This is a genomic window from Hahella ganghwensis DSM 17046 (assembly GCF_000376785.1).
Taxonomy (GTDB): domain Bacteria; phylum Pseudomonadota; class Gammaproteobacteria; order Pseudomonadales; family Oleiphilaceae; genus Hahella; species Hahella ganghwensis.
This window is the reverse complement of the sequence record NZ_AQXX01000135.1, coordinates 57,672-114,659: the sequence shown is the minus strand read 5'-3', so window position 1 is coordinate 114,659 and position 56,988 is coordinate 57,672. Positions and strand designations below refer to the sequence as shown.

Genomic DNA, 56,988 nt, shown 5'->3' with positions numbered 1-56,988 from the left:
AAACAGCGCCGGGATGACACTCGTAAGTATCCTGGTAGTTGGTGATAGTCCCAGCAGGTTCCTGATTGGCGCTGATGCCGATGGATATGCCGAGTACGGCACCCGCCGCTAATAATCCTATTGCCATTCTTTTGGGTTTCATTGATGACTCTCCTGATTAAATGTCTTTACTTCCCTGACTTCCCTGACTTCCCTGACTTCCCTGACTTCCCTGACTTGCCTGCGCTGGTGTGTCGTGTGAAATAGCGAAAACAGAGCGCCGGATGTATTGCAGCGCTCTGTTCACTATCGGGAGCACACTAGCTGAACTTAGGTAAAATATATTCTTCGAGGATCTGTTGTACCTCCCTGGAGTGTTTGGACATTTTTCCGGTTAAGAACTCTGCCAGGTCAGACCGGTACACTCCGACAGGACGGGGGCCGATAGACTCCACCCATAGGGCGTGATTGGTGGTGGCAAAGTTAAGGTTTGGATTAGACAATATGCAGACTGGTCCCTGGCTCAGGTTGCCGGCGTCAAATATCCAGATTTCCTTACCGTTCCCGCGGCCATTAGTTGGGTCTTTCCTGACCACGGCGGTAAACAAATAGCCGTCATCCTGTGCGGTGCTGCCGGGTCTGTTCATAAATTGTGGGGTTCGCATGACGCAGTCGCTGGGGAACTCGTAGGCGTCAGTGATGGCCATGGCGTTGCAGTCAAAGTGGAGCAGGGCGGAAGGTTGTGACATTTCCGGTAACGAGCCATTGCTGAACACCCGGTGGGGGTAGTCTTTGTAAGCGTTGGCGACCCGACTGGGGAGATGCTCCGGCCGGTAGCCGATGGCTGCCCAGTAGATATGCTCGAAGGTGTCCGGAAACTGAAAATGGCCGCGATATGCCGGGTCATTCATGTCCCAGCAACGGAGGTCTCTGACCACGGAGAAATCTTCTTTAATCTCCTCGGCAGAGAAGCGGTGTACCCGGATACGAGCTCTGACCAGTCCTCCGATATCCACTGGCGCGGTAGGGTATCCGGAAATGGGTTTATCCACCCAGCCACCGAAATGCAGCCGGTCCAGATGCATCTGGGGTTCCGATTTGTCCATGGCACCCATATATTGGCCATAGAGGGTAATTTCACCGTTGCTGTCATCATAGTTGCAAACGATATCGGAAGTATCAAAATCCAGCTCAATATAGTCTGCCAGAACATTGTCAGCGCCCGGCATCAGGTCCGCTTTGCGAATAATCCAGACCGGGGTGCGGTGACGTTGGGGTTCCACAGATCGAATTCCCAGGATGCGGCCATTTTCAACAAAGGCGGCGGTCTGGAAGATCAGAATGTGATCGCGCGTCACACCAAGTGAATGACTGGTGGCGGAAATGTAGGCGTTCTCTCCCTGACGATTAAAAACCTGCCAGGACTCGAAGGGGCCGTGCTGATCCCAGCGAATGATTCTGATAAAGCCGTTTCGGGTGCCGGATTCCCCCATGTTGCCACCATAGTTAATGGTAAAGCATTCTCCGGTCTCAAGATCAAAATGGGGGTGGCCGGTTGTTCTGATCTGAGGGAATAACCACTTGCCGGAGGTTAGCCAGTCTAGCGCTGGTGGCAGGCTGGATTGCCATTCGTCCATATTGCCGACCTGTGTGACCAGCTCCAGTGTTTCTCCGTCAAACTCAAAGGGAGGCCCCCCTTCATAGCTTAATGCAAACCGATTGTTGCCCATGTAGTTGGGGGCGGTATTGCAGTAGTTCATAAACCCCATGGTGGTGCTGAAGTAAATCGTACCTCCCAGCAGCGAAAAGCGATCAAGCAGTCCGCTCACTTGTTCCTGCATAATGGCGGAAGGCGTATTGATCATTTTTCGCAGATAGCCAACACCATCGGGATTGAAATCGAACCGGGTCAGTGCCCCTCTGCCGTTTGGGGTGAAGTGGTTTTTCTCCAGGGGGATTCCTTCAGCCATAAATACATGGCCGCTGATGTCTTGCGGTAGGGTTCCGCTGATCACATCCATGGTGCCGGAGGAAGGTGTCAGATCGGCATTCATGATGGAGTCGGGGAAGGTGGGTTGATATAGCAGTTGCCCGCTCAGTAAAGGGGCTCCTGCAAAGCTAATGTTGGGTAGTGCGGTCAGTGCGCAAAACGATTTGACAAAATGACGTCTGTCCATGTCATCTCTCCAGGTATTCCATGAGTTTTATTTTTTTTAGTGTCTGTTGACGCTTCATATGATGCACATGCTGGAGTCACATTTTGTTCTCTGCAAAGCGGAGAGAGTGCAGTGTAGTCATTCTACATAAGCGATCGACAATGCCGCAGAAGGCAAAATATGGACCAGCCCTGCGGGCTAGTGCCCCTTCAGTGGGTAGAGAGCCTGAAAGCAGGCCCCTCTTTGTTGTTCGGCGTTCATTCAGAATGACTAAATCTCTCTTCTCGCGCCTTGACTGACCTGTTTTCAGGTTTTCCATGAGCACCATATGAAGCGTCAACAGACCCTACGCTTTTCTTACGATAGTGATATCGATACAGCAGTGGTTTCGCGACCTCAAAAAGGCATCGGTGAAGCTTGTACAGGTATCGCTAAAACTAAGGGAGTGATATCTCAGACTGATATCGAATGGACGATCATTGGATGCTGGTCAGTTGCTCAAGCTATCGACGGTAGTGAGGGGGCGCTCCGCAACACTTGCATCGATTGGGTTTCTGATTTCGAGATCATACAACCAGGAAGAGCCGACGACACACCGGGCGGGTGAAGGCTCTGCTACAACGTGATTCTTATCAGGAGCATAATGGATCAGGACGGCGATAGATCCATCTGAACAGGCCAAACCATCAGGACGATAAAAAGAGCCTGGACTTGGCGTGACTCACTCCTTGTCGGCGGATGATCGGTTTTCCTTAAAAAGGGAAGGGGATTATCCGGCTGCTTTTCAGCATAGCGGATAATAATCGGAAGACAAAAGGTTGAAGGAGTTGTTATTTCAGCTTTGTTACCCAGTGCTCATTTTGGTCGTTAGCTCGCTTTTTATTGTGGTTAGCAATTCGCTGGCAGTTTCGAATTCGTGATTGTTGAAGGCAGCGGCAACCTTCTTTGCCTGAACTTGGTAACTGGGGCCTGACCAGAGCAGCAATTGCTCGAGGGCGTATTCATCATGTTCTCTGCGCATGCAGATATCCATGAGGTGCTCGATGATCTGCAGAAGGTCGGATGACACCGTCGTGACAAGGGGGATCAGATGTGGTCTATGATCCTGTTGTGCAGCTCTTCTGGAGTCATCCTTCAGGAAGCTGAGTTCGGTGATAACGTGCTCTGTCGCGGCTTGTATCTCTGCAAGGAGGGATTCTGCTCGATTAAGTTTTCCGGATTTGGCACTTTGTTCCAGTTGATCAAACAGGTCGCTGAGCTCTGTCATGGCCAGATTGCCGGTCAAGCCTTTGAGTGTGTGGGATTCCTGTCTCAGGAGTTCAAACTGATGGTCTTTGAGAGCATTCATCAGGCGAATTTTCTTCGTGGTCCATTGCTCCAGGTAGTCCCGGATCTCTTCGGCCAGAACTTTTTGATCGCCCCATAGCTCCAGGCCCTGGTCCAGATCAAGCGGGTGTAATGGTCGAGTGGTTCTGGATTTTACATTGGCCGGAATTCTGGTGGTTTTTATTCCCAGAACCCGGGATATTTCCAGCGTGACATCTTCCAGTTCGATAGGCTTGCTGGCGAAGCCATTCATTCCGGCCTCTTTGGCCAGCAACTGATCTTCGACGAGAACGCTTGCAGTCATGGCAATGATCGGGGTTTCTTTCAATTGCTTGATTTTTTCCGCCTGCCGAATGGCGCGGCAGGCGGAAAGTCCATCCATTACGGGCATCTGAATATCCATGAGGGCAACATCCGGACGGTGTTCTTCCCATTGCTGAAATGCTTCCTGGCCATTGGTGGCTGGAATGACCTGATGGCCACTTTTCGTCAGTAGCAGCGTCAAGAGGTCGACATTCTGGCGGATATCGTCAGCGACCAGAATCTTAAGGGGAGGTAGTTGGATAAGGCTCTCGCTTTGTTGTGTTTCACTGATTTCGGCCGGTCTGAGTGGAAGTGTGAATTCGAAGGAAGTGCCAACGTTCAGTTCGCTGGATACATTTACACTGCCTCCCATTAGCTCCACCAATTGTTTGCTGATTGTTGTGCCAAGGCCTGTTCCTCCGAATCGGCGACTGGTTGATGGGTCTGCCTGGGTAAAGGGTTCAAAAATGTTAGATAGTTGTTCCGGGGTCATGCCGATACCAGTATCCTGCACCTGAAATACCACCATGCCACTCTTGTCAGGGGTGATTGAGATGTCGACCCGGCCATGATCGGTAAACTTGATAGCATTGCCGACGATGTTGGTCAGTACCTGTCGGATTCTGTCGGGTGCCCCCGTATAGTGGTCACGCAGCTCTGAGGATAGGGATATGCACAAGTCGAGACCCTTGTGGCTGGCCTGAAGAGCCAGGGTTGAAATCACCTGATCGACTTCGTGCGTCAGGGAAAAGTCTGTATTGTGCAGTTCCAGTTTGCCTTTCTCCAGTTTTGCACTGTCCAGTACATCGTTCAATATGTGTAATAGGGAGCGGGCCGAGCTGCTGATGGTGGCAATCTGCCGGTGCTGTTCGTCGCTAAGGCCGGATTCCATGAGGATGTCACTGAAGCCAATGATCGCGTTCATGGGGGTGCGGATTTCATGGCTCATGTTGGCCAGAAAGGTAGACCTGGCGATAGCGGCCTGTTCGGCCCGGTTTTTCGCCTGGATAAGGTCATGCTCCATGGCAAGTCGCTCTGAGATGTCGGAAATGAAGGCAACAAAAAGGTCTTCCTGGGGGAGTCTGACATGGCCGATAGCAAGGCGCACGGGGACTTTTCGGCCATCTTTGTGAAGGGCGTCGACTTCCCGGCCGATGCCAATAATGTGGGCTTCTCCGGTTCTAAGATATCGTTCGATATAGGTGTCATGCCGACTACGGTGGGGTTCGGGCATCAGGCAGTTGACGTTTTTGCCCAGAAGGTCTTCGTGTTTCCAGTCAAGGATGTTCTCGATGGCAGCATTGGAACCCATTACTTGCCCTGTGCTGTTAATCGTGACAATTCCATCAATCGCGGTTTCCATGATGGCTCTGAGGCGACTCTCATTGGATTGCGCGATCACTGAAGTGTCTTTGTATTTCAGCGTGAGGCTGATCGTCAGGGTCAAAATAGCGATGAAGATGGCCACGGCGGTGACGCTGATTGCCAGTAGCCAGTTGGAGTTTGTGACGATGAGATGGTCGCTCAGGTTTTCGGGTTTGATAAACCGCGTTGCCGCCATGCCGGTGTAATGCATGCCGGAAATCGCCACACCCATAATGATGCCGCTGATCAGATTAAGGCGTATTGTGCTGAGATTGTCCCCCCAGGCATGTTTGAGGCCGAAGCGCAGCTTGATAGAAAACACTGCCAGACTGACTGCCACGATAATTGAGAGGGTGAAAGTGGTCGGGTCGTATCTCAGCTGGGCGGGCATCTGCATGGCCGCCATTCCTGTAAAGTGCATGATGCCGATTCCCAGGCCGATGCTGAGCCCTCCGATGACAAGTTGGTGTGGTCTGAGGTCTCTTCTGATAGTCAGGTTCAGAGCGATCCATGAAGCGACAACGCTGGGTAGAATGGAGGTAAGTGTCAGGAGGAGTTCGTAGCGGACCGGCAGGTTCATCTTGAACGCCAGCATTCCGATGAAGTGCATGGACCATACGCCGCCTCCCATTACCAGGCTGGCGGCCAGGATTGTGATCTGTCTACGATGTCTGGAAAGGAGCCCCCAGGACTGGGAAGCAATCTGATAGGCAGTAAAGGACGCGCCTGCTGCCATAATAATGGAAAGAATTACAAGCCATGGGTCATAGCTCCCATGCATCAACTGATCGCTGTTGCCGGGGATCTGGAACAGTAACAAAAGCCTGTCCATGAAAAAGGGGGGTCACCTGTTGTCAATAATTGTCGGGCTATCTATTAAAGATTAGTTCATATAACGGTGATTTTAAAAAGTTGTACCACATTAATTCTGTTTACGAATAATCCTGTTTCTGCACAAGTGCGAAAGTGCCGCTGCGGTATCGTGTATGACGGTTTCTTGATTATGTGCGCGTGATGGCCTCAACATAAATCAAAGCGACAGGATATAGGCTTTTTCCACCATTGTTGCTTAGACTCACTACTATATATTCGGCCGGGGCTCTCTCATGCATCAAAAGTGGTTGAGGAGGGCTTGATCCGGGTAATTCGGAATTCACGCTGTTGGGAAAGTGTGATGCTCCGGAAATGTTGTAGCAGTAATAAAACAACCAAAAGAGGCATCATGAATCTGTCCAAAGTCGACATGCCTGCCATTCTCCAGCAAATCTATGAAGAAGTTATTCTCCATTATGGTGAAGGCAAGGTGGCGAACTATATTCCGCCTCTCTCCAGAGTGAATCCTCGCCAGTTTGGTATGGCTATTCGCTGGGTGGATGGTGAAGAGCATTTTATTGGGCAGGCGGAGACGCTATTTTCTATCCAAAGTATTTCCAAGCTGTTTGCATTGATGTTGGCGCTGGATATTGTCGGAGATGAGCTGTGGAACCGGGTTGGGCGGGAGCCCTCCGGCATGCGTTTCAATTCGTTGTTGCAGTTGGAGAATGAAGCGGGGATTCCGCGTAATCCTTTTATTAATGCTGGTGCGATTGTCGTTACAGATACCATTGTCAGTCACAGTGCCTCTCCGGTGAAGCGGCTTGAGCAGTTTATGGCCTCATTATCGGGTAATCCTGGTAATCGCTTTGATTCTGAGGTCTACAATGCGGAGGCAGCAACAGGGTTTCGTAATGCGGCTATTGCGAATCTGCTGAAAGCCATGGGGAACCTGGAAGGGCAGGTTAATGATGTTCTGGATGCCTATTTCAAACAGTGCTCCATGACAATGTCCTGTCTGGATTTGGCAAGGGCCACGGAGTGTCTGGCGAATAAAGGGAGGTCCACATTTCGGTCGCACTTTCATGGTGAGGTGATGGATAAGCGTATCAATGCCCTGATGTTGACCTGTGGTCTGTATGATGCTGCCGGCAATTTTGCTTACCGGGTCGGACTTCCCGCCAAGAGTGGTGTCGGGGGAGGGATTGTGGCCATTGTTCCGGGACACTGCTCAGTGGCGGTTTGGTCACCGGAGTTGGATGAATATGGTAACTCTGTGTTGGGGCAGCGGGCGCTGGAGCTGCTGACAACCTATACCGGCAGCTCCATATTCTGAATCGATGTCTGGCCCGGTGATATGGGTGAGTCAGCCCTGATTGGATTTGGCCAATACTTCGGCAATGAAGTTGACGATCCACTGGGCAGCTTCCTGTTTGTCCGGTTGTCGGGCCAGAGAGGCAATGCCTTCTTTGAATGTTTTTGCTCCCAGAATGTCCTCTCGTTTTTCCATCAGGCCTTTTGAGTAGCCAGCGGTAAACTCCGGATGTCCCTGGAAGGTCAGAGTATTGTTGCCTATCTGCATGATGTCGTTGGGGCAGAAATCATGGCTGGCCAATCGCCTGGCTTCCTGTGGTAGCCGGGTAACCTGATCCTGGTGGCTGACCAGCAGATTCAGGCTGGGTAGTGCTGGTTGCATCCAGGGCTCGCTGCTTTCCATATCGGCGCGGTGAAGTCCAACTCCCCAGCCGTTTTTCGACTTCACGACTTCGCCTCCGAGGGCTTTGGTCAGCAACTGGTGGCCAAAGCAGATTCCCACGACAGGCTGGCCTGATTCGTGTAGGGTGCGTGCCAGGTCCAGTGCTCTGTGGATCCAGGCTTCGTCGTCATAGACGCTCCATTTGCTGCCGGTAAACAGCCAGGCATCGCACTCATCCGGTGACTCCGGGAATTCCATTTCTGTCAGATCGTAGTCCCGATACTGCAATTCGGGAGCGACTTCTCTGAACAGGTTGCGGAACATCTCGGGGTAATCGCCGAAATGTGTCCTGAGGTCAGGCATGACATGGTCACACTGAAGTATCCCTAGCCTGAATGTAAAGGGGGGTTGTGTCTTCATGATCACCCTCGTATTGACTGGCTGTTAAACCTGTTTCTGAAACCGGGTTCGTATATTTTCCAGATCCCCGATGCGGTCCGTTAGCTGGTCCCACTTGCGGTTGCTCAGCGCTGCGACAAATGTCTCCATCATGGCGCTGATGGAGGTTAGGGAGTCCCAGTTGGAAGGCGCCTCTACATGAGCTACGAGAACATGCTGGGCAACTCTGGCCAAGGGGGAAAGCCACTGGTCAGTCACCAGTATGACACTGGCGCCTCTTTGGGCGGCTTCCTCGGCAAATACGATGACTTCTTCCTGGTAGCGGCGGATGTCGAATACTACCACAACGCAATGCTTATCCATGTCCAGCAAGTATTCAGACCAGGAAACCGGGAGGCCGGTAATATGGCGTACTCTTGGTCGCAAGGCTCGCAGGTGCATATAGGTCTGGGTGGCGATCGAGTCAGTGAAGCGGCCGCCAAGTAGAAAAACCTGCTGGTTAACATCTTCCAGTAGGGCCAGGACGCCCTCGAATTCATTCTGGGAGATGGATGCCATGGATTGCCGGATGTTATTGCAGATGGCGTCAATATAGATATTCTGGAAGTCGGTTTTATCCTGTACTTTCTGTATGTCCGGATGGCGTTTGGCCAATGGTGATTTCAATCGGGCATCCAGTTCATTGCGTAACTCATCCTGGAATTGTGGATAGCCGGTGAAACCTAGCTTTGAAATAAATCGCAGAATGGTCGGGTGGCTGACCTCTGCGCGTTCCGCGAAACGGGCCAGGGAATCGAGTCCGACGACGGGGTAGTTTGTCAGTAATAGGCGGGCAGCTTTTTTTTCTGACGGGGTCAGTGTGTCAAGCTTGCGGTGGATCAGCTCAGCGATCGACAGCCCGTCTTCCTTGGGCGGATTGTCAGTGTTTGAGGGGGGTGGTGTCGCTGGGTGATCTGTCATGCTGCATTGCGTACCGAAGTTTTATGTATTTGGGTATGTACAAATATGTACATTTGAGAGATATTGTATATCATGCATGTACAATATTGTACAAAATATTCGACAAAAAAATAAAACCTATTTTAGGGGGAGTTGAATTATCAGCAAGCCCCGGGCAGTAGAGAACAAATACCTGACCCTCCATATTTGCCGGATCTGCTCGAAGCAAGCGCTTTGGCGACTGGTGTATGGGGGACGGACTGAATCGGTAACTTAAGCAAAGCCATTGGCAGCCGGATTGGCGGTTGGCGGTAATTGTGAAGCGACCATTGCAACCACAGGAGACAATAATATGCAGCCCAGAGATGTCAAAACCATCGCTGATGCCAGAAAGATCATCGAGGAGCGTGATGCCGACCAGATTAAAGTCGGGGTTTTCGATGTGGACGGTATCCTTCGCGGAAAGTATATGAGTAGGAAGAAATTTCTCTCCGCACTGGAATCCGGTTTTGGTTTTTGCGATGTGGTTTTAGGCTGGGATTCCAATGATCAGCTATATGACAACACTAAGTTTACCGGTTGGCACACGGCCTACCCAGATGCCTGGGTTCGGGTGATACCGGAAAGCTGCCGGGAAATCCCCTCTGAAGACAATATGTTGTTCTTCCTGTGTGAATTTGAGCAACGTGCGGAAAAAATCTGTCCGCGTGGTGTGCTGAAGCGAGTGCTGGAGAAAGCAGACGCCATGGGATTTTCCGCCAGTGCGGCCTGTGAATTTGAGTTCTTCATGTTTGAGGAAACGCCGCATTCAGTGAGAGAAAAGAACTACACCAACCTGAATAATATTACACCGGGTTTCTTTGGTTATTCGGTCCTTCGCAGCTCTGTGCTGGGGGAGTTCTATAAAGACTTCATGGACTACTGCAAAGATTTCGATATGGAGCTTGAAGGGTTTCATACTGAAACCGGGCCGGGGGTTCTGGAAGCTGCCCTGACGGTGGATCAGGCGCTGGCGGCAGCGGATAAAGCGGCGCTGTTCAAGACGTTTACAAAAGTGTATGCGCAGCGCCTGGGTTGGATGGCCACCTTTATGGCCAAATGGTCTCCTGACTGGCCGGGTCAGAGTGGCCATATGCATATTTCTCTGCAGAACAAGGATGGTACTTCCGCATTTTATGCGGAAGGCAAAGATGTCCATAACATGTCTGATACCATGCGACATTTTATTGGCGGACAGCAGGCTCTGATGCCAGAGCTGTTGTCGATGGTGGCCTGTACGGTGAATAGCTATACCCGTCTGATTCCCGGATTCTGGGCGCCTACTTCAGCATCCTGGGGTGTCGAAAACAGAACTTGTGCGTTGCGGGCAATTCCTGGTTCCGCCAAGTCTCAGCGGGTGGAGTATCGGATCTCCGCCGCAGATATCAATCCCTATATTGCGCTGGCAGCAGCCTTGGGTTCCGGGTTGTGGGGGATTGAAAATAAGATCGAACCCGATGCCCCGATCAGCGGCAACGCCTATGAAAAAACTTTCTCGAAAGAAAGGGATCTGCCGAGGACTCTCATCGAAGCGGCAGGTCGCCTGCGTGAATCTGAAGCAGCAAATGCATTATTCGGCAATGAATTTGTGGAGCATTATGCCGCCACCCGGGAATGGGAAGAGCGGGAGTTCCGTAAGGCGATTACCGACTGGGAAATGCAGCGCTACTTCGAAATTATTTGATCTGTTGTGGTAATACACAGACAGATTGCGACGTATCCAATTTACAGGGCGGTTAGCCCTGTGGTTGCAAATATACCTATTTTTTAATTGTTATCGTGGAGCAAACCATGAGTGGAATGGCGCAAATTATCAGCCCTGTGGATGGGGCCGTTTTTGCAGAGCGGTCATATGTCGACCTGGAGCAGGCTCAGCAGAGTGTCGTGAAAGCATCTGAAGCACAGAAAGCCTGGCAACAAACTCCGCTGGAAAAGCGCATCGAGATTCTGGATGCAGCAGTGACCATGCTGGCTGAAGATACTCAGGATCTTGCGGTTGAATTGGCGCGGCAGATGGGACGTCCTGTGTCCCAGGGCGCAGGGGAGGTTCGTGGTTTTACTGAGCGTGCCCGCTATATGCTGGAAATTGCGCCAAGGGTATTGGCTCCCATTGATATGCCGGAAAAAGAAGGTTTTAAGCGTTATATTCGTCGGGATCCTGTTGGGGTGGTGATGGTGATTGCTCCTTGGAATTTTCCTTATATGACGGCTGTAAACTCCGTGTGGCCCGCGTTGGCTGCCGGAAATGCCGTGGTGCTGAAGCACGCCCAGCAGACGCTGCTTTGTGGTGAGAGGCTACAAAAAATTCTCGAGAAAGCAGGGCTTCCTGATGGGGTGTTTCAGGTGTTGCATATGAGTCATCAGACGACTTCCGAACTGTTGAAGTGCCCTGAAATCCGTTTTGTGAATTTTACAGGATCTGTTCGGGGCGGGCAGAGTATTCAACAGGCTGTAGCAGACAGTGGTCATTTTGCCGGCACGGGTCTTGAGCTGGGCGGCAAAGATCCTGCCTATGTCAGAGCTGATGCGGATATTGCGGATGCTGCCGTGAATCTTGCTGACGGTGCCTTCTTCAATACCGGGCAGTCATGCTGCTCCATTGAGCGAATTTATGTTCATGAGAGTGTCTATGACAAGTTTGTTGATGCGTTGGTCGCCGAGGCGAAAAAGCTGATGCTGGGTAATCCTTTGGAGCCAACGACGTCTCTTGGGCCACTGGTAAAAACTGAGGCGGCAGACTTCGTCCGTGGGCAGATTGAGGAAGCGGTGAAGGAAGGGGCCAAGGCGTTGATTAACCCAGCGGATTTTCCTGCTGATGAGGTGGGTACTCCTTATATGGCTCCTCAAGTCCTGGTGAACGTGAGTCATGATATGCGCGTGATGAGGGAAGAAAGTTTTGGGCCGGTGGTCGGTGTCATGCCTGTCAGCTCTGATGAAGAGGCTGTTCGGTTGATGAATGATAGTGAGTTTGGCCTGTCGGCATCTATCTGGACTCGAGACCTGGAAGCTGCCGAGCGGTTGGGCGAGCAGGTGAATACTGGAACACTCTTTATGAATCGTTGTGACTATCTGGATCCGTCTTTGGTTTGGACCGGAGTTAAAAATACCGGACGGGGAGCGTCCCTGTCTGAGTTGGGTTACGACGCGTTGACCCAGTCCAAAAGTTTTCATCTGCGTTTACCTTCAGGAGTCTGATTATGAGCTCAACACCATCGATCACTGCCAACTGGGGAATTCCCAATCGTATGTTGGTCGGACCCGGCCGATTGCAGGAATTGCCTGCGTTGTGTGAAGAATTGGGTTACAGGGCGCCGTTATTGGTGACAGATAAAGGTCTCAAAGACTTGCCGATGATTACCGACACACTGGCGATGCTGAAAAAAGCCGGGCTGGGAGTGGATTTGTTTTCTGATGTTGCAGGTAATCCGGTTGAGCGTTCTGTTAGCGCCGGCGTGGAGGCTTATCGCGGAGGGCAGCATGATAGTGTGATTGCTTTTGGTGGCGGCAGTGCGTTGGATGTGGGAAAAGCCATTGCGTTTATGTCAGGTCAGACCCGGCCAATATGGGATTTCGAAGATATTGGGGATTACTGGAAGCGGGCGGATGCCAATGGCATTGCGCCAGTTATTGCTGTTCCGACGACGGCCGGTACCGGGTCAGAGGTGGGGCGGGCTTCTGTTATTTCCAATGAGGAAGAGCATCGTAAAGTCATCGTCTTTCATCCCAGAATGCTGCCGGTGGCGGTGATTCTTGACCCTGAAGTGACGGTTGCGTTGCCGCCGCATATTACGGCGGCAACGGGGCTTGATGCCTTTATCCATTGTTTTGAAGCCTATTGCGCCCCGGGTTTTCATCCGATTGCAGAGGGGATTGCGCTGCAGGGGATGAGGTTGATTGCGAAAGCGCTTCCGGTCGCCTATAAAAACGGAGCGGATCTGGAAGCCAGGACTCACATGCTGGCGGCTGCGAGCATGGGGGCGATTTCATTCCAGAAAGGCTTGGGTGGTGTGCATGCGATTGCGCATGCGGTTGGTGCTATGTACAACACTCATCACGGGCTGACCAATGCGATTCTGTTGCCCTATGTCATGAAACATAATCAGGCCGCAATAGAGCAGAGAATGACGCCTGTGGCGCAGGCGGTAGGGTTGCAGGAAACGTCATTTGATGCGGTGTTGTCCTGGGTATTGGAATATCGCAAGCAACTGGGAATACCGCATACTCTGCGTGAAATTGATGTTGCAGATGATCGCGCAGATGAGGTGGGTAAACTTGCCGCTGGCGATCCTTCCGCTGGAGGAAACCCTGTGCCTGTGAATGCTGCTGAGCTGGCTCAGGTTTTCAGAAATGCGGTTAACGGGATGATCTGACCTGTTGGCGATATGGTGTGACAGGTCCTGGTGAAAACGAATAAAGCCTCGTTGAAATATGCGGGGCTTTATTTTTGTGTGGCTTGTTCTGAAATAGAGGCAAAAAAAAGGGCAACCCAAATGGATCGCCCTAATAATTCGATAAAACAAGAAAAGTGGGACAAGAAAACTACCAACCTCAGCGAGGACCCAAAAAGCAGCAGGGGTACTACATACTCCCCTGCTCTAAGTGGGGGATACTACTCAAATCCACGATTGAAATATTAGCCTCCCAGAGGCTGATATTCAGTTGTTTCTGCGTAAGCTGGTGTTAGCTTTTTGTAACCCTGTCAGGAGGTTGGGAAACATGTCTGTAGGCTTTTGAAAGCGCTGTAGTGGTTTATTGCTGATTGGGTGGAAAGGTGATTTTGTGTCTTGTTGTGCGGGTGGAATGATTGGCGATACACAAATTAAACTACAGTCTCTTGAAAAGAAGTGTTCATTCTCATGAGCATGATCAGTATATTCCAGACACAAAATGCTGGACCACCTGTTTCTGCAGGAGCTCTTACTTTTTCGCCCCCTTTAAGAGAAACGATTAATCGAGAAAGGTCTTCCTTCTTTTCGTCTGGCTTTACTGTTGAATCGTGAATCTCATCAATTTCACTATATTTAAATGCAGTTATAGAGCCTTTATAGCTGACAACTGCTCCTCTTGTACATAAAACGATGCAGCCAGGCGCATCCGATTCTGAGACCAATATAGGCCTACCAATATCTTTAGAGAACTCTATATTTGGCTTGTCTCGATCAGCCTCCCAAAAATAGGTATTCCGTTTGGGTATGTCATGCTGATCGGCTCGCCACCTTATTCTATTTTCGATAAATGACTCAGTGTTTTTCATAAGAGAGCTAACGCTGTCAGTTGGAGTGGCCCGGAGGGCCGTCTATAGCCTGGCCTTGTTCTGCTCGTTGGCCCTCCCAAGGATCAATTACATCACTACTCCTTGGGCCCACTATTTTGCCGAAGAGGGTCATCTCAAATAAATGGCAGAGTTCTTTGCTAGAGTAAGCAAGAGAGTTTGGCTCATCCTTGCCATTAAATTCAGCGATTTTTGTTGCGGAGTGGGCCATCAAAAGATTACGCATTTCTCTCTCAGTAACTAAACCGCCTTCGAAACAGCGCCAACCTTCCTTGCCGCTTAAATCAGAGTATTCACCTTTATATAATACGTGCTCGATCAATTGGAAGGCTTTGTCATACGGCAGCGGATCAAGCTTCATTGCTTCCGCCATGGAAGAGATACACTCTATCAATTTTTCTCTATCTGGCACCGCTTCAATCTCTGATTAGGCAGAGCGCCTGGCACAGGGGCGCAGCCACTTGATGTTATGCGAGTATTTAGTTTCATCAGATTATGATCTATGCGTTGATTGATTAAAAATGACGAGAGTAACGAATAAATGCTCCTTCAGCATCATACGATGGGTTTTCTGGTCGAACACCCGTTCCGTTTGAAGTATGTGACCAATGATACCCGCCCCCCACTGTACTTGAGTTATCAAGTCTATAATAAATAGACGGGCCAATCCGCCACATGAAGTTGTAATGTTTGCCACCTGCTGGAAATTTATCATTATAGATAAATAAATTACCAATGCCCTCTAGGCGAAAAGAAAATTTCTCATGTTCGAAAGCCCTCCAATCCAATTGCACTCCTGGGCCTAAGGCAAAAGCAGAATTCTTATAATTTACGTCACGCATAGTGCCTTTAGAATATTCACCTTCGATTTGAGTGATATCACCAGTAGCGTGAGCGAATGAAGCTAAAGCGGTAACTCTGAGGTTTATGGGGCTAATCTCTGCTACAGGATAAAATACGTCAAATATGTAAGTGTCAATATTTCTATCGCGGTCTACCGGAGATAGATATTCGAATCCAAATAAGACAGCGATTTCATTTTCTGTATTGTCCTGTGCATAGGCGCGACTTGAAACTAAAAACACATGGAATAAAACTACAGCCAAAACAAAATAGTTACGCAGCATAACTTTATTCCTTATTCGCGATAATAATTTCAGTAGGGTGTTTTCCGTGGTGATATTCCCTCGCTATATTTACAAAACCGGCTATCGAAACTGGCTCCTTCATTAAAACAGGGCGACAATTTCCCATTATGTAGAGAACTAACAGTTTCGGTAGAAATTGATATAGATGTTCAAGAAAGGAGCTGTTGCTTTCTTCATTTTTACTCATGTTTACCATAATGAGCTTTCCTCCCGGCTTTAGCACTCGATACATCTCTTTCAAAATATCCTGCATATCATCAGCCGGAATTAAATCCATCATGTAGCCGTTGTACAAAATATCAAAGCTGTTATCCGTCCATGGCAGATGTCTGCAATCTCCTTGTTTGAGAACAATGTTCTCATATCCATTTTGCACCATTCTTTTTTCTGCCAATTCCAACATTCTTTTCGACAGTTCAATGCCGTAGATAGGTTCAGCGTTTCCAGTTCTTTTTGCTATTTCAAGCAATACGCGACCAGGTCCTGTCGCGACTTCTAGTATCTTCAGGTGCGAATGCCACTGAATTTTATCGAGTGCTTTTTTATGGTACTCAAGTTCGCTGATAGCTACAGTCTTATCATACGCGCTACTTCTAAAGTCATACGCCTTTCTAAGGCTTTCTATGCTGACATTATTAGTATCGATCATCATATTGCTCCTACATTTAGTGAAATAACGAAGTGTAGGCCATAAATCTGATGCGCAGTCAGCAACAACTAAATCTTTCCGAAAGCGCCTGAAAAACATTTGCCAAATACTTCCTGTTCCCTTGATACAAAACATCTTTTCCTTTTTTTTCTGAAACAAGAATTTTTTCTCGCTTCAAGATCGTTAAATGAGTTGATGCTGTGGACAGTGCGATATTGGCTCTTTCTGCTACTTCAGAAACAGAGTGCGATTCTCCATCAAGAAATATTTGGATCAATATCTCTTGACGTTTTTCACTAGCTAACGCCTTGAAAAAGCTAATTAGTTGTTGATTTTCGAGCATGAAACCTCTCAATCATGTATTCTACATTTCGCCAAGTAACGAATTATAGAATGTTTTACATATTGAGGTTTGTCAAGGAATTTAATTTGCTCTTCGTATAACGCCCGCACAGGGTCGACAAATAAGCGTAGCGATTTGGCGGTTACAGCGACCACAGGAGCGATTGTTGCGGCTTGTTATACGCTAACGACATGAGGTGCTTTCTCTCGTTCAAATTCTGCCCACTCTTCTATCAAGGCAAGTAATTGCTTCTGGTAAATTTCAACAGAATTCAACTCGATCTCCAACTTTGTAGACACCCTGAACAAATTGCCAGAAACAAGGCTCAGAACCGATGTATTGCCCATCCATTGACAACATTTCTTCAATTCAACATGCTTTCTTGCTTCTTCGAAAGATGAGTCGGACTCCAAAAAAAGAGAAAGCGCATTCCACTCGCCATCTATAAGAACTTTAGGCTGACCAGCTTCAATGTAAAATTTTGCTTCCATGCTTTCTACGTATGACACTTAAAGTTGCAGTTGCTAATCCGCAACCTTTGATTGTTATAAATTATTTGTAAATTACTTTATGGAATTTATTGAGCAATAGATTGATAAACTTGCAAAATTTAGGCGGAATAGTTTCAGCAGTCCGTCTGAACTTCTACAACTCATATATCTGCCAAATAACCTCTACACCCTGATACTGCGATGGTAGTTTTTCTTTGGCTTCGTTAATTGAATTGTAATCAGAGTCTTGCTCTGTCTTCCACTCAGAGTCGCAGCTGAAGCGGTAGAATTTTTTACTGCCAGGATAACTGCATATCGCCAAGCCGAAAATCTTTGCTGCTATTTCTCCAGATTCGTAGCGAAGAGCGCCAAATGGTTTGTCTCCTGACCAAGCCCACTCAAGCACTTTTGCCCCATCTATTTCGTTAGGTGGTTTCTTCATGGCTCTCTTGAAACATAGCCTGCGGAGGTCCGCATATTATGCGATTTTTTTTGACAACACATACGTAAGCACAATGCTTATAGCCGAGCAAAAAAGGAAAGACGCGAGTACGTATGAAAAAATGAAAGGAGCATTATCCATTCTTTGTGCTTCATGCAGATACGGAAAAGCAAGCTTTTTATATGACAAGAGAAATACACCGAAGTTGAGTGCAGCAGACAAAATCAACAATAGCATCCCTATCAAAACCTTTTTCATTTTACCTCCCAGAACCATACTTCTTTGCTGTTATTAAGATCAGATACTGCCCCAAAAAACTCATAAACTGACCTCATAAACATACCACTACCCGTGATTTCGTCTTCGTTCCAAAGATCTATATGATCACCGCTCCTACTGTCAAAACTTTCCTGGCCTCTCTGCCAATAATCCTTAAAAAATATCACTCCAGTTTTACCTTTAAGGTCCCTTTGAAATGAGCCGGGTTGAATTTTCTTCATTAGCGAAAACCCGGGTGGAGTATGATTTTTCATCGCTTCTGCGAATTCTTCTGCAAGCAAAATATGTTTCTTTCCATCATGTGGCCAACAGCGCTTTGCTTTGAAAAGGCTCAGATCAACGCCTGAGCGGATGAAACACTCGCTCAACATGATCGCACAATAGTCAGAAAATGGCTCATTGCTATCTTTTTGCTTGTTCGTGCATCTCGCTTTAATGTTTTCTTTTTGGGGAAAGTTTTTCCATAGTGTTTCAAATTTCATGGTATCAATTTCCATATTTGTATATTGCAGATAGTCGCCGCATAGCCTGTAGAAAACTACGTGAAACAGGTCTCCCCACAGACTTTCCTAACCAATTAAATTTATCCAACTTTGCTCCAAACTTTCCATTCAGAGCAATCATTTACTACCGTTTTAGTTAATTCACTTGCCTGTTCTTGTTAAGCTGGAAATACGCCGTGTTTTTTCACATAAGGGATTGCGACAAATATCAGAAGGCCGCTCACGATAAGAACATTGGTGCCAACCAAAACTAATCCATACTCATTCTTTACCTTCACCGAAACAGGATTGTCTTCTTCTTTAGTTATTCTCACAATTTGAAATCCCGGAACTAAAATGTAGTCGCACCACTTCAAGTTGGCCACGTCAATATTCTCTTTTCATTTAACTCTCTTTTAGGTAAATACCTAAAAGAGAGTCCCTTTCAATATTTCAATAAGCATTACTCAATTTCCTTTCTTAAACATAAAGCCGAAGGAAGGTGCCGCGCCATCTAGGCGGTCCCGCTTGCTTGACTTATCATGGCTTTTCGGAGCTGGAACAAGACGAATGCTGCGTACAAATATGATACTGAAATAAAAGTAGGGGATAAAAAATAGGGCCATTGATGCCAATCTGGAACTCCCTCATGATATAGCCCCCAAAAACCCGACAGAGTATTGGACACTATAAACAGGCCTAAAACAGCCGAAGCGCCAAATGTTGCACTTCTAGCCCTACGGCTTAGATATTTGAACTTTCTTGAAAGAACATCAAGCACAATGGTTAAAGCGAGAAGTATAAACAGCGACACACCTACGCCTGCAACTTCTCGCAGCGCGGATATAACCTCGTCTATGTTTTTTGAGTATTTAATAATGTTCCAGGCGATAACGCATGCAATTCCCACATGTAAAAAAGAAAAGATGAAATAGATCTGAGCAACGTCTTTAGATTTTTTCTCGATATCCATAGTTATAACGCTTTAAGCTGTGAGTGTTTTTTTGTTGCATGCCCTTACTTGTTAACTCTTTTGGTCGAAACATTTCGAAGCTCCTTCGCATCGGAGAAGGCAGCTCGGTAGTTCTGTGCTAAGTTCTGGTCCAGTCCGATTAGGATAGTAGCGCTGCTATCCCAGCTTGCCACTTCAAACACTGCGCCACTAAGTTGAGGTGCGGGATTAGAGCCGTCCCAATACGTCGGATTATCATGCACCACTGGGTCTTCAGCTACTTCAAATCTAGTACCGACTTTAAAAGCGCTGAACACAGACCAGATGAATTGAATTTCATTTCCTTCAAGAATGCGCCTAAGCTCTTTTCCAGAAATCCAGCCTTCAGGGATATTATATCCATTTGTTTCAATATCACTTAAATACCAATCAAATTCTTCACAGGCAATTTTAAGAGCAGTAAACACCTGCTCCATAAATGTGTAAAACTCTACTTGGTCCGTCTTTTCGAGAATGAGGTTCATATTATTGCTAATTTAACATCTATGGATACTCCACCTGTTGCAAGAAGATCCATTGGTTAATTGGTTGGACCATCTATTCGGACTTCGCTTTACTGCCATGCCTGTGCCCCTGATGATTTCCGCTAATCTGATTCTAAACATTTGGACGTTCTATTAAAACGATGTTAGGTCCAGAGTGTTCGGATTACGGTTCATCCGATTTGCCATCAATTTGACCTTCTCACACACAGTGCAATGCCAGCATTCAATGTATTGGAGCCACTTGATAATGCTCGTCATAGCTTCTGTGATGATGAAAAATTGCACAAGCAGTCCGAGTTGGTTTGTTGGCTAGTGCAACACGCTGACAGTTCTATGGGGCAATTAGGATTTTTTAAAAGTGCATCAATTGAAGTCATTCATCGGCAGATGAAAAGGAATTGTGGGGTGGGGGAGTTTTAGAAGGTCAATAAACAAATGGGGCAGCAAACTACGCCACCCCGAAACTCTGATAAGAGAATGGAAATGAAACAAAAGGCAAGGAAACTGCGAGTGACCACTAAAAGAAGCAAGGGGGTACTACTCAGACCCCCCTTGCTATAAGTGGGGATACTACTCAAATCCACTATGAGAAGTTTAGGAGGGCGCGACGGGATATTCAGTTGTGTTTGGGTAAGCTGTTGTGGTGTTTTGTAACGATCAGGAAACTCTTTGTGTTATTGCAGGGGTTTCTAGGGGTAGCAATACAGAGCTTCCTGAGGTTACTGAACGCTCACTCGGATTTTTGTGCTTCGAGAGTTGCTTCCGGCCAGTGACAAATCGATATGGTGCCGGTGTCATAAGCATACTGGAGCTGTTTTAATGCGACTCTCTCTACGTCCTGTGCCTTCGGCATAGCCACGCTGCCGTCAATTCCCACGATACTGGTGCCTGCCTGAACGGAGATAAAGCCTGCGGTTGTCTTGAACGCTTTATGGTTGATGCCATCGTGGATGCGTCGGAAGCAGGTGCTGGTGCATTGATCCAGTGAGTTGAAATGACTGATGATCGCCAGTTGGTTTTCAGAAATACGGCAAACGGTATCCAAAGGACGGGTGAGATGACGCAGGCGGCGGGCTACGCCGTTGGCGACCTCTTCCACTATTGCAGGGTTGTACTGCTTGCGAATTGTTTGCCAGTTGCGAATGCCGATGAGTACATAGCTGGTGGCCCCGCCTCGGGATTCTGTTTGCCGCAGCATATCTTCCAGCCGGTCATGGGCCAGCCGCTGGTTGCCAAGGCCGGTCGAAAGATCCAGTACGTTGCGATCTTCCAGTTCCTTATTGTTGTCCATGAGCAGTTTGTTGGCGACCAGCAGGGTGTTTTGCATGTCAGAGATGCGATCTGCCGCAAATATGCGGGGCAGAAGCTGTTTGTTCATTTCAGATTTGTTGACAAAGTCATCCACGCCTCGATCAAACGCTTCAGCCAGTGCTTCCACGCCTTCTTTGGCGGTCAGCAGGATAATGTAGGTAAAATGATTGCTGGCCTCATCAAGCTGGCGCACTTTTTCGGCCAGTTCCAAGCCGTCCATTTCAGGCATCAGCCAGTCGGCAATCAGAACGCTGACAGGCCGTTGTTCCAGCATGGTAATAGCGGACGCCGCATTGTTGGCAATGCGGATGTCCCGGTAGCCGGAATTTCGTATGGTTTTCGTAATGATGGCGCTGCTGAACTTGGCGTCATCCACGACAAGTATGGAGAGGTCTAAATTGGGCATGCGTATATAAATCCGGTCCAATATATGGTTATTCGATCTTCCTGGCATTGAGCATTCGGGCTTTTTAACTTCATCAAGTCAGGTCTGTGGCTGGATACCGTCCCTTGGTTGCCTCAAATTTGCTCTTACATACTGCCCGGCAAACAATGCCAAAAAGCGAGGCCTGACTTCCAGAAAGGCAATCATAACGAATTGTGGTTTTTTTTCTATGCGCCATTCGGCGAAAATAATGAGTTTGATAAAATTTGTAACTGTTTTACAGTTGCCCGTTGTCGCAGAATTTCGTTAATCAAAAACTTTTGGCTTCAGGGTCTAATAGAACGTCAATCAGCCCTGGAACACAAGATAAATCCTCAGGAGAGAACATGCCCTCATTTGATATTGTTTCTGAATTCGACCGCCACGAACTGACCAACGCGGTAGATCAGGCTAATCGTGAACTGGAGACCCGATATGATTTCCGGGGCGTGGAGGCATCCTTTGAATTGTCTGAAAAGTCTGTCGATCTGGAGGCAGAGCAGGATTTTCAGCTGGAACAGATGTTTATGATGCTTACCACCACCATGTCAAAACGCAAAGTGGATCTCCGTACGCTGGGGGAGCCAAGCGATACTAAATCCGGAAAGCTGGTTAAACGCAGTTATCCTTTGAAGGAAGGGATAGATCAGAAGGCGGCCAAGGATATGGTGAAAAAGATCAAGGAAAGTAAAATTAAAGTCCAGGCGTCTATTCAGGGAGACCAGGTCCGAGTCACCGGTAAAAAGCGGGACGATTTACAGGAAGTCATGCAGCTGTTGCGTGGTGATGAAAGTATTGAGCTGGCTTTGCAGTTTAACAACTTTCGGGACTAATACATGTCCGTCGCCCTGAGCCGGGCGGCGGATGATCAACCTTGGAATCACCGTTGTCTCCAGGGGCGCTTCACCTGGTATTGCTCATCGCCTCCGGTGGTTTATCGGCCTGGGGTGGCTCTCTCCAGGTATAACTCTCCACCTTCTGAATTAAGGTCTTAACATTGTCTGAGTCTGCCAGTTGGCGTGACAGTCTTCGTCTATACAAGGACAAACGTCTCCTCACAATTTTTCTGTTCGGTATTTCAAGTGGATTTCCCTGGGTAATGATCGGGTCGGCAATATCCGCATGGTTGACCGAATCAGGCTTTAGCCGGTCAGAGATCGGCTTTTTCGGTGTGGTGTCCGTGGCCTATTCGCTGAACTTCATGTGGTCGTCAATTGTGGATCGGGTGCGTCTGCCGGTTATTTCCAGGGTGCTGGGGCAGCGGCGTAGCTGGATACTGGTCATGCAGGCGTTAGTGGCGGGCTCTTGCGTGATGATGTCTCAGGTGGATGTGGTTACCCAGCTTGCCTTGGCGAAGAGTATTGCCTTGGCGCTGGCATTTTCTGCGGCAACCCAGGATATCGCAATAGACGCCTATCGTATTGATGTTATGCCGGAGGGAGACGGACGTCGAATGTCTGCCGCTTCTGCCATTACAACGGCCGGGTGGTGGACCGGGTTTGCCGGGTTGGGAGCGGTACCATTCCTCTTGGTGGGAGATGTAATTAGTTGGGCAGACTGTTATCTGTTTATGGCCGCGGTCATGGTTCTGCTAATGCTCAACACGCTGATGTCTCTGGAGCCTCAAAGCTCGAGGGAACAAGCACATAGGAAAGCTCAGAATCGATATCTGGCCATGTTGAGCCAGCGCAGTGAAACCGCCAGTATTATGCTGGTGGGATTGTTAGGGTTGGCTGTCATGCTTGGTGTTTGGGCGATACTGGGCATGCCGGGTGTTGCGGACCCGCCGGCTTATTCGGTCTGGCTTGTTATCCTTATGGAAATTACCGCCCTGTCATTTGTGTTGCGTACATTGGCGCAATGGGAAAGGGATTTGAGTGCTAATGGTACGGCCGGTGTTGTTGGTCATCTCTACTGGCATCACAAGACATTGGGGTGGCTGTTTTCCACGTTCCTGGAGCCTCTGGCTGAATTCTTTCGCCGCAATGGTGTGAAGCTTGCTGTGTCGATTCTGTTGTTTATCTTCCTGTTTAAGATCGGAGAAGCCTTTCTGGGGCGAATGTCTATCGTATTCTACAAGGAGATAGGGTTTACCAACGAGGATATCGGCCTGTATTCCAAAGCGACCAGTTGGTGGGTCACCATTCTCTTTTCCATTTTGGGGAGCATGGTGAATATTCGCTTCGGGTTGTTCCGTGGATTGATGGTTGGCGGTATCGCTATGGCGGCAAGTAATCTGATGTTTGCCTGGATCGCGATGGTGGGGCCTTCAACGGATCTGCTATTGATGGCTGTGATTGTTGATGGGTTTACATCCGCTTGGTCAACAGTGGCATTTGTCGCCTTCCTCTCTGTGATGTGTGACAGAGCGTTTACGGCTGCACAATATGCATTAATGGCTTCTCTGGGAACACTGGGAAGAACGCTTCTAGCCGCCTATAGCGGTGTGTTGGTAGATGGGCTTGATGGAAATTGGGCGGTCTTCTTTGTTATCACCACCCTGATGATTATTCCCAGCTTGATTGTACTGTTGCTGTTGCGTAAGAGGCTATCCGCTGTCATGGACGCTGCGCGGGAATAATTCGATAGGATCAGCGGTCAAGACGGACGGGCTCGAGCGTTTTTAAATGATCGCCTTGCCCGCCTGTCCAGACCGGGTATATCCACTGCAACAGCGGTTGTTTGATCATCGCTGGTTTCGACTAGTGTCCGGGCGTCCAGCCAGCCTGATCCCCCCAAAGCTCCTCCAGGCGGGCATCACGACCACACCCGTAGCGATAAAGTTTGTAGCGGATTGGGTTTTTCTTGTAGTAATCCTGGTGGTATCCCTCAGCGTCCCAAAATCTGCTTGCCGCGGTTATTTCCGTCTTTATCGGGCCGTCTAAGAGTCCGCTGTTCGCCAAAGTTTGTTTACTGGTTTCGGCAAGCGTCTTTTGCTGGTCGTTGAGATAAAAGATCGCTGAACGGTACTGGCTGCCGCTGTCGCAGAATTGCCGGTTTTCAGCCAGCGGGTCAACCGAATGCCAGTACACTTTTAGCAGTTCTTCATAGGTTACGATTTCTGGGTCGTAAGAGACTTTTACTGCTTCCGCATGTCCGGTTACGCCTGCAGATACCTGGTTGTAGCTTGGGTTGTCCTGATGTCCGCCAATATATCCGGATACTGCGCCAGTGACGCCCGGGACTTTTTCAAAATCGGATTCGGTACACCAGAAACAGCCGCTGGCGAATATCGCTTCTGCGGTTTCTTCTGCCTGGGTGGCGGTTGCTGTCACTGTCACTAGTAAAAGAACTGTTGCGACAGTTGAGAAAAGCTTTGTCAGGTTCATGCACGTAACTCCGGTAATTCTCCAGAAGAAGGAATAAACTTCAGGGCCACGCCGTTATTACACCAGCGTTGACCTGTGGGTTTGGGTCCGTCGTTGAAGACGTGCCCCTGGTGGCCGCCGCAACGGGCACAATGGTATTCCGTTCGGGGTATTAATAGCTTCCAGTCCCGGGAAGTCCCTGTATGGCCGGGGATGGCCTGATAAAAGCTTGGCCAGCCGGTGCCGCTGTCATATTTTGTGTCTGAATGGAATAGGGGTAGATAGCAGGCTGCACAGATATAGGTTCCGTCACGCTTTTCTTTGTTTAAAGGGCTGGTCCAGGGGCGTTCTGTGGCTTCCTCAAACAGTACTGCGTATTCCTGTTCTGTCAGCAACGCTTTCCATTCCGATTTGGTTTTATTTATTGCGGGAAAGTCCGCTGTTGTGCTCTCGGTTTCTTCTGAAGCTGCCATGCTGTGCCTGCCCAGGGCAAATGCGACGGTTGTGGCTACAGCTCCCCCAAGAAAAAGTCGCCTGTCCATAATCTATCTCCAAAATGTTGATGTAGCGATTTGGACAACAGAAGATGCAGAAAATTCCCCGCTGAAAAATGTGGTGTTTGTGGTAAGGGTCAATAGAGTCGGGTTGGAGGGAATAAAGTGTACAGGCGGAAAAGGAGAGGGGGCACTTGCCGGTGATTGCTGTCAGGGATAAACCGCTTTTGCGGCCGGCAAATGCCCAGAAGTGTGGTCAGCCTGTCTGGCCTAAAGTGTCTTCACGGTATCTGACCAGATCCTCAATTGTCAGTACAGGCATTTGATGTCTTTCGGCAAATTCCACGATTTCCGGCAGGCGGGACATGGTGCCGTCTGGATTGGTCAGCTCACAAAGCACACCAGTCGGTTGCATTCCCGCCAGACGCATCAAATCCACCGTTCCTTCCGTGTGCCCGCGGCGTGATAAAACTCCGCCGGGTTGAGCACGGAGGGGAAATACGTGGCCCGGATGAGCCAGATCTTCAGGTCGGCTGCATTCGGCAATGGCCGTGCGAATCGTGGTGATGCGGTCCGCGGCTGAGACGCCTGTGGTTACACCATGTTTGGCTTCAATGGAGACTGTAAAAGCCGTGCCATTTTTGCTGGAGTTCTGGCTCACCATCATCGGAAGCTGCAGGCGTCGTATCACGTCATCCGTCAGGCAAAGGCAAACTATGCCGCTGCACTCGCGAATGAGCATGGCCATTTGGGGTTCGGTTAAAGTTTCAGCGGCGAAGATCAGATCGCCTTCATTTTCTCGGTCTTCATCATCGACCAATAAAACTCCCTGTCCGTTTCGGATCGCATTTAAGGCGTTTTCGACGCGGGTTAACGGATCTCCAAAAGGTGTTAGGAGTGAGGTTGATTGCTGATTCATGGTGTCTCCTGATTGAGTTTCCAGAATCAGGGCGCAGGGATGCCGGCCATATCAGGCAGGCCAATAGGCGTACAAATGCACGTGCTGATGCACGGGCAACAAGAGGCCTTATCCTCTCCCATCCGGACTGTAACCGTCGGCTCCGGCATCTCACCGGATCTGCTGTCCCTGTCAAAAACAGGCGCTCGCGGGCTCACCCAAAAGGATATACCGCCGGTAGGGAATTTCACCCTGCCCTGAGAATAAGTGGTAAATGTTCAGCTCTAGAAGAGCCCGGGCAGAATACCCTATCGCAGAACCGGATGGCAATCATTGAAGAATACAAGCCTAAGTCGATGGTAACATTCAGGTTTTATGGTAGCCTCCAATGCAAGTCAAACGATGGATAGGAGTGAGCGGGAGTAATAAATGGATTTAGTGAAAGCTGCGGATGCGCTGTTTGCTGCGTCGGGGTAGCATAAGGTGGCGTTGATCTTTCATATTCGACTCGAAAACGTCTCTTTGTATCAGGCGTGGTTGAGAGCCGCTTATTCGCAGCCAGGTGCAAAGGGGTTGTATCGTGTGAAGGTGGATCCGGCGCCTCGTGAGGGAATGGTGATTGATGAGGTGCTGATATTCGAATACCCGTTACCTGAAGCTGCAATGTCTTTTATGTCGGCACTTGGGCCTGATTTGCAGTCAGCTTGCAGAGAGCTTAATGTGCTGGCCATATTGCCGGAACCGGCTGCCACTTTTGTGATGGTGCGGTTTGTTTCATGGCTGGTGCGTTTTTTTAAAGGCTGTCAGGATCAGGGGGAACCCGGGAATAGCTGGAAGGCCGATGACACGGCTGTATGGCCGGATCAGCACCAAATGGAAGTTGCCAGGGAGCAAAATGCCGACGAATCTCTTTATGTGTTTAATCTCAATAAATACCGCTCAGTGGCGCGTTATGAGAATAATGGTAGTCTGAAAAAGCAGGTTAGTGGGCAGAAAGCATATGATCTTTATGCCAGAGCAGCAGGGTTTGAATTGCTGCGTCGAGGTGCCTTTCCGGTATATGGAGGTAAGCCGCTATGCTTTTTGGTGGGCGGAGAAGAAGGGGTGTTGGCTGATCGATGGGATAAATTCATATTTGTGCGTTATCCCCGACGCCGGGATCTGTTCTACATTATCGAAAGTGATGAATTTCACCGGGGGGAGTGCCATCGTGACGCAGGATTGGAAAGGAGTGTGGTGTTAATGGCCAGTGGGGCCCAGATTGATAAATCTGCCTGAATTCCACCAGCCAATTTGACCAATAAGCACTATTTTTTGCGCTCTGAATGCACTCCTCAATGGATCAAAGCCCAGCCACCTGTGGCTTTACATCTTTGAGAAGTTTCACGACGAAAGCGTCGTTCTCCGTCACCAGCTTATACCTGTCGACCATAATGCGGGCTTCCGCTTTTGACAGATAAGGCCCGATGACTACGGAATACCGGGTTTTATCGCTATCGGGTTTTGGTAGCACTGTATAAGTAAAGCGTGGATCCAGGGTGGACTTCCAGCGATCAGCCCGGGCTTTTTCTGTAAAGAGGCCTACCTGAGCGGCAAACTGCGGAAAAGCCGTCGCGGTGTCTGTAGTCGGTTCCTTGTTGCTCTCATAGGAGCTCTCATCAGGACTCTTTTCAGCAGGCTGCATAGTAAGCTGAGGTTTGGCGCCAGCGAGCAACTGACTTTTGTAGGCGTTGCTGGTGTCTGTCGTTTTTCTGCTGGCTTCTGTGCCGGATGCCACTTCTTCCACGGTGATAATCCCGGCAGGGGCGGCCTGATTTTCGGTGGCGACCTGAATTTCAGTGGTAAGTGGTTCTTCGCCGGTTTCTGGTTTCTCTCGGAGAATGAGTTCTTTATCGGCGATTGGTAATTGATCAATTGTCGGTAATGAAAGGTCTACACCTTCTTCCTGAACGGTGACCTGGTTAGTTGGGGGCTGACCCCGTTCGGTCGTTTCATCCATCCCGGTCTGAAGATCTTGTTCGGTTAGATGTTGGGGAGGTGTACCAGAGATATAATTTCCAACAAAAATGCCGCTGCCAAAAAAAAATAACGGTACCAGCAGCAAGCTGAAGAACAATACGTGGAGCTCTTTTCGAGTAATGTTGATCGGGTCCATAACGATGTTCCATTCTGTGGCGACAGGTTCAGGACTTTGATCAGCAAAGCTTGTACCAAGGTATAAAAGTGATTGATATTTAAGCTAAAAAAATGCTCAAGAAAGTTTGAAGTGGAATGTTTGACGATGGATGTCAAAATTCCGGCAACTGGGGCAGTCGGTCGATTGTGGTGGGACGAAAACAAAAAAGGGTGCCACGGCACCCTTTTGAGATACTAAGAACCTGACGCTCAGGTTGTTGCTGCAGCGCGCGCCTCAGCGTTGAATAGGTAAGTGAAGCTGCCGTCTTCATTGGCACCGATATGGATGTGCTCGATGTGCTCACCATTTGCTTGTCTGCTCAGGCATTCTGTTGAAAGCTCAGGCAGTACAGTCCGGTTAAGGATATGCTCGATGTTTCGCGCGCCGGTATCCACTTCCTGGGATCTGGCCACAATATTCACCAGTACGTCTTCAGAGTACGAGAAGTCTGCACCGTAATGCTCGCGAACTCGTTTCTCGATACGGTTCATATTGATATGGCAAATTTTGATCAGGTTGTCGTCATCCAGTGGGAAGTAGGTAATGACGTTGGTACGACCCAGAAATGCCGGCTTGAAGTGTTTCAAAAGTTCCGGACGCATGCTGTCCAGCAAGACTTCCGGGTCTGGTTTTTCCTCTGATTGGGCGCAGATTGCGCGAATGGCCTCTTCACCGGCATTGGAGGTCATGATAATGACGGTATTTTTGAAGTCGATATCACGGCCTTCGCCATCTTTGATGGTGCCTTTGTCAAACAGGCTGTAGAACACGTCCTGAACACCTGGGTGTGCTTTCTCCATTTCATCCAGCAGGATGACAGAGTAGGGTTTGCGACGGGCGGCTTCCGTCAGTACGCCACCTTCACCATAGCCCACATAACCGGGAGGAGAGCCCAGTAGCATGGAGACCTTATGCTCTTCCTTGAATTCCGACATGTTGATAACGGTCAGGTTCTGTTCCCCGCCAAATAAAATGTCTGCCAGTGCCAAGGCAGTTTCGGTTTTACCGACACCGGATGAACCGACCATCATAAACACGCCGATGGGTTTACGTGGATCAGTCAGGCCCGCTCTTGATGTGCGGATCGCCTGGGCAATGGCTTCCAGAGCGTGAGACTGGCCGATAACTCTTGTTTCCAACTGCTGTTTCAGATTCAGGATGCCGTTAATCTCATCTCCCATCATTTTGCCGACGGGGATGCCGGTCCAGTTGGCAACCACCTCTGCAACTGCCTGTCCATCTACGTGTGGCAGCATCAGAGGCTGCTCGCCCTGAGCGCCGATGAGTTGTTCCACCAGCGTCTTGAATTCAGTCTGCAGCTCAACTACGGTTTCTTCCGGTAGTGCATCTTCTGATTCGGGCTCATCTCTCTTGGCCTGATAGTCAAGCTCGAGTTTGTTGCGGACCTCCAGAATTTTGCCTATCAGGTCTTTCTCTGCAGCCCATTGGGTTTCCTGCAGTCCCAGCGATTCTTCAAGTGCCAGCCGTTCTGCACGGAGTTCGTCCAGAGCATCCTGGTAGGCGCCAGTAGAGACGTTTTCCTGGGCAATCAGTTCCAGGTTGGTATCAATCTGCTGGATGCGGCGACGGGTGTCTTCAATCAGAGACGGTGTTGCGCTCTGGCTCAGGGAAACCCGCGCGCAGGCTGTATCCAGGAGGCTGACAGCTTTATCCGGTAGCTGGCGGGCAGGAATATAGCGGGCCGACAGTTTTACGGCCTGCATGATGGCGTCGTCAGAAATGCGGACATTGTGGTGGACTGCCAGTGTTTTGGAGATGCCACGGAGCATGTCGATGGCAACGGATTCCGAGGGCTCTTCCACCTTGACGACCTGGAAGCGGCGGGTCAGGGCCGGGTCGCGTTCGAAGTATTTCTTGTACTCAGCCCAGGTCGTTGCGGCAATGGTTCGCAACTCACCACGAGCCAGCGCAGGTTTCAGAAGGTTGGCTGCGTCGCCCTGGCCTTCCTTGCCGCCGGCACCGATCAGAGTGTGAGCTTCGTCAATGAAGGTGATAATGGGAGTAGGGGAGGCTTTTACCTCTTCGATAACAGACTTGAGGCGCTCTTCAAATTCGCCCTTCATGCTTGCTCCAGCCTGAAGGAGACCAAGGTCGAGTACGTGGATTGCAACACCTTTCAGAGGATCAGGGACATCTTCCTCAGCAATACGCAGTGCCAGACCTTCTACAACGGCTGTTTTACCAACCCCTGCTTCACCGGTCAGAATCGGGTTGTTTTGGCGGCGACGGGTCAGGATATCAATACACTGACGGATTTCGGCGTCACGGCCCAGTACTGGGTCAATTTCGTTGTTGCGAGCTCGTTCAGTCAAATTAATGGTGTACTTCTGCAGAGCGCCGCCTGCGGAAGGGGGGGCTTCCGGTCCACCTGCAGCGGCCCCGCCGCCGGACTTGAAATAGGCTCGGCTCTCGGAAGATTGTCCAGTGACCGCCTTTACGACCGTAGGGATTTTCTCCAGAGGCACATCCTTCAGGCTTTTCACCGAATGCATCAATTGGGTGCGCATGGTGTCATGAGCCATGATGGCGGCAAACAGGTGTGCAGAACTGATAAAGTTAACCCCCATTTCAACTGAGGCAATCAGCCAGCCGACTTTTAAGGCATCTACCAGGCTGGGGGCAAACGGCACCATATCCCGAGGGTTGTCCCGGTGAAAGTGACCTACGGCCTGGGCCAGATCTTTGCTGACTCTGCCAAGATCCACCCCCAGCTGTTCAAAGGTGCGGTCCAGGTCACTGTCGCTCTGCTCAAGAATTTTCAGCAGTACGTGCTCAACTTCCAGGGCGCTGTGGCGTTCCTGTTGGGCCAGGCGCAGGCCGTCTTCCAGCGCCTTTCGCACAACAGTGGTTGTGGGGCTAATCAATTGACGGAGATTCAATTCGATCATAGCGAAGCCTTTTTCATTTTCTTAATTCATACTGATCGGTAGATGCAACTGTCACAGGTGTATCCATTTCAGTCAGGATACACCTGTATGCATTGTCGGTTTCTGGATAAAGCGTTGTTCTAATGAATATTCCTTTAACCCGACTGTTAACCGGTTCGGTTCATTTGGTGTCAGTTTCCACTGACGACTGTTTTCAATTCTTTGCCACTCTCAAGTGTTCTTTGCATGGCATGCCGGGAAACGGCAACGTCAATATAATTGTCATCAGGATCATCGCCCTGCAGCCTGGTGTTCCAGCCCAACAATGGTGGCGTGGCCTTGAAGGCCAGTCGACTGGTCGGAAGCTTGCGTTGTTTCACCTGAAGGGCTAAGTCAAAGTCTAGTGCAACCCCGGACATTGTTCGAATCAGGCCATACATGGAACCGAGCATTTGGGTGCCTGAAAGCAGGTTCAGAAAGTTGTCGTAGTCAATATCTTCAAACTGAACTGTAAAGCGGTTTTGAATTGCCCAGGTCCGTTCTCCGAGAATTGCCTGCTCCCCGAGAACATGGTTGCGGGCTCCAAGGCGAAAGTCCCCAAGCTTGGTTCTGACGTCTTCCGGCATCAGTTGCCATTGTCCCCGGAAGGGAAGAATTCTGACTTTTAGGCCAAAATGATGCGCAATGGCTTTTTCCAGAGCAGCAGGTGAGCAGACCCGACGACTCATCAGGCCGCTGGTATTTAGCTCAGATCCCTCGAACTCGTAGAACTTGGCATTTTTCTTGGACGCTATCCCAAGCAGCCCCTTCAATAGTTCAGCATGTCGGTCCCGGTTGTACTTGGGGTCCAGGCGTTGATTGGCTTCAAAAAGCAGTGGAATTCGGTACTTTTTCCAGGCCCTGTAATAGAGGGTAAGCGTCCGGTGATCCAACATATCGAAGAAATGCTTCATCGAGGAGTCTTTGTGACGCACCCGCTGTAGAACTAATTCCCGGTAATGGAAAGGGAGAATCCCTCTAGAGCCTACCAGTCCCCAGAAATTGACGTGCACATCCCACTGTTGTCGATGTGCCAGGACATTTTCCTTGCCCCGGGAGACTTTCTCCACCGGTTTGGCTTCGAAAGACATACTTGGGTTCATGGAGAACCGTAGCGGCTCCTGTTTGGGGGGGTAGTAACTTCCCAGTGGAGCCTGCTTGGCAGGTTCGCCATCGCGGTAGTGTTCCAGCAGGCGAACCAACTGAAAGAAATCATAGCGCCATGGTGCGCGCAGTATCCGCTTAATCAGTTGGTTGTTCTGTTCTAAATTAGAGGTTGATTTCCGATCCGGGGCGGCCATTTCTTCAGTATATCCTGTCGTCCTTTCACTCTCGCAACAAGCCGGGTAAAGGTGTTGATAGAACAGTATAGGGCAAAAAACCTTTCCAGTATCGAAGCAAACAGAAATGTACTGTTGCCCGACATCAGGGTTTCATCAAAAGTGACTTCTATTTCCACTCCGCGACAGACTGTTGTTTTACCGCTGAGTGTAACGGGCGCGGTAATTGGATTGGTCTGAACTTTTACCAGGGCTGCTATCAGAGCTCTTGAAGCTGCGCTGTCCTGGAAGTCGTACAGCGATAACAGCTCTTTCAGTACGTCGATGGCATTTGGACTGTCCAGTGACAGATAGTTCAATGCCAGATGAGAAACCAGTCGCCAGCGAGCGCCGTCTCTCAGCGGTGGGCGAATGGTGGGCGTCAGGTGGGTCAGGGTGTGAACCCCCTCCAGTGTGACACCAATGTCGAGGCACTTGAACTGAGGCTGGCCGCCCCCGAAGGGAAGTTTTTCCGGAGTGTTTCTGTTAAAGCAGAAAAGATCCAGAGAGAGGGTTTCATCGCTAAGATCTGCCGGAGAAAAATTCAGGTCAATCAGCGAGATTTCCATTTCACTGCCGGGTTCATTGCCCAGCTCCCCGCCAACTTTCGGATAGCGTTGGGCATGCCAGAAATGCTGGGTTTCCCGATTGATATCAAAGTGAGTCAGTCCGTAAAAGGGGCGGTAGTTCTTTTTCTTGCCGTCGCCAGTCAGCCCCTGCACCTGTTCAATGGAGTAGGTCTCAAAGTTGTCAGGGTAGCGTGCATCCGGGATGATCGTGTAGCTGTACTGTTCGTGTTCCAGGCTGATGGGTTCAGCCCGGTGCTTAAACAGATTGATGATTGGGGTGCATCCAAGCGCGAAATTATCTGCACTCAGATTTCGTTCCAGTTCCGTGTGTGAGCGGTCCAGATAAAAATAGAATTCCAGTGTGGAGCCAAAGCCTTCCTCCAGGTAGGGTTTCAGGCCTTCGATATCAAGGAATAGAAACTTCTCGGGGAATACCATGTACTCTGTCAGTAACCGATAGCCTGGAAAGGACTGGTTGGGGCAGGGAAGCAGCGCTTCGTCCTCGGCAAACCCTACCGGCTGAATGCACTGGGTGCCCAGTAGTCTAGGTTCTGTGTCATCCGGTCCTTTGGTCATGACAACCTGGACACAATGGTTCAGCAACAATTCGTAAAGTGCGTAAGCATAATGGGACTGGCCACGCAAAAAGAAACGCAGTTTGTCAGTGCCCAGCTCTGCCCAGTCGATGTCTTCAGTAAAACCTTCCAGGCGCACATGGATGACCGACGTTGCGCGTTCGACTCGTTGGGAGCCAGGGGTGACGAATGGGCGTTCTTTCAGGGCTGCCTGGGTGACCGCAACCGGAAGTATATCCAGCTCATAGCCGGTCATAAAACTACATACCCGGCCCTGAAAGGGTTCGCTTTCCAGGCGGGCATGACGTTTGACTTTTAGCGGTGCGTCCAGGTCCTTTGCAGGTTTGAACTGAACCACCGTCATTGATGGAATCGGGCGCAGGTAGTGAGGGTAAAGTTGATCCAGAAGCGCGTCTGACAGTTCGGAGAAATCGTCATCAAGGCGATACTGTATGCGTGAATTTAGGTAGGCGACACCTTCCAGCAATCGGCTGACATGTGGGTCTTCAACCACGTCGCCTGACATTCGCAGGCGGCCGGCAATCTTCGGATGGATGCGACCAAATTCTGCGCCGGATTGGCGCAGGAAGGCCAGTTCCTTTTCGTAAAACGGCAGTAGATCGTCACTCATCAGCGGGCCTCCTGCACATTAACGATTGCGGAAATAGGTTCCAGGGAGGAATCGAAAGTCACCTCTTCAGGTGCGGGTTCTGCGTAAAGTATGGCTTCGATACGGAATCTCAGACTGGTGTCTTCACTCCATTGTTCGTCCTGGGTAATGACCCGGACTGATTTGAATCGGGGTTCAAACATGGCAATGTGCTGTTCAATAGTGCGACAGAATTCATCTTTACCTTCCGGACTCAGAAAGTTGATTGTATGTAAGTCCGGCAGGCCGTAATTGATCAGGGATATATCCAGTTCGTGCATATTCTCCGGTGCTGAAATGGCGCGAGAGCGGGTGTTCAGCAAATCCTCAAGATCTCGGCGGACCGATTCTCTCAGTTCGTTCAGTACCTGATGCCGATTCTTTTCCGGCTCGGTCTTGAGGTCCGGGCGATCGTCGATCAGGCGGTCGAGGATTGAAGGTCGCAACTTCTGGCTTTGGGTCAGTTTCGCCATGACATCATCTCAATTCGTCCATTAAACGGGAGGCGGCGATCAGTTGGCCGCTGTCACTTCGGTTGTCAGGTGCAGCTCAGAGACCAATCTGTCCGCCTGATAATGAGGCCGCAGGTAGATCGCTGTAGCAAAGGATCCTGGTTTGTCCGGGATTTCCTTTACGGTGACGGACGCTTCTCTTAACGGGTGACGGGCCTGTAGGTACCAGTCGGAATCCTCTTGGGAGGTAACGTATTGGGAAAGCCAGGACTGCAATTGCCGTTGGCATTCTTCCGCACGTCGTACCGACCCTATCATATCCCGTGTCATGACTTTGATATAGTGGGCAAAACGGGAGCCACAAAGTACATGTTGAAGCAGGGAAGACAAACGGGCGTTGGTGGTGGCGCGCTTGTCCTGGTACTGTTTTGGGTTGTGTATTGTGGGAGTGCTGTAGAACACGCCCATCGGAACGTCGTAACACTGACATAAGGCAATAAATCCCAGTTCGCTCAGTGCTCGCTCTCTTTCATCTGAAAATACGCATTCCACAACCGGTTTGTAGGCAATGTTTTTGGCGTCAGTATCAAAACTGTCAACAATCATGCTGTCCACTGTGCCGCCTGCCTGATGGTCCCGCAACAGTCCGCGGATGTGTGAGAACCAGCCGACGTCGGTAAATTCCCGGACCAATACTTTTGCCAACGCGAAATTGGCATAACCCCATAAGTAGTTGCTTTCGGTGGCCAGTGCTTCCCGTTCAGAGAACATAATGCCGCCATGAGGCGTGACTGTCAGTTCATAGGGGCTGCGCATCAGAACCCTGGGAAGGGTGATGCCAAGGAAGCGGGTGTCCGGGTGCTCGCGCAGTCGATTCCATTCAATATAGTCCGACTCGGCAAATAGCTGCTTGAGATTGATGGGGTAACCCATTCGCTCAAAGTTTTCCATTTCAAACAGCTGTGGGGCAGCGTTGACGAGGATTGGTGAGAAAGCGGCAGCAGCGATCTCTGACAAGTGTTCCAGTGTAGGGATGTCGTTGAACCGGTGACCTTCGTAGGGCTTATGGGAAACCTCAAAATCCGCGATAACCACCCCATAGGGCTCACCCCCGGGCTTGTCGTATTCTTCACTGTAGATTTTTTGGAACAGCTGACTTTGGTCGAATTCGATGGCTCGGTTGACGTCCTTGGTGATCTCTGCCCAGGAGATATCCAATACCCGGACCTTGACCATTTTGCGGCCGGTGGAAAAGGACACGAGGTCAAAAAGGCTTCTCCAGGCGCGTTCGATGTCCTGGTACTTTCGATGATGAATGATGTGGTTCAGCTGTCGGATAATGAGTTGATCTATCTGTGCGACCGCACGCTGCAGCCAGAGCGTCAGGAGATCCGGGTCCAGAGGAATCTGGGTACCTTCTCCGGAATATCGTTGTATCAGTGCCTGCGGAAGTTGGATCAGGCTGAGAATTTTTTTCAGGCGACGCAATTCAGAAGCAGAAAAATCCTGCCCTGTCATTGATGTGGTCTTGGGCTTGGATGGCTTTGCATTTGCCTGCATACAATCAGCATATATCAAAATTTCAGTATGGTGAGTTCAGAAAAGCAAAGAGTCGACAATCCAGTGGATTGCCGACTCCTGTAAATAACAGAAATCAGCCGCCTTTGGGAATTTCTGCTACCAGGCGCAGGGAGGAAGTCAGTTCTTCCATCTGCAGCCATGGTCTCAGGTGCGCAACGGCACTGTAAGAACCAGGAGCTTCTGGGTTTTCTTTTACTTCCACTTTGGCTTCTGCCAGAGGGAACTTCGCTTTCATTTCCGGGCTGGCGTCTGGATTGCTGTTGGTGTACGTATTGATCCAGTTGTTCAGCCAGCGCTCAGCATCCTGGGCTTCCATGAAGGAGCCGATCTTGTCGCGCGCCATGACTTTCAGGTAGTGGGCGATCCGAGAGGTTGCCATGATGTAAGGCAGACGAGCAGAGATCGCAGCATTCGCAGTAGCGTCGGCTTTGTCATATTTCTTCGGCTTCTGTGCAGTTTGTGAGCCGAAGAAGACCGCGTAGTCTGTGTTCTTGTAGTGCAGCAACGGCAGGAAGCCTTGCTTGGAGAGTTCAAACTCGCGACGCTCAGTAATGCCAACTTCTGTTGGGCATTTCTGATCAACGTCACCATCATCGCTGACGAACAGGTGAGAAGGCAGGCCGGTCACTTTACCGCCGTTTTCAGCGCCGCGGATTGCGACACACCAGCCGTGCTGAGCGAAGGCCTGAGTCAGGGTGGTACCCATGACATAAGCGGCATTCATCCAGGTGAACTGGTCGTGTTCCACTTTGGCAGATTTACCAGTCTTGGGATCAATTGGCAGCTCTTCGTAGTTGAACTCTTCGACAGACTTGCCGTTCATGCCGTAAGGCATACGGGAAAGAACACGAGGCATTACCAGAGTGACAAAGCGAGAGTCTTCGGAATCTCTGAAACTTCTCCAGGGAATGTATTCCTGAGTTTCAAAGATTTTCTCAAGATCCCTGGGCGTCGAAAGTTCGGTGAAATCGTCAAAGCCGAACATCTGTGAGCCTGCAGCAGAGATGAATGGGCAGAAGCCTGCAGCACTGACGCCTGCCATGTTCTGGAGCAGCTCGATATCTTCCGGATGGTTGGAGAATTCGAAGTCCCCGATCAGGGTGCCATAGGGCTCACCACCGGCAGTACCGAACTCTGCTTCGTAAACTTTCTTGAAAATCTGGCTTTGGTCGAATTCAACTGCTTTATCCAGATCTTTGTAAAGCTCGCGCTTGCTGATGTTCAGCATGCGAATTTTCAGGCTGGCGCTGGTTTCGGAGTTCATGACCAAGTGATGCATGCCACGCCAGGAGCCTTCCAGTTTCTGGAACTTCTCATCGTGCATGATGGAAGCCAGTTGTTTTGACATCAGCTCATCAATTTGTTGAATAGCTTTGTTAATGGTGACGGTCAGGTTGCGATCCCATGTCACCATGCCAGCGCCGGCCTGCTTGGCCAGGTTGGCAATCAAGTCCTGTGCCTGTTCGGGAGCAGTCTGTTTAGTGGCGGTAATCGCCATATCCAACAAACTGCCGGCTTCCTCTTCTCCGGCTGCTCCTTGGCTTTCTAATTCTGCATCGCTCATCAGGCGTCTCCTCCATCATCTTCTTGTTTCGGGCTGCGTTCTTCTACTTCTTTACTCAATACTGCCATTTTGTCGGCATCTGATAGTACTTTTTCAAGCAGGCCTTCCAGCTCTTCGGAGCGGTCTGCCTTGCTCAGCAGGTCACGCAGACGGTTGCGCGCTTCCAGTAGTTCGTTCAATGCAGGGACCTGTTTTACCAGATTCTGTGGTTCAAAATCCTCAATCGAGTTGAACTCAAGATTGACGGCAACTTGCTTGTCTGGATCATCGGAAGTTTCGTCTTTGACTTTCAGGTCAAGAGTAGGGGCGACCTTTTCCATGATCTCATTAAAGTTGTCACGGTCAATATTGACGAACTTGCGTTCTTTCAGTGATTTCTTTGCAGCTTGATTGTCACCGGAGTAATCACCCATGACGCCAACGACAAAAGGAAGTTCCTTTTTAACTTCGGCACCGCCGGTTTCTACATCATAAGTAATATGTACGCGAGGTTTGCGCACCCGATTCAATTTGTCCTGTAGGCTGTCAGACATTTCTGCCTCCCCTCTGTATAGTGATCGTTGGATACGAGCTGGGTTCATTATTGTATGCCTCCAGCAACACCAAGGTTAGGGTGCTATTGGCATAAGTACCCGTTAAATGCGTTAAAAGTTTCAGGAATCCCTCAATGCAGACTAAAAACTCCGGAAATCTTAGTTAAATCTGATATTTTGGTCATCAGCTTTAGAATCCACTATGCGGATCACTGTCTGAGCCCCACCCGGATTCGCCGGATGATTCCTGTGGCGAAGCAGATGGCGTTGGAGCCGGTGCTGTCGGTTTGGCTGTTTGTGCCAATTGACCCACTGGAGTGGCGTCCTCACCAATCTGTATTCCAGTCATAAGAGCATAGTGCATTCGGGCGCCCTCGTCAGGTATTAACTCTCTCAAAAGGTCCTGCAGAGAGAGTTTGGCCCAGTTAGCTGTTCTTTCAATGGCTCCGCATAAAGGAGAGTGGGGTTCCGTTGTGCGGAAAAAGTTTGCGATGACCAGTAAGTGGTTAATGGCATCCTCCCTGTTCCTGATCGGGCCGGTGGCAACTGCCGTTCCGCCGGTGTGCGCCATCACAGCAGCTCCTGAATTAGGGGTGGTAGTCTCTTCGTTTGCTTCCTGATCCGGATCCTGACTGGCTAGTTTACTTCTAAGCAGTTGCCTGTAAAGGTCTTTCACTTCTTCCAGTGCATTTCTGATGCCGCTGACCGGCAAGGTCACGTCGCTGGCGTCGGCATCCCGGCACTTCTGGTCAACCACTTCGGCCAGCTCGGCCCAGATTGTCATTGTGGCGTCGATATCCGCAATATAGTTCTCTGCTGAGACCGGGTCCACCATATTGACCTGCTGATGAACCACTTCTTCGCTGAGTCCAAGATCCTGTATTTTGGCCGCTCTTTCATCCAGGTCGTTGATCTGCATGGCTTCCTGCAGTCTTCCGTGGGATGTCAGGCTGATCTGGGGGTCGTTGTCCGGAAACAGAGGGGCATTCTTTATTGGCAGAATAAGCGTTCCCGTTCCGTCTTCACCGTTCAGTGAAATCAGGGGGTAGACTCGGGTTTCCATGCCATCTTCGTCAGGCTGGGGGTGCATGTCGTCCCAGAAATTGTCCACCAGCTCTTTGATGAGTTGAAATCCATCGCGTAGCCCAACAAAGCCGTTGAGTTTCAGTAATGCCTCTGTCAGCCATGCAGCGACTTCCAGATCTTTGGCACCTTTCTTCAGGATGGTGGGCCCCAGACGCCGGATTTCCCGCCATTGTTCCAGAAGTTCTGATTCTACGTTGGGGTCAAATCTGGCTGCTTTAGCCAGCGAGACAATTTTGCGGCGGGCAGTTTTGACCGCAGAATAGTCTTTGTCGCTGTTTTCCCGCAGGTCGGGTCCTGCTGGGCTGTCTTCTGATATGGGTTTGAGAAATTGCTCGATTTCTATTACTGGTTCAGATGCCATATTGCACGGGCCTCCGGGTCCTTAAGGCTTGGGTGATTTCTTTCTGAGGTGTTTTGGCTGTAGGGGAAATTGGTCCTGGAAGCCTGCATGTGGATTAGTATAACCTACTAAAAATCATAAAAATTTATACTGATAAAGCTGATCATGCAACCATTGGTCGTGGTCTTCATCTGATTTCCTGCCAAAGACCCCTTCGCGGTGTGGCCTCCTGATCAGGCGACAGTCGCTTGCCGTTATGGGGGTTTGCCTGACGGAAGATCAAGTCACTCTATGCGGGCCTGCAAAAATGACGGCAGGCGGGAAATCGACATGCAACCACTTGGGAATCAGATCATTGTCTGAAAGAAGAATAGCAGAGTTCAGGATCTTCTCTAGTTACCGATTCATAATCTGGTTAGGACTTATATTGCCCGGCATAACCGGCTGTCAGATTACACCATCCTCCTTGGAGCAATTCGAAGAGAGCTCCACACTGTATCGGGGAAATTATTTTGAGCATCGGGTGTCGCAGAAGGCGACGGCAGAGTCCCAAATGTCAAATACCCTGATCATTGTCATTGAAGGTGATGGGCAGCCCTGGACAGGCTCCGGGCGTCTTGCATTGGATCCTACTTCTGGCGACCCATTGATGCTGAAATGGTTTCAGCAATGGCAGGGGACTGCGTTGTATGTGGGGAGGCCCTGTTATTACGGGGCCAGAGCTGTTTCGCCCCCGCCCCCCCCTGTAGAGATTCGAACGACATTTAAGCTGGCTGGCTGTGCCCCCTATTGGTTTACATTAGGCCGGTACAGTGAGCCGGTTGTTGCCAGTCTGGCTGAAGTTATTGAGGCGTCGATAGCAGAGCTGGAAGCGGATGTCAGTTCAGGCAGTTCAAAGGTTTCGGTGATACTGCTGGGGCATAGCGGCGGAGGTACCTTATCCATGTTATTGGCAGCTCGTTTAACCCGTGTTGTCGGCGTTATAACGCTTGCAGGGAATCTTGATGTATCCCGCTGGCAGAGGGGGCATGGCTATACACCGCTAATCGGGTCTCTGGACCCGGCTGAGTTGGCGGTATTACCGGATCGGATCAGGCAACTGCATGTGGCGGCCTCTGAGGACGAAGAAGTTCACCCTGACTGGATTCGGGAAGAGGCTGAGCGCCAGAGAGCGCGCTATCAAGTGTGGAAGGGGAAGCACAGAGAAGGATGGGAAGCGTTATGGCCGGAGCTGAATCGGTTGGTTGCCGACATGGTAGAAGGGGGAGGCGGTGACTAATGGTTGACTTGATTGTAAATGGCGTTTTGTTTGATTGTTGAGTGGTTATTACGAATTCTTACAAAGCTTAACCAGATAAATTACGGTTTTGAGAGCTGGTCAGCGCTTTACGGGGTAACAGTTACATTTTCCATGGGCCAGATAGCTGTTTCGTGACTAAACTTTAAACAGTTGCGCCGGCGCTGCGGTAATAACACAGTCAAGCTTAAGAGTATTCTGCTTTATTTGTTGCTATCAGGCGTGAGTTAATAGTTGAGTTAATAAATAGGGCCCGATTTCAATTTCAGGATGAGCCTGGATCAAATTCAAAATGGTGGATGTCCATGCAGTTTGTGAAAGATCTTAATAGGCCTGTAGTACTGCAGGCCGATGATGCCAATAAGGCAACCAATGAAAGCAACCGATTCCGAACCGCCGCGCTGGTGGTTGGACTTTTTGGTTTGTCAGCCTGTTCAGGGCCGGCTGTCCAGGAAGCCCCGGGAGAAGGAGAAAACGCGGACGACCTGATGGTGGTCGACTGTCTTTTGCCTGGTCAGGTTCGTCAACTGGGAGCGAGTGCCAGGTTTTTGACTGCACGTAGGCCGATTAAAACCACGGCATCTGATTGTGCTATCAGGGGAGGTGAATACACCGCCTTTGACCGGGCAGATTATGCAACGGCGCTCAAGGTATGGTTGGATCAGGCCAAGACCGGAGATCCGGAAGCGCAGACCTACGTTGGTGAGATTTACGAGAAAGGTTTAGGGCTGACTCCGGATTATGAAGTCGCAGCGATTTGGTACAAAAGAGCCGCCCAGCAAAATTTCACTCGCGCCCAGATCAATCTGGGTAACTTGTACGAAAAGGGGCTTGGAGTTAAGAAGGATCCGATTCAGGCGCTGAACTGGTATCGCAAAGCCTCCGGGCTGAATAGCGATAACTTGCAGTACGCTTCAACCATTATTGCCAATGAGGTGTTGCAGTCGGAGCTGTCCTCATTGCAGGGGAAGGTTTCTGAACTTGAAACCACTCAGCAGCAGACAAAAGCGGAACTTGAGCGGGCACGTAAAGAAGCTGCGGAGCTGGCCGGTCAGCAGGAGCAGCAAAATGAGCTGGCCCTGATGACTGCTGATTCCATGGTGCCGCCACCGGCGATTCAGATACTGGATCCCCCAATATCGCTGACCCGTAGTGGACCTACAGCCCTGCTGAGAAGTGCTGTGAGTACCAAAGAGGTTATCGGTAAGGTGGAAAGCTCTATCGGTGTAAGAAACTTCAGTGTCAATGGTCAGCCGGTTGAGTTGGATGAGTACAATCTGTTCTTCGTCTCAATACCTGTTACCGGATCACGCACCAATGTCAGTTTGCGGGCTGAGGATATCGAGGAGCAGCAGGTTGGCTTTGAATTTACCATGTTCCTGGATCAGAACGCGCCGGTGAAATCCAAACGCATCAGCTTTAATGCGGCAACTCAGGCACCTGAATTCGATGGTGTCAGCTTTGGTCGCTATTATGCGCTGGTCATCGGCAATCAGGACTATCAGCATTACACTGATCTGGAAACGCCGGAGAACGATGCCAGACAAATTGCTGAGTTGCTCAGTCAGCGTTATGGGTTTACCACGCAACTTGTGTTGAATGCCAATCGTTATGAAATTCTGTCAGCACTGAATGATCTTAGAGAGAAGCTCACCGAGAAGGATAATCTGTTGATCTACTATGCCGGTCATGGTGAGCTGGATGCAGAAAACGATCGTGGATACTGGTTGCCAGTCGATGCGGAGCCAGGTAATACGGCAAACTGGTTGTCCAATGTCTCTATTTCTGACCAGTTGAACACCCTGCAGGCCAAGCATGTCATGGTCGTGGCGGACTCCTGTTATGCCGGTACACTGTCCACCGCTTCAGTTGCTCGTCAGGGAGCGCTGACCAGTGATGAGGTTCAGAAAGAATGGATAGAGGTTATGCAGGAAGTGAAGGCTCGGACGGTGATGACCTCTGGAGGTGTTCGTCCGGTGTTGGATAGTGGTGGCGGCACTCACTCAGTGTTTGCGCGCTCTTTCATCGAAGCGCTCAATGGCAATAGTGCATTGCTTGATGGTAACCGCTTATTCCTGTCGGTTCTGGGGGATGTGCGTAAGCGCTCAAAAGAGCTGGGGCTGGAGCAGATTCCTGATTACGGTGCAATCAAATATGCTGGTCATGAAGCAGGGGAGTTCTTCTTCGTACCTGCATCCTGATTCCAGTAAGGTATGAGCAGCAAAAAGGCCTGGCAGTGTTTCTGTCAGGCCTTTTTTTGTTGGGTTGGAGTATTTTTTGATCGGGCTGTATTTGTGACCGGATTCGAGGTGCGGCTGATGAACGCACCCATAGGGCTGGCTCAATAGAGACATTCATATACAATGAGTGATGATAATATAGATTGATGCCAGAGTAAGGACTTCAACACCTCATGTCAGACACCCAGATTTTTGAACCGGAGACCTCGGGAACGCGCTCATTCGGAAAGTACAAAGTTGTGAAGGAGCTGGGCCGCGGGGCTATGGGCGTTGTATATCAATGTTTTGATCCTGATTTCGAACGTACGGTTGCCGTAAAAATCCTGTCTCCGGAGTTGCTCAGTCATGACACCAGTGGTGAGTACAGGCAGCGTTTTAAAAATGAGATGAAGGCTGCCGGGCGCCTCTCACACCCCAATGTAATTAATGTCTATGATGCGGGAGAGCAGGATGGGGTTCCGTATTTTGTCATGGAATACGTAGACGGCATCGAGCTAAAGGAAGCGCTGGATAGTGGGGAGAGGTTTGAGTTGTCCAGGACCATGAGGATCATGAAAGACATCCTCAGTGGTCTGAAATATATCCATGAACACGGTATCACCCATCGGGATCTGAAGCCCGCTAATATCTTTATCACCCGGAATGGTACCGCGAAAATTACGGATTTCGGGATTGCCAAACTTGAAAGCTCTGAACTGACCAGAGTGGGCACCATTATCGGTTCCCCCCGGTATATGTCTCCTGAGCAATGTCAGGGGCTGCCCGTTGATAATCGGAGTGATCTGTTTTCTGCCGGAATTATTTTGTATCAACTGTTGACCAATGAACATTGCTTTGATGCCAACAGTCCGACGGCCATCATGCAAAAAATTATTCATTCGACGCCTGAAGCGCCTTCAGTATTAATTCCTACAATGCCAAAGCCCTATGACAAAGTGGTGTTTCGGGCACTGGAAAAATTTCAGGACAAGCGCTTCCAGGATGCCGGGGAGTTTATTGCAGCACTTGAGCAAGCTGCTGCGGGGAAGGTTGCAGGAGGGCCAAGCAGGGTTCCCAAATTGGTGGGAGCTTCTGCGGGCGTGTTAATGGGAGCTGTTGCGGCCATCTTTTTATTGCCACAGATTCTGGATAATCAATCTGACCCCTTGGTAAGCGGTTCGAATGCGGCTCAAAATCTTGGGGCAGCCTCGACGGATGAGTCGACAACCTCAGCGCAGGCAGATCAGATTAAAAACTCCACACCAGAAACTGAAAATGCTGACAATTCTGCTGGCGTGGCTTCAGGCAATAATGTGACATCTGGCGGGAGTGAAGACTCTGAAACGCCTGGAGCCGAAACGTCGCAAACCACTGTTTCGGTTGTTGAAACATCAGGCTCGATAGCAGAAAACAACAGCCCTGATGCGGGCCATTCTGGCTCGGATCTGGAGCCGGAACTGGCGGCAAAGGTTGATAAACTTCTGCGAGTGGCCAAAGTCCATCAGTTGCAGGGAAGGTTGGTGACGCCTTCCGGCTCAAGTGCTTATGATGCCTATCGTATTGTGCTGGACATTGATCCGGATAATGTTCAAGCGGTTGCCGGTATGGAATCTCTTGAGCGGACCCTGATCACCAGGATTCAGGAGCTCAGGCAAAATGGGAATACGGATCTGGCTCACAATCAGGCAGTAGCTGGTGCTAAAGTGTTTCCGGAAAATGAAGAGTTGGTGCGTATGGCGGCCGCGCAATGAGAACGGAAGCGGGGCTGAAGGGTAAAGTCGTCGTCATTACTGGTGCTGGATCCGGCATTGGGGCAGCTCTGGCGCAGATTTGTTTGGCCTCGGGTGCGACTGTGGCCTTGTCCGATATTCGCACAGAGAAAGCGTCTGAAATACTGGAAGCTTCAGGAGAGTTGGGGTCTGTTGATAACCTGGACGTCAGTTGCCGTGATGAGGTGTTTTCCTACATCAAGCGCATCGAAAAGCAGTTTGGCCACATCGAACTCATGATTAACAATGCCGGCGTGGCGTTGTCCGCTACAGTGGCTGAAATGTCCATTGAGGATTTTCAGTGGGTGATGGATATCAATTTCTGGGGGGTCGTTCATGGTACTCAGGCTGTACTGCCCGGGATGTTGGCTAGAAATGCCGGAACCATTGTGAACCTTTCCAGTCTGTTTGGTTTGATCGGTGTGCCGACTCAATCAGCCTATAATGCCAGCAAGTTTGCTGTTCGTGGATTTACTGAGTCGCTCCGGTGTGAATTGGCGGGAACCAGGGTGAAGACGCTTTGTGTACACCCCGGCGGCATAAAAACCAATATTGCGCGCAATTCCCGGTTTTGTTCGGGGATCGATGGAGGGCAGGATAAGAACAAAGCGGTGGCAGAATTCGATCGTGTAGCGAGGGTGTCTCCTGAGAAAGCTGCGCAACAGATTATTGATGCTGTCAGCAAAGGAAGGGATCGTCTTCTTATCGGTTCTGATGCCAAAGTGATGGATCTGATGCAGCGTGGGTTTCCAGTAGGATATAGTCGAATGCTGCGTTCTCTGATCAGTTTTGGGAAACCCAAAGCCCGATAGCATTCACATGCTGCGACCGGGCTTGGAAAGTGTACGCTATCTTTTCGCTTCGCGGCGGACCGCAGAAGTGGAGAAGTCATTTAGTCGGAAGCCCGGCTTGAAGTCATAAGGATCAGGTACTTCATTGTCGAGGCCTTCCACCAGGTAACGCTCACTTTGCAGGTCGTAAACGACCTCAAGTGCGGTCCATACCAATGGTTGGTCATAGTAATTCATTGCATGGCCTTCCTGTACCCGCCACAGCTTGCCATCGCTGTCATATTCTTCAGTGACAAGGACTTGCCAGGAGTCTTCATCCAAGTAGAGTCTGCGTTTTGAGTAGATGTGTTGAATACCCACGCGCAGAGTGCCTTCTACGATCCATACCCGGTGCAGTTCGTACCTGGGTAGGTCCTGATTGATATGGTTGGCCTTGATAATTGTGTCGTATTTAATGTTTTTGTCATTCAGTCGGTAGGAGTTGTAGGGAACATACATCTCTTTTTTGCCGACAATTTTCCACTCGTACTGATCGGGAGCGCCGTTGAACATATCATATTGGTCGGTGGTTCTGAGGCCGTCAGTGTTGGGTAGATCTGAGTCGTAGGCCAGGCTGGGTGAGCGGCGCAGGCGTCTTTGTCCGGAGAAGTACTGCCAGGCTTTACGTGGCGAGCTGACCTGGTCGATAGATTCGTGAACCAGACTGATATTTCCTGCCTGCTTGGGAGGGGATAGCGTGAGCACCTTTAAGTAGAAGAACTTATTTTCAAGCTTGCGTGCGTCAAGCTCTTCCTGAGCATAAATGAAGATGATGTCGCGCTCGGTCATAATCGGTGTGTATGACCCTCCTGAAGTGACCGCAGCGTAGCCTGTCCTGGAGGATATGGCGTCTCCCCGATAGCGCAGGACATGATTCCAGAGAATTTCCTCGGCAGATTGGGGGATTGGAAACGGGCTGGAGACGGAGCCGTTTCTGACGCCTGCGCCCAAGGGTAGTAGCTCGGCTTCAGAAGCATTTTTCCTGATAGCCTTGTAAATATCCTTAGAATAGGAGGCGCTACGCCGAGTGGGGTAGATGCTCATTTTATAGGTCGACGGGTATTTTTCGAATAGCGTTTTATGAGCGCCCGTCAGTTTGTCCTGCAGTTGTTTGTAATTCTGTGCATCGATGGTCATTTGAACAGGATCGCTGCTGTAAGGGTCAACATAATTGCCACCAGGGGTATAGTCCGCGGGTGGTTTAGTGATGCCTCCTGTCCATGGAGGTATGGTGCCCTCAACATTTCCACCTCGTTCCCCTCCCGTGGGTGTCAAAATTGCGTCAAGCTTCTTGATTTCCTGATCAGGAATCTTTGCAAGTGCAGAGGAAGATCCGACTCCCAATGAAATAGAAAGTGCTAGGGAGGATACACAAATTTTCAGGTTGGCATTCATAGTTGTGGTATACGCTCGCGCATTATTAGGTATTATCGATTACTCAAAGTGTGAATAAGCGTTCGAATATTAGCTTTTAACATTACCTTAGTTGAATCGGCTATTTGTGCAAATTTGTAACGTTTTCGAAAAAAGTTGTGAATTGTCATCTATTTTGTGAGGTCGGGAAAGCCGTGGTGGGGCTAAATGTTTCCCAGGAAAAAACGATATAAAATCTGTATGATGAAGGAAGTCTTATATTCGCTGACGAGCGAAGTTCGTCGGTTTTGTCTTAACCAATCGAAGTTATCTTTAGCAAGGTAGACTCCATATTGAGCTGGTCATCTTACGTCAATGAGAATCTTTACTTTGCCCGTTTGCAATTGGATTCTTCGAGCAGCGAGCCTTTCAGGCCAAGGCAAATAGCGGCAGAAACGGCTGCGGTTTTATTTCTTGAGAGGGCTTATTACGGCTTCTTGAATGAGTTGGCTCATAAGAGAAAGATTAAGGAAACTGTCAATAATCTGGAAGACCTAGAGCGACACTTGGAGCTGGAGTCTGCGGAAGTCCGGGCGCTTAAAGCGTTGAAATCTGATAACGGGTGGCTCGAATATCTGCTTAAGCTTGTTGCTTTAAGTCGTCAGCCGCGAGCCGAATTATCTCAACAGGGAGAATTGGGGCTAATTGCCGTGAGTTCAGGGGAAGGGGCATCTCTAAATCTTTGCCAGCTCCACGCATTGATGAAGCAGACGATTGAAGAATTGCGTGAGACAAGCACCGAGTGGTGAAGCTATAAAAACTTCAAGGTGTTTGAAATTAAATATTACAAGGTGAATCGATTACCCGGTGATTCACGTAACATATTTGGAAATGTTGGAGAAACGAATGTCTACAGGTAGTTATTTTGAAATCGTTCAGCTGGCAAATGGGGATTTTGCACTACAACCTGCCGGCGAAAGTAGCAGCGAGCATCTGGTTAAAATAAGTTTTGGGGCAGATGCGAAGGCTTTTCTTGCAGACAAGGATGTGGATGTCGCGCATGCAATGATCAAGGCTGCGATTAAAGTGGTAGGGAACATGCGTGAAGAAGCTAAGCTGAAGTCTTCTTTGGAAACTCCGTCTAAAACGATCCATTGAAAGTCTGAACGAGAAAATGAAAGGGAAATTTATTTCCCTTTCATTTTCTCGTAATGTCTAAGATCAGCGTCTGATAATCCCCACGCCAAGACCTTCTATTTCAAATGGCTCTGATCCGGCATCAACCTCAATAGGGGTAAACTCATCGTTCTCTGGTAGTAATACCACTTTCCCTTTTTGTTTCTGGAATCTTTTTACCGTCACTTCATCCCCGATTCTTGCCACAACAATCTGGCCATTGTGAACATCGGTTGTTTTGTGTACTGCCAGTAGGTCGCCATCCAGAATGCCTGCGTCCTTCATGCTTAATCCCTTAACCCGCAGAAAGTAATCTACTGAAGGAGTGAAGAAGCTGTTGGGCACCTGGCAATAATCTTCGATGTTTTCCTGAGCCAGAATCGGATAACCTGCTGCTACCTGACCAACAATGGGGATGCCATCGAACTCAGGTTCTGGCAACCGTATACCTCTGGAGGCTCCGGGTACCATTTCTATGGCCCCTTTTTTGGCCAGGGCTTTCAAGTGTTCTTCTGCGGCATTGGCGGAGCGGAATCCCAGCTTGCTGGCAATTTCTGCGCGGGTGGGCGGGTAACCGGTTTCTCCAATGTGTTCCTTTATCAGGTTGAGGACTTGTTCCTGGCGTTTGGTCAGCTTTATCACGTTATCTCCCAAGGTCTGCAGGTATTGTTTACTGCATGAATATCCATGGCTGTTAATGTATACAGTATGAGCTTTCTGATGTAAAGCTAGTCCGCTGAAATTCTAGTGTTTTTATTGTCTGGCATGCCGTTTTTGATGGTTGCATAACCAAGTCTTTGGATTTGTTATGAGAAAAATCGGTCTTTGGTAACAAAGATATCATTGAATATTGTTGCGGGGGACTGTCAATTCTATCCCGGATTGCCTATATTTATAGGCACCTCAAAGAGTTGGGCGTAGGTCCTGATTCTATTTAAGAAGATTGTAATGGAAGCTTATAAAAAGCATTGCCGACACTGGTGATGCAGGATAAAAGTTGACGGATAAGTGTCGTTGGTCTCGATTGATTGGCACTTGCGCCAGCTATAGTGGCGCTATGGTATTCCGACGGTATTCCTGAGCTTCCAGAGAACTGTTCTATTAACATCCCTGAAAAGAGTTATATCCAATGCGGTCCGCCCTGCTAGCCACAAGTTTTTCTGTCCTTTCGTTTGTCTCCTCCCAGTCACTGGCAATTGATTTTATTTCCCAGTTTGGTCTGGAAGGTCGTTATTTTGTGGAAGAAGGAGATGCAGGGCAGAAACAGGAAAATGGATCTGTGTGGGCTCGTCCAGAGCTTTACTATGAATGGAATGATGGTTATGACCGTCTAACCTTTATCGGCTACTACAGGCACGATGAAAACGATGATGAAAGGACCCATGGCGATGTACGAGAAGCCAACTGGTTACACATCGGTGATTACTGGGAAACACGAATAGGTGTCGGGAAAGTGTTCTGGGGGGTGACAGAGTCTCAGCACTTGGTGGATGTTATCAATCAGACCGATTTGGTGGAAAGTCCCGATGGGGAGGAAAAACTGGGTCAGCCGATGTTTAAGTTTTCCACCGCGCAGGATCAGGTGGTTCTGGATTTCTTTGTATTGCCGTATTTTCGGGAGCGAAACTATCCCGGTGTCGAGGGGCGTCTTGGGGTGCCATTTGAAGTAGATATGGATCATGCCCGGTATGAGGCGGATGAAGAGGAGTCACACCCGGACATAGCCGTCAGATACGCCATCATCGGTGATGACTTCGAAGTGTCTCTGTCGCACTTTTCCGGGACCAGTCGGGAACCCAATCTGGTTTTTAATCAAGATCTGGCCAACCCCAAGCTTGTACCGGTTTATCCACTGATCGAGCAGACTGGTCTGGTCATGCAGTACATCATGGAAGGGTGGCTGTTTAAATTCGAGGGAATTGTCAGATCCGGCTTTGCCAATTCTCAGGGCGATGAAGAGCGTTATGGTGCTGTCACTGCCGGCTTTGAATATACTCAGGTTGGTGTTTTCGGTTCAGATGCGGATCTGGGGTGGCTGTTGGAAGGGCTCTGGGATGAGCGGGGAGATGAAGCTACGACTTTTCTGGAGCGAGATATTTTTCTGGGCTGGCGCTGGGCTTTTAACGATATCAATTCCACCGAGATCCTGATGGGAGCCATTTACGACCCGGAAACAAATGAGCAGTTGTACAGCATTGAGGCCAGTCGCCGGCTATTTGATATTTTTACTGTCAATATGGAAGTTCGTGCTTTTGAAGGTGGCGATCCCTTGCCGACGGCCACAGTTGAACGACTCCAGGCCTTGTCGGATCCGGACAATAAGACAGGTGCACTGCAGAATGAAGATTACGTCCAGTTGGAAATGGTGTATTACTTCTAGTGATGCAAGTCAGATAGCTTTGGTGGTCTAATTCAAAAGGGGAGTCTGATGAGGCTCCCCACCTGTTGGAAATATTCCTGGTCCTATCCCGTCGTAAAGCCCTCTGGAGTGTTATCGTTCCCGCTGTATTCGCTGATCAACACCTCGTTGACAATGGCCTGCTCAGGTCCTTCATGAAGCCATTCGATCAGTTTTTCAATAGCTTCCGGCGTACCATGAGCATGGACTTCTACCCGTCCGTCTGAAAGATTGACGGCACTCCCGGAAATACCGAGAGCTTGCGCGGTTTGCTTGGTTGACTGCCGAAACCAGACTCCCTGTACCTTCCCAGATATCACGGCGTGAATGGATTTCCTTTCTGTCATGCTGATTCTCCAGAAAATTGATATTCCTGATTTTTCTTTTCCTTATTTTTACTACAGACATGATCAGGTATCCACTGGGATACGTAACCCAATTACTCGGGGACGGAACTTGTTTCCATTGTTCTCTGTTAATCAATACAGGATTGAGGGAGTGTCTGAGCCAAACCTGCTTTTGGTGCTATGCGGTGATACCTTTCCGGCGATACGTGAAAGCCATGGAGATTTTGAATTATGGTTTACCCGTGCGCTGAAAGGTCTTGGCTTGCGTGTGGTGACCTGGAATGCTCACCAGCATCATGATATGCCTGATATTTCCTTTGCTGGGGTGGTTTTGTCAGGCTCCCCAGCTATGGTGACCGATCGCGCGGGATGGTCGATTGCCCTGGCTGACTGGATATTGGAGTGTGTTGAGTTGAATATTCCGGTGCTGGGCGTGTGCTATGGCCATCAATTGCTGGCAGACGCCTTGGGTGGAGAGGTGGATTTTCACCCGGGTGGACGCGAAATTGGAAGTCTGTTGATGTCCTGCACTCAGGAGGCTGGCAATGATCCATTGTTCAGGCACATGCCTCGAAGTTTCTATGCTCAGTTAAGTCATGCGCAATCTGTGCTGACCTTGCCCCCAGATGCGGTCCTGTTGGCCAGTGGCAGTCGTGTTCGTTGTCAGGCCTTTCGTTATGGCCGGTCTGTTTGGGGTGTCCAGTTTCATCCTGAATTTAATCGGGCAGTGATGGCGGCCTATCTGGATAATTACCAGAGGGAAATATCCCAGGCACAATTAAAGGAGATCAGGGAACATTTGCATGATTGTCCCGATGCTGAAAAAATTCTGGTGCGTTTTGCAGATTTCTGTCTTGGTCACAAGAGCTGATTGTCAATCCTGGTCTTTGTTGAAGGCAAATGTATTTGCTGTGAGCGCACATGGGCGCTGTCTACCTAAATGTTTATAGTCTGTATGGTTAATCATCAGCGCCAATAGATGTCCCCATCACATTGACGGCTACCACCAATATTTTCCAAACATTTCCGGGTTCGCCCAATGGTCAGCGTTGTTCCACGAGCGTTTTGGGTTGTAGTTATCGATGTCGTAGCTATAGCAGGTCAGTGACCGGGAAGAGTGGTCAAATGTCATCAGCTTTTTAAAACCCAGCCCAATCAACGTGTTGAAGTCCCAGTCCGAGGCCTTTTGATGGTCAATAAAAATCAGGACGTGGGCGGTCAGGTGATTTCGTAGCCGGGCAAGGAGTTCCTGGCCTGATTCTCGTGAACAATATTCCAGATAATCGCTGATAATGACAGTGTCGGGGATGTGTTCATCAAGCTGCAGGTCGTGATGATTATTCAGGTAGAGAGTCTGAATATCGTTGTCGTTCATGAAGCCGTCCAAAGCTGGAGGTCTGGACTGGCCAATGGCCACAATGTATTGAGGGCAGTGGGTGTTCAGCCAGTCTAAAAGTAGGCTGCTGGGCGTAAAATCGGACATAATGAAAACTCAAAAAAAAGCGCTGATCCTTCAGCGCATTGACCTTACATAATCTCTGTAAGTTTTAAAAGCAGGATAAAGACGAAATGAAAAGAATCTGAATCGCTTCAGATAATAGAAAGTTTAGCTGACAGGCACTGGAGTGTTAGATGCTTTATCAATTAAACTCAAATCCCTATTTACCTCTGGAAATATCATCTAGAAAGCTTCTGCAGTATCGGATGTAACCTATTTAATTATGGAGTGTTTATGAAGAAGACAGTTTTGTTGCAACAAACCATTTTTGGCTTGTTGCTAATGTTCGCAGGTTGGTCTGCTAATGCTGAAGTTGCATTGTCGGAAGAAGTGGTGGATCGTTGGATTGAGTCTCAGCAGGCCATTATGAAGTGGAGCGAAGAGAACAAGGACGCGCTTGATGGGCTGGATCACGAAGGTATTCCTTCCAACGTCGCTGAGTTTGTGAAGCCTCTAAAAAATTCCGGGCTGTACTCTGAAGCTGAAGATGTTTTGGAAGACTATGGCTTTGATACGCCAGAAGACTGGGCAGGCGTCTCCTTAAGAATCATGCATGCAGTAGGTGCGGTACAGATGGAGGCTCAGGCTGCCAACTTTGATGCCCAGGCGCAGATTGATCAGATCAAAAACGATCCGAACATTCCGCAGGAGCAAAAGGATATGATGCTGAAAATGATGTCTGAAGGGCTTGAGATGATGGAGCGGGCTAAAAACGCCCCTAAAGCAGATGTTGAAGCTGTTCGGCCTCAAATGGGTAAAATCATGCAGTTCTTCGATAGTCAGGGCCAATAAACGCTGGATTGGTCAGCCTGAGTACGAACTCTTATCAGTACTCAGGCGCTGATGATGAAAGCAAGCATCATCTTCTCCGATGGGAGATCAGGGTTGTAAACGGTTGATCTCCCAGCCATCACCGGCAGGCAAATATTCAAAGCGATCATGCAGCCTGTTGGCGCGTCCTTGCCAGAATTCGAATCTAGAAGGTACGACTCTGAATCCTCCCCAAAAGGAGGGCAGAGGGACTTCTCCTTTTCTGAATCGGTTTTTCATTTGTTCAAAGGCCTGTTCCAGCATTTGTCTTGAATTGACCTTGTTGCTCTGTTTTGAGGCCCAGGCGGCTAATTGAGAGTCATGCGGTCGGGATAGGAAATAGCGGGTAGCTTCGGTAACGGACAGTTTGGAAGCGGTTCCGGTGATAGCAATCTGACGTTCCAGTGGCAGCCAGGCAAAATGAAGGCTGATATTGGCGTTCTCTTCAATATCGCGAGCTTTTCGGCTGCCCAGGTTAGTGTAAAAGACAAACCCCTGTTCATCAGCCTGCTTGAGCAGCACGACTCTTTGCGTTGGAATGCCGGCCGCATTGACGGTTGCTACTGTCATGGCGGTTGGGTCAGCGCTTAGCTTGGCTTCAATGGCAATATCCAGCCAGGATTTGAACTGTCTGAATGGGTTTTCATCCAGGTCGGCCATATCCAGGCCTCCCTGCAAATATTCACGGCGAATGTCTTCTAAATTCATACTGATGGCACTTCCTGCATTCTCGTCGACTGGTGATCGGGTCGACTGGTCTTAGGTCTGCTGGATTTGTTGAGTCCACAAGGAGCGAATGGTAGATCAGCAGATCTCTGATCAATACTATAACGAATGAGAGCAATCTGGGCAGGCAAAAATAAGGAAAAACTGATGTATGTGGGGTGGAGTGGTGGAAAATACCTATGCAGAGCCCTAGGTTCTGCATGAGTGTCGTATAAAACGTCAGCAGACCCAGGGCGAGTTCCGGATGTCGGCAGGCCCTTTTTAGCCCAGCATAAGGCCAGCGGCAGAAATGACTGCTGTTGTCAGGGCGGCTCCTCCCATCAATTTTCTGGCCGCAATTTTATGCTGTAGCCAGACTGACAGTGCGAGACCTCCCAATTGGAGAATGGTTGCGCCGGAGATCATTCCGACCATGTACCAGACGCTGCTGAGATCGGCCGGTTGTTCTGCGACATGGGCCCAGCCATGGCAGGCTGCGAAGAATGCTACCAGCGGAAGTGCGTACATTAATCGGAAGTCTTTGAATTGTGAGTTGAGTAGGACAAGGGCAACGGCGATCAGTGAGGCTACGATAAGATATTCCACAAAGGGGATTGTGATACCGCTCAGTGCAATAATGCCGCCTCCCAGCATGCCCAGGCTGAATGTCATAATGGTAGATGTTCGTGCATTCAGCTTTGTGGCGATGAAGCCCAGAGCGATCATGGTCACCAGGTGGTCAAGCCCGAAAAAAGGATGTTGCAGACCGCTGATGAATCCAAGAACGGTATCATGTCCCGGATGTGCTGCTGCCACCAGAGGTGTGGATAATAGCGCCATGCCGGTCAGGGCGCGTGAGTAACGAATATTACATAAAGGACGATGTGTGCTTGTCATAAGCAGAACCCCATTTGTATACAAGTGAAAGCAGACTTCCATGCTGCTTAAGAAGAAATTAAGGCCGGTTAGTTTCGCCATATAGGCGGGATATATCAAGCTGCTGCTTCGAGCATTCCCCGGTCCACAATAAACTCAATGATGTCATCCAGGCCTTTGCTGTTTTTCATGTTGCTGAAGACAAAAGGCTTATCTCCCCGCATTTTTCGGGCATCTCGATCCATGACTTCCAGTGATGCCCCGACCAAGGGTGCCAGGTCGGTCTTATTGATGATCAGTAGATCTGATTTGGTGATCCCCGGGCCGCCTTTTCTGGGAATTTTGTCGCCGGCGGACACATCAATGACATAAAGCGTCAGGTCCGAAAGTTCCGGGCTGAAAGTGGCGCTGAGGTTATCACCGCCGCTTTCGACCAATACCAGATCGAGGCCCGGGTGGCGTTGGTTTAAGGTTTCTATGGCGGCCAGGTTCATTGAGGCATCTTCCCGGATTGCTGTATGAGGGCAACCTCCGGTTTCAACACCCATGATGCGGTCTTCTGTCAGCGCCTCGTGCCGGATCAGGAACTGGGCGTCCTCCTTGGTGTAAATGTCATTGGTGACAACGGCAAGATTGAATCGCTCCTTCAGTTTCTGGCACAGGGCGGATACAAGGGCGGTTTTTCCTGACCCGACAGGGCCGCCGATGCCGACTCTTAATGTTTGTTTGTTCATGGTTGTTCTCCTGTTCTTATAGGGAAGGCTGTTGGTTCAGGATCTGAACAGCCTTGAATATTGGGTTTCATGTTTGGCGCAGGCCATAATCCATCCGGGGAGTGAATGCCCCATACTGCTGTCGTTAAAGCTGAGGCCTGCATCAACGCTTCGTTCAATCACCGGTATCAGATTTCCCAGTATTTTTTGTGCTTGGGATTGGCCCAGTGGGAGGGTTTTGCCGGCAACGGTGATTTGGTTTTCGGCCCAGCTCCAGCAAAAGCCTGTCGCGGCACTTTGAAGATCGATGTCCCAACACCAGGCGGCCAGGGTCCAGCCCAATAGCAGTGACGGTTGGGAGGCCTCCTCCTGGATAAAAGGCAGATGGCGATGATAGTCAATGTCATGATGGGCAAGGACCTTTAGCAAGGCCGCTCCTACCTGACGATCTTCATCCAGTAGTTCCTGGGTTTCCCGACTGGCCAGGCTCCATTGATTCCAATATTGAAGTGCGTTCGTATCACTGCGCTCGAATGCATCGTACAGACGGCAGATTACCGGAATATCAGTGTGGCTGATGTTGTAACGTAGAAGGTTGGTAATCCAGTCCTGTATCGCTTCTGGAGTGCTGACTCCGCCTTCTTCTATCGCCCATTCCAACCCCTGGGAATAGGCAAACGCACCTACCGGCAGGGCTGGGCTGATCAGGTTGAATAGTCTAAGCATTGGCAGCGTATTCATATCATCTTCCGGCGTTCAGTGGTGATGGTGAGAATGATGATGGTCATGGGCGTGATGGTGTTCGCTTGCATTGGTATCGCCATGAGAGTGACCGCCATGCTGACCATAAGCGCCGTTTTCAGGCTGGAATGCGGCCAATTCACTGTTGATCTTGAGGCCATACAGGCGACAAAGGTCTTCCAGAACGTGATCGGGCTGCATGCGTATCCAGAAGTCTCCAATCTGTAAGGGGACGTGCCGGTTACCCAGGTGGTAGCAAATACGGGCAAACTGCAAAGGATCTTCGGCGTAAGCTGTCACCACTTCCTCCGGGGCGGCAATGACCTTTATCAGCTCTCCTGATTCGGTTGCCAGAATCTCCCCGTCAAGTAGACATTTGCCGCGTTCAAGGAAAAGTCCGATTTCTTTTCCGCAGCCGGTGCGGGTTTTCAG

The 56,988-nt window shown here is 49.6% G+C and carries 55 protein-coding genes and 1 riboswitch (2 of these 56 running past the window's edge); of the genes, 17 read left to right on the top strand and 38 right to left on the bottom strand.

Annotated elements, in window-relative coordinates; translation table 11 throughout:
- Positions 1–142 carry the 5' end (the start) of a D-arabinono-1,4-lactone oxidase gene (locus tag F566_RS0124080; RefSeq protein ID WP_020409597.1) on the bottom strand. It extends 1,472 nt beyond the left edge of the window, so 142 of the gene's 1,614 nt are visible here — the first part of the coding sequence; its start codon is at positions 140–142; the stop codon falls past the left edge of the window.
- Between the two features lie 157 nt (positions 143–299).
- Entirely contained in the window at positions 300–2,156 is a 1,857-nt protein-coding gene (locus F566_RS0124075) for a carotenoid oxygenase family protein (RefSeq protein WP_020409596.1), read from the bottom strand.
- 307 nt (positions 2,157–2,463) lie between these two features.
- On the opposite strand from F566_RS0124075, the gene F566_RS0124065 reads away from it, so the two are divergent.
- Positions 2,464–2,742 carry a hypothetical protein gene (locus F566_RS0124065; protein ID WP_020409594.1) on the top strand — a complete coding sequence of 93 codons (279 nt, stop codon included), beginning with the start codon at positions 2,464–2,466 and terminating at the stop codon, positions 2,740–2,742.
- A gap of 237 nt (positions 2,743–2,979) precedes the next feature.
- Here the strand turns inward: F566_RS0124065 and F566_RS0124060 are convergent, their stop codons facing one another.
- Positions 2,980–5,961 (bottom strand): MHYT domain-containing protein, encoded by a 2,982-nt coding sequence (locus F566_RS0124060; RefSeq protein ID WP_020409593.1) that lies wholly within the window; start codon positions 5,959–5,961, stop codon positions 2,980–2,982.
- 390 nt (positions 5,962–6,351) lie between these two features.
- Between F566_RS0124060 and F566_RS0124055 the strand changes: the two genes are divergently transcribed.
- A complete protein-coding gene (locus F566_RS0124055) occupies positions 6,352–7,278 on the top strand; it encodes a glutaminase (RefSeq protein ID WP_020409592.1) in 927 nt (308 codons plus the stop codon).
- Positions 7,279–7,308: 30 nt separating this feature from the next.
- Here F566_RS0124055 and F566_RS0124050 read toward each other — a convergent pair whose 3' ends face one another.
- Both F566_RS0124050 and F566_RS0124045 read right to left on the bottom strand, forming a co-directional pair.
- The gene (locus tag F566_RS0124050) at positions 7,309–8,058 is read right to left on the bottom strand and encodes a glutamine amidotransferase-related protein (protein WP_033416803.1); all 750 of its coding nucleotides are present in this window, start codon (positions 8,056–8,058) and stop codon (positions 7,309–7,311) included.
- 24 nt (positions 8,059–8,082) lie between these two features.
- Positions 8,083–8,997 (bottom strand): MurR/RpiR family transcriptional regulator, encoded by a 915-nt coding sequence (locus F566_RS0124045; RefSeq protein ID WP_020409590.1) that lies wholly within the window; start codon positions 8,995–8,997, stop codon positions 8,083–8,085.
- 331 nt (positions 8,998–9,328) lie between these two features.
- Between F566_RS0124045 and F566_RS0124040 the strand changes: the two genes are divergently transcribed.
- The 3 genes from F566_RS0124040 to F566_RS0124030 all read left to right on the top strand — a co-directional run bounded on the left by F566_RS0124040 (position 9,329) and on the right by F566_RS0124030 (position 13,385).
- Entirely contained in the window at positions 9,329–10,699 is a 1,371-nt protein-coding gene (locus F566_RS0124040; RefSeq protein ID WP_020409589.1) for a glutamine synthetase family protein, read from the top strand.
- Between the two features lie 107 nt (positions 10,700–10,806).
- Positions 10,807–12,210 (top strand): aldehyde dehydrogenase family protein, encoded by a 1,404-nt coding sequence (locus F566_RS0124035; protein ID WP_020409588.1) that lies wholly within the window; start codon positions 10,807–10,809, stop codon positions 12,208–12,210.
- 2 nt (positions 12,211–12,212) lie between these two features.
- Positions 12,213–13,385 (top strand): iron-containing alcohol dehydrogenase, encoded by a 1,173-nt coding sequence (locus F566_RS0124030; protein WP_020409587.1) that lies wholly within the window; start codon positions 12,213–12,215, stop codon positions 13,383–13,385.
- Positions 13,386–13,834: 449 nt separating this feature from the next.
- On the opposite strand, the gene F566_RS0124025 is transcribed toward F566_RS0124030, so the two are convergent.
- The 12 genes from F566_RS0124025 to F566_RS0123965 form a co-directional block, all read right to left on the bottom strand.
- Positions 13,835–14,269 (bottom strand): hypothetical protein, encoded by a 435-nt coding sequence (locus F566_RS0124025; protein WP_020409586.1) that lies wholly within the window; start codon positions 14,267–14,269, stop codon positions 13,835–13,837.
- A 16-nt stretch (positions 14,270–14,285) separates the two neighbouring features.
- The gene (locus F566_RS0124020) at positions 14,286–14,660 is read right to left on the bottom strand and encodes a hypothetical protein (protein ID WP_020409585.1); all 375 of its coding nucleotides are present in this window, start codon (positions 14,658–14,660) and stop codon (positions 14,286–14,288) included.
- Between the two features lie 142 nt (positions 14,661–14,802).
- Entirely contained in the window at positions 14,803–15,414 is a 612-nt protein-coding gene (locus tag F566_RS35755) for a hypothetical protein (protein WP_020409584.1), read from the bottom strand.
- A 4-nt stretch (positions 15,415–15,418) separates the two neighbouring features.
- A complete protein-coding gene (locus tag F566_RS33855) occupies positions 15,419–16,087 on the bottom strand; it encodes a class I SAM-dependent methyltransferase (protein WP_157497047.1) in 669 nt (222 codons plus the stop codon).
- Between the two features lie 55 nt (positions 16,088–16,142).
- The gene (locus F566_RS0124005) at positions 16,143–16,427 is read right to left on the bottom strand and encodes an ArsR/SmtB family transcription factor (RefSeq protein ID WP_020409582.1); all 285 of its coding nucleotides are present in this window, start codon (positions 16,425–16,427) and stop codon (positions 16,143–16,145) included.
- Positions 16,428–16,603: 176 nt separating this feature from the next.
- Positions 16,604–16,918: a hypothetical protein gene (locus F566_RS0124000; protein WP_020409581.1), complete on the bottom strand. Its 315-nt coding sequence runs from the start codon at positions 16,916–16,918 to the stop codon at positions 16,604–16,606.
- A gap of 154 nt (positions 16,919–17,072) precedes the next feature.
- Complete coding sequence (locus F566_RS0123995; protein WP_020409580.1) at positions 17,073–17,360, bottom strand: hypothetical protein; 288 nt, start codon at positions 17,358–17,360, stop codon at positions 17,073–17,075.
- A gap of 254 nt (positions 17,361–17,614) precedes the next feature.
- Positions 17,615–18,121: a type VI secretion system amidase effector protein Tae4 gene (locus F566_RS0123985; RefSeq protein WP_020409578.1), complete on the bottom strand. Its 507-nt coding sequence runs from the start codon at positions 18,119–18,121 to the stop codon at positions 17,615–17,617.
- Between the two features lie 179 nt (positions 18,122–18,300).
- Positions 18,301–18,507 carry a hypothetical protein gene (locus F566_RS0123980; RefSeq protein ID WP_020409577.1) on the bottom strand — a complete coding sequence of 69 codons (207 nt, stop codon included), beginning with the start codon at positions 18,505–18,507 and terminating at the stop codon, positions 18,301–18,303.
- A gap of 128 nt (positions 18,508–18,635) precedes the next feature.
- The gene (locus tag F566_RS0123975; RefSeq protein ID WP_020409576.1) at positions 18,636–19,094 is read right to left on the bottom strand and encodes a hypothetical protein; all 459 of its coding nucleotides are present in this window, start codon (positions 19,092–19,094) and stop codon (positions 18,636–18,638) included.
- A gap of 44 nt (positions 19,095–19,138) precedes the next feature.
- Positions 19,139–19,597 (bottom strand): hypothetical protein, encoded by a 459-nt coding sequence (locus F566_RS0123970; RefSeq protein WP_020409575.1) that lies wholly within the window; start codon positions 19,595–19,597, stop codon positions 19,139–19,141.
- Between the two features lie 751 nt (positions 19,598–20,348).
- A complete protein-coding gene (locus tag F566_RS0123965; protein ID WP_020409574.1) occupies positions 20,349–21,335 on the bottom strand; it encodes a GGDEF domain-containing response regulator in 987 nt (328 codons plus the stop codon).
- A 365-nt stretch (positions 21,336–21,700) separates the two neighbouring features.
- Between F566_RS0123965 and F566_RS0123960 the strand changes: the two genes are divergently transcribed.
- Positions 21,701–22,186, top strand: coding sequence for a YajQ family cyclic di-GMP-binding protein (locus F566_RS0123960; protein ID WP_020409573.1), 486 nt, complete (start codon positions 21,701–21,703; stop codon positions 22,184–22,186).
- A 164-nt stretch (positions 22,187–22,350) separates the two neighbouring features.
- On the top strand, positions 22,351–23,934 hold the full coding sequence (locus F566_RS0123955) for an AmpG family muropeptide MFS transporter (protein ID WP_020409572.1): 1,584 nt from the start codon (positions 22,351–22,353) through the stop codon (positions 23,932–23,934).
- A gap of 121 nt (positions 23,935–24,055) precedes the next feature.
- Here F566_RS0123955 and msrA read toward each other — a convergent pair whose 3' ends face one another.
- The 3 genes from msrA to ribB form a co-directional block, all read right to left on the bottom strand.
- The gene (msrA, locus tag F566_RS0123950; protein WP_020409571.1) at positions 24,056–24,682 is read right to left on the bottom strand and encodes a peptide-methionine (S)-S-oxide reductase MsrA; all 627 of its coding nucleotides are present in this window, start codon (positions 24,680–24,682) and stop codon (positions 24,056–24,058) included.
- Positions 24,679–25,203, bottom strand: a complete 525-nt coding sequence (msrB, locus tag F566_RS0123945) for a peptide-methionine (R)-S-oxide reductase MsrB (RefSeq protein WP_033416801.1) — start codon at positions 25,201–25,203, stop codon at positions 24,679–24,681. Before msrB ends, msrA begins: the two co-directional genes overlap by 4 nt.
- A 208-nt stretch (positions 25,204–25,411) precedes the next feature.
- Positions 25,412–26,074 (bottom strand): 3,4-dihydroxy-2-butanone-4-phosphate synthase, encoded by a 663-nt coding sequence (gene ribB, locus F566_RS0123940; protein ID WP_020409568.1) that lies wholly within the window; start codon positions 26,072–26,074, stop codon positions 25,412–25,414.
- A gap of 106 nt (positions 26,075–26,180) precedes the next feature.
- Positions 26,181–26,322, bottom strand: a riboswitch (FMN riboswitch).
- A 214-nt stretch (positions 26,323–26,536) separates the two neighbouring features.
- Here ribB and F566_RS34995 point away from each other — a divergent pair.
- Positions 26,537–27,331, top strand: coding sequence for a hypothetical protein (locus F566_RS34995; RefSeq protein ID WP_051085421.1), 795 nt, complete (start codon positions 26,537–26,539; stop codon positions 27,329–27,331).
- Positions 27,332–27,395: 64 nt separating this feature from the next.
- On the opposite strand, the gene F566_RS0123930 is transcribed toward F566_RS34995, so the two are convergent.
- The 9 genes from F566_RS0123930 to tssA all read right to left on the bottom strand — a co-directional run bounded on the left by F566_RS0123930 (position 27,396) and on the right by tssA (position 39,845).
- Positions 27,396–28,208, bottom strand: coding sequence for an SPOR domain-containing protein (locus F566_RS0123930; protein WP_020409565.1), 813 nt, complete (start codon positions 28,206–28,208; stop codon positions 27,396–27,398).
- A 230-nt stretch (positions 28,209–28,438) separates the two neighbouring features.
- Positions 28,439–31,138 (bottom strand): type VI secretion system ATPase TssH, encoded by a 2,700-nt coding sequence (gene tssH / locus F566_RS0123925; RefSeq protein WP_020409564.1) that lies wholly within the window; start codon positions 31,136–31,138, stop codon positions 28,439–28,441.
- Between the two features lie 170 nt (positions 31,139–31,308).
- The gene (gene tssG / locus F566_RS0123920; RefSeq protein WP_020409563.1) at positions 31,309–32,457 is read right to left on the bottom strand and encodes a type VI secretion system baseplate subunit TssG; all 1,149 of its coding nucleotides are present in this window, start codon (positions 32,455–32,457) and stop codon (positions 31,309–31,311) included.
- Positions 32,421–34,250, bottom strand: a complete 1,830-nt coding sequence (gene tssF / locus F566_RS0123915) for a type VI secretion system baseplate subunit TssF (RefSeq protein WP_020409562.1) — start codon at positions 34,248–34,250, stop codon at positions 32,421–32,423. The genes tssG and tssF overlap by 37 nt, the downstream gene beginning before the upstream one ends.
- Positions 34,250–34,741 (bottom strand): type VI secretion system baseplate subunit TssE, encoded by a 492-nt coding sequence (gene tssE, locus F566_RS0123910; RefSeq protein WP_020409561.1) that lies wholly within the window; start codon positions 34,739–34,741, stop codon positions 34,250–34,252. Before tssE ends, tssF begins: the two co-directional genes overlap by 1 nt.
- A 39-nt stretch (positions 34,742–34,780) precedes the next feature.
- Positions 34,781–36,280 (bottom strand): type VI secretion system contractile sheath large subunit, encoded by a 1,500-nt coding sequence (gene tssC / locus F566_RS0123905; RefSeq protein ID WP_020409560.1) that lies wholly within the window; start codon positions 36,278–36,280, stop codon positions 34,781–34,783.
- Positions 36,281–36,374: 94 nt separating this feature from the next.
- Positions 36,375–37,865 (bottom strand): type VI secretion system contractile sheath large subunit, encoded by a 1,491-nt coding sequence (gene tssC / locus F566_RS0123900; protein ID WP_020409559.1) that lies wholly within the window; start codon positions 37,863–37,865, stop codon positions 36,375–36,377.
- Positions 37,865–38,398, bottom strand: coding sequence for a type VI secretion system contractile sheath small subunit (gene tssB, locus F566_RS0123895; RefSeq protein ID WP_020409558.1), 534 nt, complete (start codon positions 38,396–38,398; stop codon positions 37,865–37,867). The genes tssC (F566_RS0123900) and tssB overlap by 1 nt, the downstream gene beginning before the upstream one ends.
- A gap of 190 nt (positions 38,399–38,588) precedes the next feature.
- Positions 38,589–39,845, bottom strand: a complete 1,257-nt coding sequence (tssA, locus tag F566_RS0123890) for a type VI secretion system protein TssA (protein WP_020409557.1) — start codon at positions 39,843–39,845, stop codon at positions 38,589–38,591.
- A gap of 406 nt (positions 39,846–40,251) precedes the next feature.
- Here tssA and F566_RS0123885 point away from each other — a divergent pair, with 406 nt between their 5' ends.
- From F566_RS0123885 to F566_RS0123865, 4 genes are all read left to right on the top strand, one after another.
- On the top strand, positions 40,252–41,103 hold the full coding sequence (locus F566_RS0123885) for an alpha/beta fold hydrolase (protein ID WP_157497045.1): 852 nt from the start codon (positions 40,252–40,254) through the stop codon (positions 41,101–41,103).
- Between the two features lie 323 nt (positions 41,104–41,426).
- Entirely contained in the window at positions 41,427–43,322 is a 1,896-nt protein-coding gene (locus tag F566_RS0123880) for a caspase family protein (RefSeq protein ID WP_157497043.1), read from the top strand.
- A gap of 212 nt (positions 43,323–43,534) precedes the next feature.
- The gene (locus tag F566_RS0123870) at positions 43,535–45,091 is read left to right on the top strand and encodes a serine/threonine protein kinase (protein ID WP_020409553.1); all 1,557 of its coding nucleotides are present in this window, start codon (positions 43,535–43,537) and stop codon (positions 45,089–45,091) included.
- Positions 45,088–45,921, top strand: a complete 834-nt coding sequence (locus F566_RS0123865; RefSeq protein ID WP_020409552.1) for an SDR family NAD(P)-dependent oxidoreductase — start codon at positions 45,088–45,090, stop codon at positions 45,919–45,921. The genes F566_RS0123870 and F566_RS0123865 overlap by 4 nt, the downstream gene beginning before the upstream one ends.
- 36 nt (positions 45,922–45,957) lie before the next feature.
- On the opposite strand, the gene F566_RS0123860 is transcribed toward F566_RS0123865, so the two are convergent.
- Positions 45,958–47,334, bottom strand: coding sequence for a DUF1329 domain-containing protein (locus F566_RS0123860; protein ID WP_020409551.1), 1,377 nt, complete (start codon positions 47,332–47,334; stop codon positions 45,958–45,960).
- Positions 47,335–47,645: 311 nt separating this feature from the next.
- On the opposite strand from F566_RS0123860, the gene F566_RS0123855 reads away from it, so the two are divergent.
- Together F566_RS0123855 and F566_RS0123850 are read left to right on the top strand one after the other, a co-directional pair.
- Complete coding sequence (locus F566_RS0123855; protein WP_020409550.1) at positions 47,646–48,101, top strand: DUF6586 family protein; 456 nt, start codon at positions 47,646–47,648, stop codon at positions 48,099–48,101.
- A gap of 97 nt (positions 48,102–48,198) precedes the next feature.
- Positions 48,199–48,450, top strand: coding sequence for a hypothetical protein (locus F566_RS0123850; protein ID WP_020409549.1), 252 nt, complete (start codon positions 48,199–48,201; stop codon positions 48,448–48,450).
- 63 nt (positions 48,451–48,513) lie between these two features.
- Here the strand turns inward: F566_RS0123850 and lexA are convergent, their stop codons facing one another.
- Positions 48,514–49,110: a transcriptional repressor LexA gene (gene lexA / locus F566_RS0123845; protein ID WP_026180279.1), complete on the bottom strand. Its 597-nt coding sequence runs from the start codon at positions 49,108–49,110 to the stop codon at positions 48,514–48,516.
- A gap of 487 nt (positions 49,111–49,597) precedes the next feature.
- Here lexA and F566_RS0123840 point away from each other — a divergent pair, with 487 nt between their 5' ends.
- Entirely contained in the window at positions 49,598–50,848 is a 1,251-nt protein-coding gene (locus F566_RS0123840) for a hypothetical protein (RefSeq protein ID WP_020409548.1), read from the top strand.
- Positions 50,849–50,931: 83 nt separating this feature from the next.
- Here F566_RS0123840 and F566_RS0123835 read toward each other — a convergent pair whose 3' ends face one another.
- A complete protein-coding gene (locus F566_RS0123835; RefSeq protein WP_020409547.1) occupies positions 50,932–51,213 on the bottom strand; it encodes an acylphosphatase in 282 nt (93 codons plus the stop codon).
- A gap of 151 nt (positions 51,214–51,364) precedes the next feature.
- Between F566_RS0123835 and F566_RS0123830 the strand changes: the two genes are divergently transcribed.
- Positions 51,365–52,084, top strand: coding sequence for a glutamine amidotransferase (locus F566_RS0123830; RefSeq protein ID WP_033416815.1), 720 nt, complete (start codon positions 51,365–51,367; stop codon positions 52,082–52,084).
- Positions 52,085–52,213: 129 nt separating this feature from the next.
- Here the strand turns inward: F566_RS0123830 and F566_RS35750 are convergent, their stop codons facing one another.
- Positions 52,214–52,696, bottom strand: a complete 483-nt coding sequence (locus F566_RS35750; RefSeq protein ID WP_020409545.1) for a DUF6231 family protein — start codon at positions 52,694–52,696, stop codon at positions 52,214–52,216.
- Between the two features lie 249 nt (positions 52,697–52,945).
- On the opposite strand from F566_RS35750, the gene F566_RS0123820 reads away from it, so the two are divergent.
- Positions 52,946–53,503 carry a hypothetical protein gene (locus tag F566_RS0123820; RefSeq protein ID WP_020409544.1) on the top strand — a complete coding sequence of 186 codons (558 nt, stop codon included), beginning with the start codon at positions 52,946–52,948 and terminating at the stop codon, positions 53,501–53,503.
- A gap of 87 nt (positions 53,504–53,590) precedes the next feature.
- Here the strand turns inward: F566_RS0123820 and pdxH are convergent, their stop codons facing one another.
- From pdxH to ureE, 5 genes are all read right to left on the bottom strand, one after another.
- Positions 53,591–54,229 carry a pyridoxamine 5'-phosphate oxidase gene (pdxH, locus tag F566_RS0123815; RefSeq protein ID WP_020409543.1) on the bottom strand — a complete coding sequence of 213 codons (639 nt, stop codon included), beginning with the start codon at positions 54,227–54,229 and terminating at the stop codon, positions 53,591–53,593.
- A gap of 279 nt (positions 54,230–54,508) precedes the next feature.
- Entirely contained in the window at positions 54,509–55,123 is a 615-nt protein-coding gene (locus F566_RS33840; RefSeq protein ID WP_020409542.1) for a HupE/UreJ family protein, read from the bottom strand.
- Between the two features lie 95 nt (positions 55,124–55,218).
- Complete coding sequence (ureG, locus tag F566_RS0123805; RefSeq protein WP_020409541.1) at positions 55,219–55,836, bottom strand: urease accessory protein UreG; 618 nt, start codon at positions 55,834–55,836, stop codon at positions 55,219–55,221.
- A gap of 36 nt (positions 55,837–55,872) precedes the next feature.
- Positions 55,873–56,556, bottom strand: a complete 684-nt coding sequence (locus F566_RS0123800; RefSeq protein WP_020409540.1) for an urease accessory protein UreF — start codon at positions 56,554–56,556, stop codon at positions 55,873–55,875.
- Between the two features lie 15 nt (positions 56,557–56,571).
- Positions 56,572–56,988: the 3' portion of an urease accessory protein UreE gene (gene ureE, locus F566_RS0123795; protein WP_020409539.1), read on the bottom strand. The gene runs 105 nt beyond the window's last position; 417 of the gene's 522 nt are visible here — the last part of the coding sequence; its start codon lies off the right edge, out of view; the stop codon is at positions 56,572–56,574.

What these genes read in the sequence shown, in the direction of transcription:
- F566_RS0124075 (WP_020409596.1), bottom strand. Translation starts at nt 2,156, where the DNA reads ATGGACAGACGTCATTTTGTCAAATCGTTTTGCGCACTGACCGCACTA.
- F566_RS0124065 (WP_020409594.1), top strand. Translation starts at nt 2,464, where the DNA reads ATGAAGCGTCAACAGACCCTACGCTTTTCTTACGATAGTGATATCGAT.
- F566_RS0124060 (WP_020409593.1), bottom strand. Translation starts at nt 5,961, where the DNA reads ATGGACAGGCTTTTGTTACTGTTCCAGATCCCCGGCAACAGCGATCAG.
- F566_RS0124055 (WP_020409592.1), top strand. Translation starts at nt 6,352, where the DNA reads ATGAATCTGTCCAAAGTCGACATGCCTGCCATTCTCCAGCAAATCTAT.
- F566_RS0124050 (WP_033416803.1), bottom strand. Translation starts at nt 8,058, where the DNA reads ATGAAGACACAACCCCCCTTTACATTCAGGCTAGGGATACTTCAGTGT.
- F566_RS0124045 (WP_020409590.1), bottom strand. Translation starts at nt 8,997, where the DNA reads ATGACAGATCACCCAGCGACACCACCCCCCTCAAACACTGACAATCCG.
- F566_RS0124040 (WP_020409589.1), top strand. Translation starts at nt 9,329, where the DNA reads ATGCAGCCCAGAGATGTCAAAACCATCGCTGATGCCAGAAAGATCATC.
- F566_RS0124035 (WP_020409588.1), top strand. Translation starts at nt 10,807, where the DNA reads ATGAGTGGAATGGCGCAAATTATCAGCCCTGTGGATGGGGCCGTTTTT.
- F566_RS0124030 (WP_020409587.1), top strand. Translation starts at nt 12,213, where the DNA reads ATGAGCTCAACACCATCGATCACTGCCAACTGGGGAATTCCCAATCGT.
- F566_RS0124025 (WP_020409586.1), bottom strand. Translation starts at nt 14,269, where the DNA reads ATGAAAAACACTGAGTCATTTATCGAAAATAGAATAAGGTGGCGAGCC.
- F566_RS0124020 (WP_020409585.1), bottom strand. Translation starts at nt 14,660, where the DNA reads ATGGCGGAAGCAATGAAGCTTGATCCGCTGCCGTATGACAAAGCCTTC.
- F566_RS35755 (WP_020409584.1), bottom strand. Translation starts at nt 15,414, where the DNA reads ATGCTGCGTAACTATTTTGTTTTGGCTGTAGTTTTATTCCATGTGTTT.
- F566_RS33855 (WP_157497047.1), bottom strand. Translation starts at nt 16,087, where the DNA reads ATGATGATCGATACTAATAATGTCAGCATAGAAAGCCTTAGAAAGGCG.
- F566_RS0124005 (WP_020409582.1), bottom strand. Translation starts at nt 16,427, where the DNA reads ATGCTCGAAAATCAACAACTAATTAGCTTTTTCAAGGCGTTAGCTAGT.
- F566_RS0124000 (WP_020409581.1), bottom strand. Translation starts at nt 16,918, where the DNA reads ATGGAAGCAAAATTTTACATTGAAGCTGGTCAGCCTAAAGTTCTTATA.
- F566_RS0123995 (WP_020409580.1), bottom strand. Translation starts at nt 17,360, where the DNA reads ATGAAGAAACCACCTAACGAAATAGATGGGGCAAAAGTGCTTGAGTGG.
- F566_RS0123985 (WP_020409578.1), bottom strand. Translation starts at nt 18,121, where the DNA reads ATGAAATTTGAAACACTATGGAAAAACTTTCCCCAAAAAGAAAACATT.
- F566_RS0123975 (WP_020409576.1), bottom strand. Translation starts at nt 19,094, where the DNA reads ATGGATATCGAGAAAAAATCTAAAGACGTTGCTCAGATCTATTTCATC.
- F566_RS0123970 (WP_020409575.1), bottom strand. Translation starts at nt 19,597, where the DNA reads ATGAACCTCATTCTCGAAAAGACGGACCAAGTAGAGTTTTACACATTT.
- F566_RS0123965 (WP_020409574.1), bottom strand. Translation starts at nt 21,335, where the DNA reads ATGCCCAATTTAGACCTCTCCATACTTGTCGTGGATGACGCCAAGTTC.
- F566_RS0123960 (WP_020409573.1), top strand. Translation starts at nt 21,701, where the DNA reads ATGCCCTCATTTGATATTGTTTCTGAATTCGACCGCCACGAACTGACC.
- msrA (WP_020409571.1), bottom strand. Translation starts at nt 24,682, where the DNA reads ATGAACCTGACAAAGCTTTTCTCAACTGTCGCAACAGTTCTTTTACTA.
- msrB (WP_033416801.1), bottom strand. Translation starts at nt 25,203, where the DNA reads ATGGACAGGCGACTTTTTCTTGGGGGAGCTGTAGCCACAACCGTCGCA.
- ribB (WP_020409568.1), bottom strand. Translation starts at nt 26,074, where the DNA reads ATGAATCAGCAATCAACCTCACTCCTAACACCTTTTGGAGATCCGTTA.
- F566_RS0123930 (WP_020409565.1), bottom strand. Translation starts at nt 28,208, where the DNA reads ATGGACCCGATCAACATTACTCGAAAAGAGCTCCACGTATTGTTCTTC.
- tssH (WP_020409564.1), bottom strand. Translation starts at nt 31,138, where the DNA reads ATGATCGAATTGAATCTCCGTCAATTGATTAGCCCCACAACCACTGTT.
- tssG (WP_020409563.1), bottom strand. Translation starts at nt 32,457, where the DNA reads ATGGCCGCCCCGGATCGGAAATCAACCTCTAATTTAGAACAGAACAAC.
- tssF (WP_020409562.1), bottom strand. Translation starts at nt 34,250, where the DNA reads ATGAGTGACGATCTACTGCCGTTTTACGAAAAGGAACTGGCCTTCCTG.
- tssE (WP_020409561.1), bottom strand. Translation starts at nt 34,741, where the DNA reads ATGGCGAAACTGACCCAAAGCCAGAAGTTGCGACCTTCAATCCTCGAC.
- tssC (WP_020409560.1), bottom strand. Translation starts at nt 36,280, where the DNA reads ATGCAGGCAAATGCAAAGCCATCCAAGCCCAAGACCACATCAATGACA.
- tssC (WP_020409559.1), bottom strand. Translation starts at nt 37,865, where the DNA reads ATGAGCGATGCAGAATTAGAAAGCCAAGGAGCAGCCGGAGAAGAGGAA.
- tssB (WP_020409558.1), bottom strand. Translation starts at nt 38,398, where the DNA reads ATGTCTGACAGCCTACAGGACAAATTGAATCGGGTGCGCAAACCTCGC.
- tssA (WP_020409557.1), bottom strand. Translation starts at nt 39,845, where the DNA reads ATGGCATCTGAACCAGTAATAGAAATCGAGCAATTTCTCAAACCCATA.
- F566_RS0123880 (WP_157497043.1), top strand. Translation starts at nt 41,427, where the DNA reads ATGCAGTTTGTGAAAGATCTTAATAGGCCTGTAGTACTGCAGGCCGAT.
- F566_RS0123870 (WP_020409553.1), top strand. Translation starts at nt 43,535, where the DNA reads ATGTCAGACACCCAGATTTTTGAACCGGAGACCTCGGGAACGCGCTCA.
- F566_RS0123865 (WP_020409552.1), top strand. Translation starts at nt 45,088, where the DNA reads ATGAGAACGGAAGCGGGGCTGAAGGGTAAAGTCGTCGTCATTACTGGT.
- F566_RS0123860 (WP_020409551.1), bottom strand. Translation starts at nt 47,334, where the DNA reads ATGAATGCCAACCTGAAAATTTGTGTATCCTCCCTAGCACTTTCTATT.
- F566_RS0123850 (WP_020409549.1), top strand. Translation starts at nt 48,199, where the DNA reads ATGTCTACAGGTAGTTATTTTGAAATCGTTCAGCTGGCAAATGGGGAT.
- F566_RS0123840 (WP_020409548.1), top strand. Translation starts at nt 49,598, where the DNA reads ATGCGGTCCGCCCTGCTAGCCACAAGTTTTTCTGTCCTTTCGTTTGTC.
- F566_RS0123835 (WP_020409547.1), bottom strand. Translation starts at nt 51,213, where the DNA reads ATGACAGAAAGGAAATCCATTCACGCCGTGATATCTGGGAAGGTACAG.
- F566_RS35750 (WP_020409545.1), bottom strand. Translation starts at nt 52,696, where the DNA reads ATGTCCGATTTTACGCCCAGCAGCCTACTTTTAGACTGGCTGAACACC.
- F566_RS0123820 (WP_020409544.1), top strand. Translation starts at nt 52,946, where the DNA reads ATGAAGAAGACAGTTTTGTTGCAACAAACCATTTTTGGCTTGTTGCTA.
- pdxH (WP_020409543.1), bottom strand. Translation starts at nt 54,229, where the DNA reads ATGAATTTAGAAGACATTCGCCGTGAATATTTGCAGGGAGGCCTGGAT.
- F566_RS33840 (WP_020409542.1), bottom strand. Translation starts at nt 55,123, where the DNA reads ATGACAAGCACACATCGTCCTTTATGTAATATTCGTTACTCACGCGCC.
- ureG (WP_020409541.1), bottom strand. Translation starts at nt 55,836, where the DNA reads ATGAACAAACAAACATTAAGAGTCGGCATCGGCGGCCCTGTCGGGTCA.
- F566_RS0123800 (WP_020409540.1), bottom strand. Translation starts at nt 56,556, where the DNA reads ATGAATACGCTGCCAATGCTTAGACTATTCAACCTGATCAGCCCAGCC.